This is a genomic window from Streptomyces odontomachicola, from assembly GCF_039605595.1.
Lineage (GTDB): Bacteria > Actinomycetota > Actinomycetes > Streptomycetales > Streptomycetaceae > Streptomyces.
In genome coordinates this window covers 1-57671 of record NZ_JBCFOK010000025.1, presented here as the reverse complement: position 1 = coordinate 57671, position 57671 = coordinate 1, and the positions used below count along the sequence as shown (strand labels likewise).

Annotated in this window: 44 protein-coding genes (1 of these 44 running past the window's edge); 27 read left to right on the top strand and 17 right to left on the bottom strand. The window is 73.3% G+C overall.

Annotated elements, in window-relative coordinates:
* Together ABEE00_RS32995 and ABEE00_RS32990 are read left to right on the top strand one after the other, a co-directional pair.
* Positions 1-296: the 3' end of a gluconolaconase gene (locus ABEE00_RS32995; protein ID WP_345749461.1), read on the top strand. 787 nt of this gene lie to the left of the window's left edge; the window shows 296 of its 1083 coding nt (coding positions 788-1083); its start codon lies beyond the left edge, outside the window; it ends in the stop codon at positions 294-296.
* Between the two features lie 35 nt (positions 297-331).
* Entirely contained in the window at positions 332-1564 is a 1233-nt protein-coding gene (locus ABEE00_RS32990; RefSeq protein ID WP_345749460.1) for a Vgb family protein, read from the top strand.
* A gap of 94 nt (positions 1565-1658) precedes the next feature.
* Here ABEE00_RS32990 and ABEE00_RS32985 read toward each other — a convergent pair whose 3' ends face one another.
* The 3 genes from ABEE00_RS32985 to ABEE00_RS32975 all read right to left on the bottom strand — a co-directional run bounded on the left by ABEE00_RS32985 (position 1659) and on the right by ABEE00_RS32975 (position 6281).
* Positions 1659-2513: an SAM-dependent methyltransferase gene (locus tag ABEE00_RS32985; RefSeq protein WP_345749459.1), complete on the bottom strand. Its 855-nt coding sequence runs from the start codon at positions 2511-2513 to the stop codon at positions 1659-1661.
* Positions 2514-2728: 215 nt separating this feature from the next.
* Positions 2729-4771: an AfsR/SARP family transcriptional regulator gene (locus ABEE00_RS32980; protein ID WP_345749458.1), complete on the bottom strand. Its 2043-nt coding sequence runs from the start codon at positions 4769-4771 to the stop codon at positions 2729-2731.
* A 55-nt stretch (positions 4772-4826) separates the two neighbouring features.
* Positions 4827-6281: a salicylate synthase gene (locus ABEE00_RS32975; RefSeq protein ID WP_345749457.1), complete on the bottom strand. Its 1455-nt coding sequence runs from the start codon at positions 6279-6281 to the stop codon at positions 4827-4829.
* 988 nt (positions 6282-7269) lie between these two features.
* On the opposite strand from ABEE00_RS32975, the gene ABEE00_RS32970 reads away from it, so the two are divergent.
* Together ABEE00_RS32970 and ABEE00_RS32965 are read left to right on the top strand one after the other, a co-directional pair.
* Entirely contained in the window at positions 7270-7485 is a 216-nt protein-coding gene (locus tag ABEE00_RS32970) for a hypothetical protein (protein ID WP_345749456.1), read from the top strand.
* Positions 7486-7499: 14 nt separating this feature from the next.
* Entirely contained in the window at positions 7500-8165 is a 666-nt protein-coding gene (locus tag ABEE00_RS32965; RefSeq protein WP_345749455.1) for a TetR/AcrR family transcriptional regulator, read from the top strand.
* A 103-nt stretch (positions 8166-8268) separates the two neighbouring features.
* Here ABEE00_RS32965 and ABEE00_RS32960 read toward each other — a convergent pair whose 3' ends face one another.
* The 6 genes from ABEE00_RS32960 to ABEE00_RS32935 all read right to left on the bottom strand — a co-directional run bounded on the left by ABEE00_RS32960 (position 8269) and on the right by ABEE00_RS32935 (position 24477).
* Positions 8269-9111 carry a thioesterase II family protein gene (locus ABEE00_RS32960; RefSeq protein WP_345749454.1) on the bottom strand — a complete coding sequence of 281 codons (843 nt, stop codon included), beginning with the start codon at positions 9109-9111 and terminating at the stop codon, positions 8269-8271.
* Between the two features lie 7 nt (positions 9112-9118).
* Entirely contained in the window at positions 9119-10834 is a 1716-nt protein-coding gene (locus ABEE00_RS32955; protein ID WP_345749453.1) for an ABC transporter ATP-binding protein, read from the bottom strand.
* A complete protein-coding gene (locus ABEE00_RS32950; RefSeq protein ID WP_345749452.1) occupies positions 10831-12786 on the bottom strand; it encodes an ABC transporter ATP-binding protein in 1956 nt (651 codons plus the stop codon). The genes ABEE00_RS32955 and ABEE00_RS32950 overlap by 4 nt, the downstream gene beginning before the upstream one ends.
* 305 nt (positions 12787-13091) lie before the next feature.
* A complete protein-coding gene (locus ABEE00_RS32945; protein WP_345749451.1) occupies positions 13092-14273 on the bottom strand; it encodes a Gfo/Idh/MocA family oxidoreductase in 1182 nt (393 codons plus the stop codon).
* Complete coding sequence (locus ABEE00_RS32940; protein ID WP_345749450.1) at positions 14270-19867, bottom strand: amino acid adenylation domain-containing protein; 5598 nt, start codon at positions 19865-19867, stop codon at positions 14270-14272. Before ABEE00_RS32940 ends, ABEE00_RS32945 begins: the two co-directional genes overlap by 4 nt.
* Positions 19864-24477: an amino acid adenylation domain-containing protein gene (locus tag ABEE00_RS32935; RefSeq protein WP_345749449.1), complete on the bottom strand. Its 4614-nt coding sequence runs from the start codon at positions 24475-24477 to the stop codon at positions 19864-19866. Before ABEE00_RS32935 ends, ABEE00_RS32940 begins: the two co-directional genes overlap by 4 nt.
* Before the next feature lie 502 nt (positions 24478-24979).
* On the opposite strand from ABEE00_RS32935, the gene ABEE00_RS32930 reads away from it, so the two are divergent.
* The 15 genes from ABEE00_RS32930 to ABEE00_RS32860 all read left to right on the top strand — a co-directional run bounded on the left by ABEE00_RS32930 (position 24980) and on the right by ABEE00_RS32860 (position 41893).
* Positions 24980-26614: a (2,3-dihydroxybenzoyl)adenylate synthase gene (locus tag ABEE00_RS32930; RefSeq protein ID WP_345749448.1), complete on the top strand. Its 1635-nt coding sequence runs from the start codon at positions 24980-24982 to the stop codon at positions 26612-26614.
* 351 nt (positions 26615-26965) lie between these two features.
* Positions 26966-28279 (top strand): MFS transporter, encoded by a 1314-nt coding sequence (locus ABEE00_RS32925; protein ID WP_345749447.1) that lies wholly within the window; start codon positions 26966-26968, stop codon positions 28277-28279.
* 207 nt (positions 28280-28486) lie between these two features.
* The gene (locus ABEE00_RS32920) at positions 28487-29092 is read left to right on the top strand and encodes a response regulator transcription factor (protein WP_345749446.1); all 606 of its coding nucleotides are present in this window, start codon (positions 28487-28489) and stop codon (positions 29090-29092) included.
* Between the two features lie 295 nt (positions 29093-29387).
* Positions 29388-30359: a hypothetical protein gene (locus tag ABEE00_RS32915; RefSeq protein ID WP_345749445.1), complete on the top strand. Its 972-nt coding sequence runs from the start codon at positions 29388-29390 to the stop codon at positions 30357-30359.
* A gap of 37 nt (positions 30360-30396) precedes the next feature.
* Entirely contained in the window at positions 30397-31275 is an 879-nt protein-coding gene (locus ABEE00_RS32910) for a diiron oxygenase (RefSeq protein WP_345749444.1), read from the top strand.
* Positions 31272-31520, top strand: coding sequence for an acyl carrier protein (locus ABEE00_RS32905; RefSeq protein WP_345749443.1), 249 nt, complete (start codon positions 31272-31274; stop codon positions 31518-31520). The genes ABEE00_RS32910 and ABEE00_RS32905 overlap by 4 nt, the downstream gene beginning before the upstream one ends.
* Positions 31517-32344: a class-II aminoacyl-tRNA synthetase family protein gene (locus ABEE00_RS32900; protein WP_345749442.1), complete on the top strand. Its 828-nt coding sequence runs from the start codon at positions 31517-31519 to the stop codon at positions 32342-32344. Before ABEE00_RS32905 ends, ABEE00_RS32900 begins: the two co-directional genes overlap by 4 nt.
* On the top strand, positions 32344-33363 hold the full coding sequence (locus ABEE00_RS32895) for an NAD(P)H-dependent flavin oxidoreductase (RefSeq protein WP_345749441.1): 1020 nt from the start codon (positions 32344-32346) through the stop codon (positions 33361-33363). The genes ABEE00_RS32900 and ABEE00_RS32895 overlap by 1 nt, the downstream gene beginning before the upstream one ends.
* Positions 33350-34225: an alpha/beta fold hydrolase gene (locus tag ABEE00_RS32890; protein WP_345749440.1), complete on the top strand. Its 876-nt coding sequence runs from the start codon at positions 33350-33352 to the stop codon at positions 34223-34225. Before ABEE00_RS32895 ends, ABEE00_RS32890 begins: the two co-directional genes overlap by 14 nt.
* A gap of 16 nt (positions 34226-34241) precedes the next feature.
* The gene (locus ABEE00_RS32885) at positions 34242-34562 is read left to right on the top strand and encodes an acyl carrier protein (protein WP_345749439.1); all 321 of its coding nucleotides are present in this window, start codon (positions 34242-34244) and stop codon (positions 34560-34562) included.
* 10 nt (positions 34563-34572) lie between these two features.
* Complete coding sequence (locus ABEE00_RS32880) at positions 34573-35139, top strand: 4'-phosphopantetheinyl transferase superfamily protein (protein ID WP_345749438.1); 567 nt, start codon at positions 34573-34575, stop codon at positions 35137-35139.
* A gap of 24 nt (positions 35140-35163) precedes the next feature.
* Positions 35164-35463, top strand: coding sequence for an acyl carrier protein (locus tag ABEE00_RS32875; protein ID WP_345749437.1), 300 nt, complete (start codon positions 35164-35166; stop codon positions 35461-35463).
* Complete coding sequence (locus tag ABEE00_RS32870; protein WP_345749436.1) at positions 35460-38378, top strand: aminotransferase class III-fold pyridoxal phosphate-dependent enzyme; 2919 nt, start codon at positions 35460-35462, stop codon at positions 38376-38378. The genes ABEE00_RS32875 and ABEE00_RS32870 overlap by 4 nt, the downstream gene beginning before the upstream one ends.
* Positions 38375-40090: a fatty acyl-AMP ligase gene (locus tag ABEE00_RS32865; protein ID WP_345749435.1), complete on the top strand. Its 1716-nt coding sequence runs from the start codon at positions 38375-38377 to the stop codon at positions 40088-40090. Before ABEE00_RS32870 ends, ABEE00_RS32865 begins: the two co-directional genes overlap by 4 nt.
* A 24-nt stretch (positions 40091-40114) precedes the next feature.
* The gene (locus ABEE00_RS32860; RefSeq protein ID WP_345749434.1) at positions 40115-41893 is read left to right on the top strand and encodes a fatty acyl-AMP ligase; all 1779 of its coding nucleotides are present in this window, start codon (positions 40115-40117) and stop codon (positions 41891-41893) included.
* A gap of 110 nt (positions 41894-42003) precedes the next feature.
* Here ABEE00_RS32860 and ABEE00_RS32855 read toward each other — a convergent pair whose 3' ends face one another.
* A complete protein-coding gene (locus ABEE00_RS32855; protein ID WP_345749433.1) occupies positions 42004-42999 on the bottom strand; it encodes an alpha/beta hydrolase in 996 nt (331 codons plus the stop codon).
* 348 nt (positions 43000-43347) lie between these two features.
* On the opposite strand from ABEE00_RS32855, the gene ABEE00_RS32850 reads away from it, so the two are divergent.
* Both ABEE00_RS32850 and ABEE00_RS32845 read left to right on the top strand, forming a co-directional pair.
* Positions 43348-45147, top strand: coding sequence for a carbamoyltransferase family protein (locus ABEE00_RS32850; protein ID WP_345749432.1), 1800 nt, complete (start codon positions 43348-43350; stop codon positions 45145-45147).
* A 60-nt stretch (positions 45148-45207) separates the two neighbouring features.
* Positions 45208-45510: a hypothetical protein gene (locus ABEE00_RS32845; protein ID WP_345749431.1), complete on the top strand. Its 303-nt coding sequence runs from the start codon at positions 45208-45210 to the stop codon at positions 45508-45510.
* Positions 45511-45880: 370 nt separating this feature from the next.
* Here the strand turns inward: ABEE00_RS32845 and rraA are convergent, their stop codons facing one another.
* The 5 genes from rraA to ABEE00_RS32820 form a co-directional block, all read right to left on the bottom strand.
* Positions 45881-46369, bottom strand: a complete 489-nt coding sequence (rraA, locus tag ABEE00_RS32840) for a ribonuclease E activity regulator RraA (RefSeq protein WP_345749430.1) — start codon at positions 46367-46369, stop codon at positions 45881-45883.
* A gap of 45 nt (positions 46370-46414) precedes the next feature.
* On the bottom strand, positions 46415-46738 hold the full coding sequence (locus ABEE00_RS32835; RefSeq protein WP_345749429.1) for a winged helix-turn-helix domain-containing protein: 324 nt from the start codon (positions 46736-46738) through the stop codon (positions 46415-46417).
* Entirely contained in the window at positions 46725-47246 is a 522-nt protein-coding gene (locus ABEE00_RS32830) for a hypothetical protein (RefSeq protein ID WP_345749428.1), read from the bottom strand. The genes ABEE00_RS32835 and ABEE00_RS32830 overlap by 14 nt, the downstream gene beginning before the upstream one ends.
* A gap of 102 nt (positions 47247-47348) precedes the next feature.
* Positions 47349-47825 (bottom strand): DUF3574 domain-containing protein, encoded by a 477-nt coding sequence (locus ABEE00_RS32825; protein ID WP_345749427.1) that lies wholly within the window; start codon positions 47823-47825, stop codon positions 47349-47351.
* A 120-nt stretch (positions 47826-47945) separates the two neighbouring features.
* Entirely contained in the window at positions 47946-48842 is an 897-nt protein-coding gene (locus ABEE00_RS32820) for an alpha/beta fold hydrolase (RefSeq protein WP_345749426.1), read from the bottom strand.
* A 36-nt stretch (positions 48843-48878) separates the two neighbouring features.
* On the opposite strand from ABEE00_RS32820, the gene ABEE00_RS32815 reads away from it, so the two are divergent.
* Positions 48879-49538, top strand: coding sequence for a TetR/AcrR family transcriptional regulator (locus tag ABEE00_RS32815; RefSeq protein ID WP_345749425.1), 660 nt, complete (start codon positions 48879-48881; stop codon positions 49536-49538).
* Here the strand turns inward: ABEE00_RS32815 and ABEE00_RS32810 are convergent.
* Entirely contained in the window at positions 49495-50163 is a 669-nt protein-coding gene (locus ABEE00_RS32810) for an AAA family ATPase (protein ID WP_345749424.1), read from the bottom strand. The two genes, ABEE00_RS32815 and ABEE00_RS32810, sit on opposite strands and share 44 nt — an antisense overlap.
* A gap of 31 nt (positions 50164-50194) precedes the next feature.
* Positions 50195-50881: a GntR family transcriptional regulator gene (locus ABEE00_RS32805; RefSeq protein WP_345749423.1), complete on the bottom strand. Its 687-nt coding sequence runs from the start codon at positions 50879-50881 to the stop codon at positions 50195-50197.
* Positions 50882-50992: 111 nt separating this feature from the next.
* Here ABEE00_RS32805 and ABEE00_RS32800 point away from each other — a divergent pair, with 111 nt between their 5' ends.
* The 5 genes from ABEE00_RS32800 to ABEE00_RS32780 are packed head-to-tail and all read left to right on the top strand — an operon-like array spanning position 50993 to position 57565.
* Complete coding sequence (locus ABEE00_RS32800) at positions 50993-52375, top strand: serine hydroxymethyltransferase (RefSeq protein ID WP_451918725.1); 1383 nt, start codon at positions 50993-50995, stop codon at positions 52373-52375.
* Positions 52372-53592, top strand: a complete 1221-nt coding sequence (locus ABEE00_RS32795) for a sarcosine oxidase subunit beta family protein (protein ID WP_345749422.1) — start codon at positions 52372-52374, stop codon at positions 53590-53592. Before ABEE00_RS32800 ends, ABEE00_RS32795 begins: the two co-directional genes overlap by 4 nt.
* A gap of 34 nt (positions 53593-53626) precedes the next feature.
* Positions 53627-53971 carry a sarcosine oxidase subunit delta gene (locus ABEE00_RS32790; RefSeq protein WP_345749421.1) on the top strand — a complete coding sequence of 115 codons (345 nt, stop codon included), beginning with the start codon at positions 53627-53629 and terminating at the stop codon, positions 53969-53971.
* Positions 53968-56931 (top strand): sarcosine oxidase subunit alpha family protein, encoded by a 2964-nt coding sequence (locus ABEE00_RS32785; RefSeq protein WP_451918724.1) that lies wholly within the window; start codon positions 53968-53970, stop codon positions 56929-56931. Before ABEE00_RS32790 ends, ABEE00_RS32785 begins: the two co-directional genes overlap by 4 nt.
* Positions 56924-57565 (top strand): sarcosine oxidase subunit gamma, encoded by a 642-nt coding sequence (locus tag ABEE00_RS32780; RefSeq protein ID WP_345749420.1) that lies wholly within the window; start codon positions 56924-56926, stop codon positions 57563-57565. The genes ABEE00_RS32785 and ABEE00_RS32780 overlap by 8 nt, the downstream gene beginning before the upstream one ends.
* Positions 57566-57671: the final 106 nt, after the last annotated feature.

Below are 57671 nucleotides of genomic sequence, written 5' to 3'. Positions count from 1 at the left end.
AATACCCCGTCACGTTCGGCGGCTGGGTCGCTCTGTACTACGAAAAGCCGGTGCAGGTGCAGGAGAAGAAGCCGCAGGGCCCCGAGGACCCGAAGGCCGAGCCCTCCAAGGTGATCGCGTGGCGGCTCGGCGACCGTCACGAGGACGGCGGCGCCTTCGACCTGGCCGACGAGGACCGGAGGTTCCTGCAGAAAGGGGAGGCCGAAATCGTCTCGGTGTGCGCCGGCGAACACCGGGTGTTCCAGCCCGAAACGCTCGACTACCAGACTCAGAAAGCGCCCCTCTACCAGGGGTGAATCCGCTTCCGCCGAGCAGACCGAGAGGGGACGACATGACGTTCGAGAACATCTTCGACAGCGGCGGCGGCGAGGCCGATTCCGCGAAGGACACCGCGCAATCCCTCCACGACAGCACCCCGGGCGCCGAGGAGGGGACCTGGGACGAGGAGAACGACACGGTGTCCGGCAGCGCCTCGGGCTATGTGCGCGACTGGGAGAGCGCGCGCGATCCGTGGCTGCTGCACCAGACACCGCACGGCGCATTCGGCGTGCTGGGTTTCCTGGACCCGCTCTTCCAGAGGACGAGCGACGTGTCCTCGGCCCAGCGCCAGGCGTCCGAGGATCCCAGGACGACCTCGGACATGGCCTCTTCGACAAAGGACAAGGCCTTCGCATCGGTGAAGGCGGAGATCCGCGAGGAGGACATGCCGGGGCTCGGCGAGGAGGCGCAGCAGCGTCTGCGCCAGGCGCACGACCGCGCCGCGAGCGCCAACGTGCTCACCGCCCTGATCACCGCCGACCTCGGGAACGCCGAGGGCATCGCCCTGGACACGGCGCACGGGAAGGCGTACGTGGCCAGTCGCAGCACCCACCGGCTGATCGGGGTCGACCTCGCTTCGGGGGCCACCTACACGGTACGCAGCGATGACCTGGGCGAAGTGTGCGATGTGGCGCTGGACGGCGGCGGCCTGGCCTATGTCACCGACTTCTCCGGCAGGCGCCTGCTCTCGGTGGACCTGGCCACGGGCGCGACCCGGCAGGTCGCCGGCGAGCTGCGCGCGTACGGCGTCGGACTGTACGGGGGCACGGTGTACGTCACCGACTGGGACCACCAGAAGCTGATCGCGGTCGACCCGGCGAACGGGGAACAGACGCCCGTCGCCGAGGACTTGGGTGCGGGTCCCTCGGGCGTGGCCATGGACGGCGACGGGACGGCGTACGTCGGCCACCGGGACGGCACAGGGCCGCTGTGGCGGATCGACCTGCGTCAAGGCGCCAAGACGGAGGTGGCCACGGTCTCCCGGACGAGCCCGCGCATCGCGCTGGACGGCGCGGGCCGCGCCTACGTCTCCGACCACCTCGGCGACCGCCTGCACGAGGTCCACCTCGCGGACGGCGCGCAGCGGGTGGCGGCCACCGGGGGCGGCGGCGTCTCCTTCTCGCCCGTCGGCCTCGCGCTGGACCGCACCGGCGGCTGGCTGTACGTGGCCACCTGGGAGGGCCAGCTCTGGCGGATCTCCCAGCGGGCGGTACGGGGGCCGGGCGCGGTCAACGTGAAGACGTAAGAGGGAGCCGAGACAAGGGGCGGGCGTGAGCACCCGGGCCTCAGCACCCGGCTCAAGCCCGCCCCACCGGATTCGTCGGGACGCTTCCGCACGCTCAGGGCTTGCGCGCCACCCCGCCGAACTCCCACCACTCGCCGCCCGGTTCCGGCAGCGGCTTCGCCGCCTCGGCGTCCAGGCGCCAGTCGTTGATCCGGCCCAGGCCGGGCTCCAGCACCTCCAGGCCCTCGAAGTACCGGGCGACCTCGTGCTCTTCCCGCACCCGGCCCCAATTGCCGTGCGTGGCCTCGTCCATGAATCCGGTGACGAAGTCGCGGGTCTCCTTCTGGTCGCTGACGAGCTGGTTGATGACCAGGAAGCTGCCGGATGGCACCTTCTCCAGCACCCGCTCCACCAGCTCGGCCGGGCCGCCGGCGCCGTCGGCCGAGGCGTCGGGCAGGCAGTGCATCACCGACACGAACAGCACGCCGACCGGCTCGTCCAGGTCGAGCAGCCGCCGGGTGTCGGGGTGCCCGAAGATGGTCTCGGTGTCCCGCATGTCGGCCTCGATCACGGCCGTGCGCTCGCCGGCCCCGCTCTCCCTGAGCAGCATGCCGCCCCGCTCCAGCACCGCGGGGTCGTTGTCCACGTAGACGACCCGCGCCGCGGGGTCCACCCGCTGCGCGACCTGGTGGACGTTGTCCTGTGTGGGCAGCCCCGAGCCCTGGTCGAGGAACTGGCGCACCCCGTACTCCTCGGCCAGCACCCGCACCACGCGCCGGAGGAACCGCCGGTTGTTGACGGCGAGCGGGCGGGTGCTGGGCACCACCTTGTCCAGCTCGCCGACCGCCTCGCGGTCCACCGGGTAGTTGTCCGTACCGCCGAGGTAGAAGTCGTACATCCGGGCCACGCTGGGCGTCCCGGGGTCTCCGCCCGGGTCAGCCGCGGCCGCATTCGCCGTGTTCTCGCGCATGCCTACCTCACCGTCTCGCCATGTGCCCGCGCCCTCGGTACGAGCCCCGGGCCTCGCAGGTTGAACAGGCAACCAGTGCCCCAACTGGCCTGTCCAGACCGGGACTTGTATTTCACCCTCTTCTCACCGGGGGTCTTCCGGGACGCGGGGTGGGCCGCCTTCCGGGGCGCGGGGAGGACGAGCCGGCGCCCGGCTCCGCCCTCCCCGCGCCCCGCTCAGCTCGCCGTGACCCGCAGCATCGGGTCCTTCTCCAGCACCGGAGCGCGGCGCGGCACGAAGTACCGCTCGCGCCCGAGCAGCCGCACCAGCGCCAGGTCGCGCTCGGTCTTCGGCTCCTGCTGCGCGCACTCGGCCGCGTAGATGCGGATCAGGCCGTGGAACCGGTAGCGCTGCGGCGAGACGCGCTCCAGCAGGTGGCCGTCGACCAGCAGGTTCAGCAGGTGGCGTGCCGTGGCCTGGCCCGCGCCCGCCAACGTGGCCGCCTCCTGCACGGTGATCGTGCCGCCGGAGTGCAGGCCCAGATAGCGGAACATCCGCGCGGCCTCCGGCGGCAGCGCGTGGTAGGACGCCTGGAACACGGTGCGCAGGTTCGCGGCCGCGTCGTCCTCCACCGTGAGCCGGTCCAGTAACCCCCGCTCGTCCGCGTACCGTTCGACCGGCGTGGCCGGTGCGTCGTCGCGCGCGGCGAGCAGGCCCTCCACGGCGCTGCGCAGCGCCAGCGGCAGTCCCCCGCACACCCGCGCCAGGCGCGTGATCGCGCCCGGTTCGCGGCGCAGCCGCTCGCCGCCGAGGTAGGCGAGGAGCTCCGCCGACTCGGCCTCGGACAGCGGCCCGACCCGCACGAGGTGCGCGCCGTCGCGGATGGCCAGCCCGGTGAGCCGCCGGCGGCTGGTGGCGAGCACGCTGGACGCGCCCGGCGGGATCAGCGGCCGCACCTGCTCGGCGCCCGCCGCGTCGTCCAGCACCACCAGCATGCGCCGCTCGTGCAGGAGGCTGCGGTACAGGCTGACCCGGCCCGCCAGTTCGCAGGGCATCCGCCCGTCCTCGACGCCGAGGCTGGTCAGTAGCTGGGCCAGCGCCTCGGACGCGGTGAGCGGCTTCCCCTGGAGGCCGGTGCCGCCGAGGTCCACGAAGAGCTGGCCGTCGGGGAAGCGGCCCCTGAGCCGGTGCGCCAGCTCCAGCACGACCGCCGTCTTGCCCACGCCGGCCAGCCCGTTCACCACCGCGACCCGCGTGCTCGCCGTGGCGTGCTCGGGCTCCTCGGTCAGCGCCCGCTCCAGCCGTGCCAGTTCCGCCGTACGGCCCACGAAGCCGCGTGCCAGCGGCGGCAGTTGGGCGGGGCGCGGGGTGTCCGGCACGGCGCGCTCGTACACGCCCTCGTGCCCCCGCGCCGGTGCCGGGTCCGCACCCGGCGCGGGCACGCGCGCCCGTGCCGGCTCGGGTGCCGGGGCCCTGGAGTGCTGCTCGCGGTGCGTGGCTCCGGTGTCGGCGCGCCCCGTCAGGATCTCCTGGTGCAGCGTGCGCAGTTCGGCGCCGGGCTCGATGCCCAGTTCGCTGCCGAGGAGCCGGCGCGTCCCGTCGTACACCGAGAGCGCGTGCGCCTGCCGGTCGCAGCGGTACAGGGCCAGCATCAGCAGCCAGGTCAGCTTCTCGCGCAGCGGCTCCTCGGCGACGGCTGCCGACAGGTCGGCGACCACCTCGCCGTGCCGCCCCGCCGCCAGCATGTCCGAGGCCCACTCCTCCACGGCCGTCGTCTTCAGGTCGTGCAGCCGGGTCCGCTCCATCGCGGCGAACGGGCCCGGTATCCCCGCGAACGCCTCGCCGTGCCAGAGGGACAGGGCCTCCTCGTACAGGCCCGGAGCCCCGCTGCCGCCGGATTCGGCGCGTGCCCTGCGCGCCTGCGCGTGGCACTGCGCGAAGCGCCGGACGTCGACGGAGTCCGGGTGTACCCGCAGGCAGTAGCCGCCCGCGGCCGAGGCCAGCACGGAGCTGGTGCCGCGCCTGCTGCGCCCCGGCTCCAGGGTGCGGCGCAGCCCGGCTACGTACGTGTGCACCCCGTTGGCCGCTGTGCGCGGGATGTCGCTCCCCCACACCGCGTCGATGATCTGCTCGATCCCCACGACATCGCCGGCCCGGGTGGCCAGCAGCGCCAGGACGGCCCGCTGCTTCGGCGGACCGAGGACGACCTCGTGGCCGTCCCGCCAGGCCCGTATGGGGCCCAGCAGTTGGATGCGTATGCCATCCCCCGTCGTGCGCATGGTGCCATTGCCTCCAGGAGTGGGAAGTGGTTCGCGCTGACCGGCCGCGCGGCGCTCAGTGCCGCGCGGCGGGGCCGGCGGGCGAGGCACCGGTAACGGCGGCACCGGTCACGGCGGACCTGGCCACCGCGGCTCCGGCCTCTCCCGCGTCCGCGCCCGCGTCTCCCGCGCCCTCGGCGCGTGCCAGCAGCGAGGCGGCGACCGACCTAAGCTTCTCGCGCGTCTCCTCCAACTCCCGCTCCGGCACGGAGTGTTCGACCACCCCGGCGCCGGCCCGCAGCCACGTCCTGCCGTCCTGCTCGTAGACGCTGCGCAGCACCAGCGCCGCGTCCATCGCGCCGCTCTCCGCGACCTTCATCACCACGCCCGCGTACGGCCCGCGGCGGTCCGGCTCGTGGCGCCGTATGGCCTGGTACGCGGCGTGCTTGGGGATCCCGGACGCGGTCACGGCGGGAAAGACGGCGGCGAACGCGTCCCAGGGGCTGGCCCCCTCGGGCATCCGCCCCACCACCCGCGAGCCCAGATGCTGGACCGACCCGCGCTCCTTGACCGACATGTACTCCTCGACCACCACCGACTCCGGCTTGCACGGGCCGGTGAGCTCGTCGACCGCGAGCTTCACCGAAATGGCGTGCTCGTGCAGCTCCTTGGGGTCGGACAGCAGGTCCTCGCGCAGCTTGCGGTCGGTCTCGGGGTCGCCGGTGCGCGCACGGCTCCCGGCCAGCGGCTGGCTGGCCACTCGGCGGTCCGCTGTCACCTCCACGACGGTCTCGGGACTGAACCCGAAGCTGCGCAGCCCGCCCATGTCCAGCAGGAAGGAGCGCGCCGGGGTGTTGCTCACGCGGCCCTTGCGGTAGCTGGCGGGGAAGTCGACGGCCGTGCCGACCGGGATCGCGCGGGAGAGGATCGCCTTGTGCAGCGTGCCCGCGCGGATCTCCTCGACGAGCGAGCCCACGCCGCGCACATACGCCTCGGCCCCGGCCTCCAGATCCACCGGCACGGCGGCCCGCGCCTCCTCCTCCGGGCGCGCCCCCGCGCCGGCCCGGCCTGCGTCGATGCGGGCCAGCGCCTCCCGCACCGCGGTCAGCGCCTCCTCGTCCAGGCTGCGCACGGTCACCCGGGAGCCGGACACCGTGAGTTCGGTACGGGGCACCACCAGGTGCATCAGCGTCCCGGGGTCCACCCCGATCCCGGTGAGGGCGTGCGCGAGCTCGAAGGCGCACCAGCCGTACGCGGTCCAGCCCTCGACCGGCAGCTCGGCGAGGAACCTCTGCACCGCGGTCAGCGGCTCACCGAACCACGGCTCCACGCGGGTCACACCGGATCTCGTACATCGAATGCTGTCGGCGTCGACGACCACCTCGGCCGCCACGCCTCCCGCTATGGACCACTCCTGCGGGGTTTCATATGCGACGGAGGTGTCGAAGATTTCCGCTGACGCGAGGCCGACGGCGATATCCAGCGGCGCGAGGCCGGTTTCCAGCGTGACGGTTCCGTACTGCTCCTTCATTTCACTTCCTCCGGGATACGGGCGACCGGGGCGCCGGGCCGTACATCCGGCCGGGCAGGCCGGATCCTGCGGAGCGCCGCGTGGTCGCCCTACGCGAATTCAAGGACTGTTCCAGTGCCGCACGGGTAAGATCGCCGCGTGCGGGTACAGAGATTCCGGGAGGGAATTGCGGGACCGCCCCCACATGCGCCGCCATGCCTGACGGATCACGCAGAAACGGTGCCCACACCCGCCGTGAGGTGCTGCTTCAGGAGGCTGAGGCCCCTGCCTCCGTGCGCGGAGATTCCATCACACGCACGCCCCGGCGAGGTTAAGAAAAGCTATACGCCGGGACAAAGATTTCCCCTCGGACCCGCGGTCCTGCGCATTGCGCGGAAATGACGGACCGCCTGGGCACAATCGGCGGAATTTCCTCAAGCAGGCCGGCAGACCGGACATCACACCCCCGTTATGGCATCCCTTCGCACCGATGCAGACATCCCATCGTGCGAACTGCGCGACGCAGCTTACCCAACCACCATCACACGAACAACATGCTTCACAAGGAGCCTCACGGATTACCCGCCGGTCACTCATGAATTTGGGATTCCGGTTTATTTCCGCACCGCGCCCCGTGCATTTCTCACGGGGCCTGCGGGCGGGGAAGGCGACGGCGGGGGCCGACGGGGGAGGCAGCCCCCGCCGTCGCGGCTCGGCGCCGGGCACCGCCGGGAAGGAACGGGCGGAGCGGGGCGGCGGATGCGGGCTCGCGCGGCCGGTCGGGGTCCGCCGCCGTCAGGGCGGCGGAGCCGGCAGCCGCCACGGCGTACGGTGTCCCACGCGGTGCGGCCCCGACTCGTCCATCTGCTCCCCCATAGTTTTCGTACCCGTAAAATGTACGCGTCCGGTAACAGTAGCCGGGAGCCGGTAGGTTGTCACCCCACCCGTTGCCGCGGCCGGTGCGGCGCACCGGTCGCGGGGCCGGTGCACGCCGGGGGACGGAGGCCCGGTGAAGCGCCTGGCCTGGTGCTACGGTGGCGCCGAGCCTCCTGGGGACCAACTCCCGGTGTTTTCCGAGGCGTTCGCGGCGCCCCCGGCGCCGCCGGAGTCAGCCGCCCCCTCCCGGCGCGAGGGCCCAGCCCCGCAGGAGCCGCGCTCCCCCACCGCGCCCGCCGAGGCGACGACCGCGGTGGGGCGCACCGCGCGGGTGCTTGCCGAGACGTGAGAGAAGAGGAACGGATGCAGTCCCGACCGAAGCGCACCGGAAGAACCGGGCGCCCGCCCCGGCTGTCGCTGGAGGCGATCATCGAGGCCGCCCAGCGCCTGCTGGCGGCCGAGGGCGCCGAGGCGCTGTCGATGCGGCGCCTGGCGAAGGAGCTCGAGAGCACGCCCATGGCGCTGTACCACCACGTACGCGACAAGGACGAGCTCCTGCTCCTGCTGCTGGAGGCGCACGCCCAGCGCATCCCCCGTCCCGAACTGCCCGATGACCCGCGCAAGCGCATCGTGGCGGCAGGCCAGCTCCTGCACGACGTGCTCGCCGAGTGCCCGTGGATCGTGGAGGTGCTCGCCTCGGACGACCTGATGGCCGTGTCGGCGCTGTGGATCGTGGAGGCGGTCGTGGACGCGGCGATCGAGTGCGGACTCACTCCCGAGGAGGCCGTGGACGCCTACAGGGTCATCTGGTACTTCACCGTCGGCGAGCTGATGACCCGGGTGACGCGGGAGCGGCGGCAGGCCGACGCCGAGCAGCCCTCGCACCGCGACCGCGCCTTCGCCGAGCTGTCCCCCGAGTCCTATCCGCGGCTCGCCGCGCTCTCCGAGAAGTGGCCCGAGCTCACCGGCCGCGACACCTTCCGGCAGGGCCTGGAGGCCATGGTCGACGGACTGGTCGCCCGCGCCTGACCCCGTACGCGCGCACGGCACCGGCCCCCGGATGCGGATCCATCCGGGGGTCGGTGTCGTTTTGGTCAACTCCCTTGCGGCACAGGGGAGCTGGCGGTCCGGGTCAGGGCATGGACGGCCAGGAAGCGGGGGTGCCGGACACCGCGTCGCGGGCCCGCGCCACCACCAGGTCGAGCACCCGCTGCCGGTGCGCCTCCAGATAGAAGTGGTCACCCGGCAGCGCCCGCACCTCGCAGGAGCCCTCCGTCGCCCCGCTCCAGCCCGCGGCCTCCCGCGCGTCGACCTCCGGGTCCTCCTCCCCGTACAGGACGGTCACCGGGGCGCGCAGCGGGACGCCCGGCAGCGGTCTGTACGTCTCGATGAGCTGGTAGTCGCGGCGGACGGTGGGCAGCACGGCGGACATCAGCGAGGCGTTGTCGAGGATGCCGACGCCGGTGCCGCCGAGCCGGCGCAGGTCGGCGAGCAGCGCTTCCTCGCCGCCGAGGTGCACGGTGCCGGGCCGCGACAGCTCGGGGGCCGGGCGGCCCGAGGCGACCAGGGCCGCGGGTTCCCGGCCGCCCGCCGTGAGGCCGCGGGCGACCTCGTAGGCGACGGCGGCGCCCATGCTGTGCCCGAACAGCACGGTGGGCAGGCCGAGTTGGCGCGGCTGCCCCGGGCCGTCCGCCAGGAGCTCGGCGGTGAGCGCCGCGACGAGGTCGGCCATGCGGGTCGGCGCCGTCTCCTCGAAGCGGTCCTCGCGGCCCGGGTACTGGACCACAGCGAACTCCACGTCCCAGGGCGCGTCGACGGCCCATCGGCGGTAGTGGCTCGCGGCGCCGCCCGCGTGCGGGAAGCACAGCACCCGGGCCCGCGCGCAGGCGCGGGGTGCGGGGCGGCGCACGGCCGTGCCGCTCGGGGCGGTACGCGGCGCGGGAACCGGTTCCGCTCTCTCGGTCGGAAAGAACATCTCTGCCTCACTCACTCGCTACGGGCGCCAGGGAGACCTGCCAGAAGTCGGCGTAGCGGCCCTCCCGGCGCAGGAGTTCCTCGTGTGTGCCCTGCTCGACGACGTGGCCCCCGTCCAGGAAGGCGATGCGGTCGGCCTGCCGCACGGTGCGCAGCCTGTGCGCGACGACGACCACCGTGCGGCCTTCCAGGAGGCGGTCGATGCCGTCCTGTACGGCGCGTTCGCTCTCGGCGTCCAGCGCCGAGGTCGCCTCGTCCAGCAGGACGACGGGCGCGTCCTTGAGCAACGCGCGGGCGATGGAGACGCGTTGGCGCTCCCCGCCGGAGAGCACCGCGCCGCTCTCGCCGACCTGGGTGGCCCAGCCGTCCGGGAGCCGGTCGATCACCTCGTCCAGGCGTGCGGCGGCCGCGGCCGCCCTGACCTCGGCCTCGTCGGCGCCGGGGCGGCCCAGGCGCACGTTCTCCTCGATGGTGCCCTCGAAGAGGTAGACGTCCTGGAAGACCACCGAGACCCGGCTCATCAGGTCCTCGGTCGCCATGTCGCGCACGTCCGCGCCGCCGAGCCGCACCGCGCCCGCGTCCACGTCGTGGAAGCGCGCGAGGAGCTGGAGCAGCGTGGACTTGCCGGCGCCCGAAGGCCCGACGACCGCGAGCCTGCTGCCCTCGGGAACGGTCAGGGACAGCCCCTCCAGCACCGTACGGCCGTCCCTGCGGAAGGCCACGGCGTCCAGGGCGAGATCGCTGCCCTGGGGCCGTGCCGGCTCGGCGGGCTCGGGCAGCGGGGGCTCGCGCAGCACCGCGTCCAGGCGCTCCAGTTCGCCGCGCGAGGCGCGCATCTGGCCGCCGAGGTCGGAGAGCGAGAGCAGCGGATCCACGCAGCGCGCCGCCAGCACCAGCAGGGCCAGCACCTCGGCCGGCTGGACGCTCCCGCCCAGTGCCAGCACGGTGCCCAGCACGAGCAGCGCGGTGAACGCGGCCTGCACCGTGAAGGAGAGGCCCAGCACGCCGGGCAGCGCCGAGAGCGCGGAGCGGCGCACCGCGCGCCGCTGGCCCTCCAACGCGTCGTCCAGCAGCCGGAATCCGTCGGTGGTGCGGCCGCCGACCCGCAACACGGGCTGGGCCCGCACGTATTCGATGACGCGCCCGGCCGCCTCGTCGCCGAGGCGCGCGCGTTCCGCATCCTGCGCCGCCGTGGCCCGGCCGGTCCACACCTGGGTCGCCGCGACCAGAGGGGCGGCCACCAGCGCCGCGAGGCCCAGCCGCCAGTCGTAGCAGACCATCACGGCGACCACGGTCAGCGGCGTGAAGCAGGCGCCGATGAGGGGCTGGAGGCGGTGTGCGGGGACCGCCATGACCTGGAGCACGCTGCGGCTGGCCAGGACGGAGACCTCGCCGACCCGGCGCGGGGTGAACCAGCCCAGGGGCAGTCGCGCCAGGTGGTCGCCGAGCCGGTGGTGCAGGCCGCGGGAGAGCGCGGCGCCCACGCGGAAGCCGGAGACGTCCGAGCGGTAGCGCAGCACCGCGCACGCGGCCGCCGCGCCGGCGAAGGCGCCCAGCCACGGCCAGGCGTCCGCGGGCCGTGCGCCGAACAGGGCGGTGAGCAGCGGCACCAGCAGGGCGTAGGAGAGCCCCTCGGCCACCGCGGTCGCGGCCATCAGCGCCAGCGTGCGGCGCAGCGGGCGCGCGTGCTCGTCGCCGAGTACGCGCAGCAGTACACGGATCACCGGGTCCCCTCTCCTCGTACGGACTCGCCCCGCGCCGATCCGTCCCGCGCGGGCTCCCCTCCTGCCGGCGCATCCGGGCGGCCCGGGCCCTCGGCCTCGTCGCCGGGCCAGGACTGCTGTGCCTCCCACATCGCGGCGAACCTGCCGTCCACCGCGAGCAGTTCGGCCGGTGTGCCGCGCTCCGCCACCGCGCCGTCCTCCAGCACCACGACCGTGTCGGCCTCGGCGATGGTCTCCAGGCGGTGCGCGATGACGAGCTGGGTGCGGTTCTCGCGCAGCGTGTCCAGCGCGCGCCGCACGTCGTACTCGGTACGCGGATCGGCGAAGGCGGTCGCCTCGTCGAGCACCAGCACCGGCGCGTCGGTGAGCAGCGCGCGGGCGATGGAGATGCGCTGCGCCTCGCCGCCCGACAGCCCGGCGTCCTCGCCGATCACCGAGTCGTATCCGCGGGGCAGTTCGGTGATCCGGTCGTGGATGCGGGCGAGCCGCGCGGCCCGTACGACCTCCTCGCGGTCGGCGTGCGGCACCGCGAGCGCGATGTTCTCCGCGATGCTCGCGCGCAGCAGCCGTACGTCCTGGAAGACGAAGGAGACCAGCGCGTACAGGTCGCGCGAGGCGATGTCGCGCAGGTCGGCGCCGCCGATGCGCACGGTGCCGCGCGTCGGGTCGGCGAACCGCGGCAGCAGCCGGGCCAGCGTGGACTTCCCGCCGCCCGAGGGCCCCACCAGCGCGGTGACGGTGCCCTGTTCGAGGACGAGGTCGATGCCGCGCAGCACCTCGCGCCCCGGCTCGTACGCGTACGCGACCCCGCTCAGCTCCACCCGGTGCCCCTCGGGGGTCACAGGACGGGACGGCTCGGAGAGCGGTTCCACCGCGAACAGTCCGCGGATGCGGGCCGCAGCGCGCTGCGCCGCCTGTACGTCGTCGAGGCCGTGCCCGAGCGCGGCGACCGGCGCCGTGAGGCCGAGCCCGAGCAGCAGGAAGGGCAGCAGGTCGGCGGGCGGCATGGCGTCCGCGGTGATCAGCGCGGTGCCGCCGGCCAGGATCAGCACGAGCACGAAGGGCGGCGAGAGCACCAGCGCGGCGAGCGCGCCGAGCCCGGCGACGCCGAGCACCCAGCCGAGGAAGTACGCGGCGAAGTCGTCCGCCGCCTTGATGAACGCGCGGTGCGCGCGGCCCGAGCCGCCGAACGCCTTCACGACCGCGATGCCCTCGACGTACTCCACCGCCGACCCCGCGATGCGGCCCATCGCGGCGTCCAGCGCGAGCTGGTCGCGGCGCCGGCCGTCGGACATCAGCATCAGGTTGAGCAGGACGCCGAGGACCACGGGGATCAGCGCGACGAGCGTCAGCCGCCAGTCCACCCAGGCCAGATAGGCCAGCGAGACGAGCGGCACGACGACGGCCGAGGTCGCCTCGCCCGGGGTGTGCGCGGTGAGCGGGTGCAGCGCCGCCACGTCCTCCTGGACGACCTGGCCCAGCTCGCCCGAGCTGCGCCGCGAGTACCAGCCCAGCGGCACCCGGCCCAGGTGCTCGGCCAGCCGCCGCCGCACGGAGAGCTGGAGCCCGCCGTCGATGAGGTGCCCGATCCCCGAGGAGAGCGCGGCGAACACGACCCGCACGAGCAGACCGCCCGCGCCGACCGCGACCACGGTCCACACGTGCCCCTCGTCCACCGGCCCCGCCGACAGCAGGGCGCGCCCCAGCTCCACGACGGCGATCAGCGGCGCGAGACCGCCGAGCGCGCTGACGACCTGGAGCACGAGCACGGCGGTCAGGCCGAGGCGGTAGGGGCGCAGCAGACCGGCCAGCGCCCGGCCGCCGGAGACCTCAGCCCCGGGTTTTCCCTCTCCTGCCCCGCCCGTCCCCGACCGGCTCCCCTCGGGCTGCTCGACGGGCTGCTCGGCCGCGGGCGTCCCCTCCCGCGCCGAACCGGCTTCGGTGGTGGTCACTTCGCCACCTCCGCCACCGGGACGCCGCACGCCGCCGGGGCCTGTGCGCCCCGGGCGCCGAGGGTCGCCCCGCTGTTCCGACCTGCCTCGCTCACCGCTCCTCCAACCGTGTGCCCGCATTATCTGTACGCGTACAATAACTTACCGGGCCGCGCTCCCCCTGTCACCCGCTTCGCCCCGCCCGGTGCGGGGACCGGACGGGGCGAGGGCGCTGCGGGCGCCGTGCGGGAGGCACCGCGCGGCAGGCACCGCGCCGGCGGTTCAGCGCAGGGCGGCTCGGCGCCGGCGGTTCAGCGAACGGTGGCTCAGCGCAGCGCTGCTGACGCGGCGTCAGGAGGCAGCAGGTCGGCGGCGCGCAGCGGGGCGCCGGGCCGGGGCGCGGACGCCTCGGGGTAGCCCAGCGACTCGGTGAGTTCCTGCCATGCCCGGGCCACCGTCAGATGCCGCTGGGCGCCGGCGAGCGGGTCGCCGCCCGCCGCGATGCGCGCGCTCAGCTCGTCCAGGGCGTGCAGCACGCCCTCGGGCCACACCCGCGTCAACACCTCCTGCCAGGAGGGACCTTCGGCGGGGCCGAGCACTTCGGCACCGTTGTCCGCAGGGGCGTTGCTGTCCGCCGAGTCGTTGCCCTCCGGACCGCTGTGGGCTGGGCCTCCGTCGCCCGTGCCGCCGTCCGCCCACTCCCCCGCGACGCGGAACCGGCCCTCCGCGTCGGCCGCCGTCCGCAGCACCGGGCTCCAGACGACCGGGCCGTGGGTGCTGACCAGCGTCAGGTTTCCCGCCTCGGTGCCCACCGTGACGCGGTGCAGGAAGAGGCTGCTGCTGTCGTCGCCGGGCTCCATCCGGTTCTCCACCCGCAGACTCAGCGGCACCCCGGCGACCGTGGCCTCCACGGCGGTCAGCGGGCGGCCCGCCGTGCCGGGATCCGCCTTCTCCGGCGCGCTCAGCGACCACGGCCGCACCCCGCCGAAGACCTCCGCGAGGATGTCCAGCAGGTCGAAGGAGACCTGCACCGCGCACATCGCGTCCACGAACACCGGAGTGCGCAGCTCCACCAGGCGCCGGGCCGCGGCGATGAAGCGGCGCACCGGTTCCAGGTGCGGGTAGAACGTGTTGAGCAGGTACTGCGTGCCGGTGCCGCGCGCCGTGCGCAGGCAGTCCGCCAACTCGGCCGGGAGCAGGGGGTGTTCCTGGAGCACGTGCACCCCGCGTTCCATCAGCTCGCGCGCCAGCTCGACGCCAGGACCGCCGCCGGCCGCGCCCGAGACGGCCACGCAGGCCACGTCCACCCCGTCGGGGAGGTCGGCCACCGAGCGGTAGAGCGGTACGCCGTACTCCTCGGCCAGCGCGCGCGAGCGGTCGCTGCCGCGCGCCACGATGCCGACCAGGCGGTACCGCTCCGGGCGGCGGGCCAGCGCCGAGAGGTAGATCTGCCCGAACCGGGTCCCGCACACCACCACGCGCAGCGGCGCCCCGACCGCCCCGCTCATCGGGCCTCCTCCGCGCGCTCGGTGAGGGCCGCCGCTGCGGATGCCACGTGCGGCTCCTGGATGCAGGTGAAGTGGTCGCCGGGGATGTCGAGCACGGTGAGCTCCCCCAGGCACATGTCCCGCCAGAAGCGCGTCATGTCGTCCTGGAAGCCGGGGATGAAGTGGGTCGGCTCCAGCGGGCGCAGGAACGTGATGTCCCCCGCGTACGGCAGCGGTTCATAGTGCGTGACCGCCTGCACGGTGCGCTCGAAGACCCGGTGCAGCGCCGACACCTGACCCGCGTCGCCGAGCCCCGCCTCGGTGCGCGCCAAGGCCTCGTACAGCCCGTCCCTGCGCTCGCCCGGGGGCCGTTCGCCCAGCAGTCGGAAGCGTTCGGCGACGGCCGCCAGGCGCTCGTCCCCCTCCAGCCGCGCGAAGGCGCCGGGCTCCAGCGACTTCGGCGAGCGCTCCAGGGCGGCGGCCATCGCGTGCCCCATCGCGGCCTCGTCCGCCGGCCAGCCCAGGGCCTCCAGGTCGGCGCCCATGACCCGCGCGAAGGCGTAGTCGACCATGAGCTCGTCGCGCAGCCGGTACGGGATCCGGTAGCTGGAGACGACGCTGAGCCGGTGCACCCGCGCCCCGCCCTCGCCCAGCGCGCGGGCGAGTTCGGCGGCGATGAGGCCGCCCGAGCAGTAGCCCACCACCTCGACCTCGCGGTGCCCCGCTGCCAGCACCTCGCGCGCGTACCGCGCCGCCAGGTCCTCCACCAGCCGCTCGGCCGGGAGGTCGAGATAGCGCTCGCTGTCCGCCACCGCGAGCCCCACCAGGGGCCCCTGCGCCGCGAGCCGGGAGATCAGCGGGCGGTACGGGGCGAGGGTGCCCAGCCCCTCGTGCACGAGCAGCCGCACCGGTCCGGAGTCCGGGCCTGAGTCCGAGCCCGAGCCGCCGAGGTCGACCAGCGCCGAACCCCGTTCGGAGACCGCGAGCCGGCCCTTCGCCCCCTGCTCTCCCGTCGCCGCGCCCTCCGCGCCGCCGCCCTCGGTCAGCCGCGCGGCCAGCCCCGCGACCGTCGGGGTGTGCAAGAGCGCGCGGAGCAGCACGTCGAAGGTGACGGCGCCGGCCTCGGGAACGCTCTCGCGGGCGCGCCCCACCAGGCGCGCGGCCAGCAGCGAGTCGCCGCCCGCCTCGAAGAACCCGTCCTCGCGCGCGGGGAGTTCGCCGCCCAGGAGCTCGGCCCACAGCTCGGCCAGCCGCTGTTCGAGGCCGGGGCGCGGCGGCTCGGCCTCGCGGCCCGCCGCGCGCTCGCCGCGCCGCGGCACCCAGCCGAGCAGCCGCTTGCGGTCGACCTTGCCGTTGGAGGTCAGCGGCAGCGCGTCGATGACCTGGACGTGCGCGGGAACCATGTGCCCCGGCAGCCGTCCGGCCGCCCACCGGGTGACCTCTCCGTCGTCCAGCGCGGCACGGTCCTGCTTGAACGAGGCGGCCAGCACGCCCTGCCCCAGCGCCGCGAAGGGGTCGTCGGCGCCCGGCAGGCTCAGCACCTCGTGGGCGCCCGCCGCGGTGAGCAGATCCCGCCACTGCTCCTCGTGGACGAAGAGGGTGCCCAAGTCCCCTCGCAGGTCGGCTGGTTCCTCCATCATGAACGCCTGGGTGGCGGTGATCTCCGGGTGTTCGCGGACCATCTCCAGCAGGCACAGCCACCCCTGCGGCGCGAGGAGCGTCCGCAGCCGGTCGAGGACCTGCGCGGTGTCCCGCGCGTTGTTCAGGGCGCCGGCACTGACCACGACGTCGAAGGAGTTCGGCAGGTAGCCCTGCTCGCGCGGGTCGCGGTTCATGTCGTACAGGCCGAAGCGCACCCCGGGCCGCGCGCCGAAGCGCTCCTTGGCGTCGGCGAGGAAGTATTCGGAGACGTCGGTGAACAGGTAGTCCACCGGCCGGTCGCCCAGGGCCTCCAGCACAGGCCCCGTGGCAGCGCCGATGCCGCCGCCGACCTCCAGCACCCGTACGGGGCGGTCGAGGACACCGGAGGCGGCACCCCGTACGGCAGCGCCCAGGGTCTCCAGGTGCCGCCGCGCGGCGAGGTTGTCGGCGTACCAGGCTCGCGCGATCTCCTGGCTCCCGCCGGGGAAGAACAGCCGCACCGCCTCCTCCTCGCCGCGCAGCAGCGCGGGCAGCGCCCCGGCGTGCGCGCGGAAGTACCCCAGCAGCGCGGGCGGGCACACCTCCTCGGGCGCGTGCGCCGCGAGCGCGTCCCAGGCTCGCTCCACCTCGGCCCGCGCGGGCCCCGCGACGCCCCGCCACATGCCGGTGCCGGAGTCCCGGCGCACGTGCCCGGCCCGTTCCAGGGCGGTCAGCCAGCGGTGCAGCAGCCCGCGGTGCCGGTCGGCGACCCGCAGCCGGGCCGCCATGTCCTCCTCGGAAAGCCCGTCCGACACCCCCTCGGAGGGCCCTTCTGCCCGCCCCGCGAAGAGGCCCGAAGGGGACACCGCCTCGGCCATCGACAGCAGGAACGCGCGGTCGAGGTGACGCACATAGGCGGCGACCTCCTCGGCGCCGGGCGCACCGGCCGGGAGCGGGACGGAGAGCGCGGCGGCCGTGACGGCCTCCGCCGCGGGGGAATTCCCCTCCTCCGTACCGCTGCGCACCGCCGGTTCGACGAACGCGACGAGGGAGCGCTCCAGCGCGTCCTCGCCGTCCACCAGCACGGCGCTGGAGCCCACCGCCGGGTGCTCGCCGAGCACGGCGTCGATCTCCCCGAGCTCCACGCGGTGGCCGCGGATCTTGATCTGCTGGTCGGCGCGGCCGAGGAACTCGATCTCGCCGTCCGGCAGATAGCGGCCCAGGTCTCCGGTGCGATACAGCCGCTCCCCGGTGCCGGGGTGGCGCGGGAAGCGCTCGGCGGTGCGCTCCGGGTCGTTCAGATAGCCCTCGGCGAGTCCCGTGCCCGCGATGTAGAGCTCGCCCGCGACCAGTTCGGGGCGGTCGCGCAGCGCGGCGTCCAGCACGTGGAAGCGCTGGTTGGCCAGCGGTACGCCGTACGGGATGCTGCGCCAGTGCGGCGCGATGCGGCGGATGCGGTGGTGGATGGACCAGATGGCCGCCTCGGTGGCGCCGCCCAGGCTCACCACCTCGGTGCCGGGCAGCCGGCGCCCGGCGTGCGCGGGCAGCGCGAGCGGGATCCAGTCGCCGGACAGCAGCGCGAGCCGCAGCCGGTCCAGTGCGCGCGGCTCGGTGTCCAGGTAGTGCAGCAGCATCTGGAACTGGGCCGGCACCGAGTTCCACAGCGTGACCCCGTGACGCTCCGTCAGCTCGGCCCAGTGCGAGGGGTCGCCGCGCCGCACGGGGTCGGGCAGCACCAGGGCCGCGCCCACGGCGGTCGGGCCGAACACGTCGTACACCGACAGGTCGAAGCCCAGCGAGGCGAGACCGAGCACGCGGTCCGAACCGTCAACGGCGAAGCGGCCGTTGATGTCGTGCACGGTGTTCGCGGCGGCCCTGTGGCTGATCATCACGCCCTTGGGCTCGCCGGTCGAACCCGAGGTGTGGATGACGTAGGCCAGGTCCTCGGGCGCTGCCTCCTCCCCCTCGCAGCCCCCGTCGGGCAGCTCGCCCAGCGCGACCGGCTCGGCAGAGGACACGTCCACGGCACGGATGCCGGACGGCAGGCCGTGCGCCGCCTCCGCGCCGGAGAGCACCGCGTGGCGGGCCCCGCAGCCGGTGAGGATGCGGTCCCTGCGCACCTGCGGCTGGCCCGTGTCCACGGGTACGTAAACGCCGCCGGCCAGCAAGGCGCCCAGCACGCCCACCAGTTGCTCGCGGCCCTTGTCCATCAGGACGGCGACGAGGTCACCGCGGCGGCAGCCGCCCTCGCGCAGTGCGCGGGCCACTCCAGCGGCGCGGCCCAGCCACTCGCCGTAGGTCATGGTCCCGGCCGTGTCCAGCACGGCGGTCTCGTACGGGTGCGTGCGCGCATACGCGACCAGCGGCGCGTGCAGCAGGCCGCCGGGCTCGGGCGCCGCGGTGGCGTTGACGGCGGCCCTGCGCTCCCGCTGCCCCTCGGGCAGGCCCAGCGGGTCGGGCTCCGACCACGCGGCGTCCTGCGCGCTGAGCCTGGTCAGCAGGGCGCGGAAGGCGGCGAACATCTCGTCCACCAGCCCGTCGGGGAACACCCCTTCGCGCACGTCCCAGTTGACCTCCAGGCCGCCGAACTGGTCGGTGGCCTGGCAGTCGATCCACACCTGCGGCGTCTGGCTGATCCCGTACGCGGGGCGCAGCCCTCCGGCCGCCTCGCCGACGGCGCGGTCCACGACGCCGATGCCGCCGGTGAACACCACCGGCATCAGGGCCGCACGGCGACCGCGGCGCCGGGCGAGCTCGCGCAGCACCTCGACCCCGCCGCACAGCCGGTGGTCCAGGTCCTCGAACAGCCGCTCCCCCAGGCCGCGGGCCCGCTCGGCGAAGGAGGCCCGCGCCGTCTGGTCGACGGCGAGGAGGCTCACCGAGGTGAAGTCCCCGAGCAGCCGGTCCACATGGGGGTGCAGGGGCATGCGGTTGAGCACGGTCAGGCCCATGCAGAAGCGCTCGTTCGCGCTCCAGCGCCCGATGGCCTCGGCGTACGCGGCGAGCACCGCGTTGGCCGGGGTGATGCCCTGGCCCGCGGCGCGCTTGCGCAGCGCCTGCCACTCCCGCTCGCTCAATCCGGCGGACAGGCGGCGGAAGCGGGGCGGCACGTCCGCCGGGTCGTGCCCCTCGGCGAGGGGCAGCGCGGGGGCGGCCGGCAGGTCGTCGACGCGGTCCCACCAGTAGGCGCGGTCGCGCGCATAACGCTCGGTCCCGCGCAGCCGCCGTTCGGCCGCCACGTAGTCGCGGAAGCTGGCCTCGATGGGCGGCAGTTCGCATCCGGGCTGCTCATAGCGCTGCTCCAGCTCCGCGAGCAGCAGTTGGATGCTGATCCAGTCGAGCACCATGAAGTCCATCGACAGGTGCAGCAGGCTGTGCCCGTCCGAGCGCGTCAACCGCAGCTCGTACAGCGGCCGTTCGCCCGCCGGGTGCACCCGGTGCGACAGCTCCTCGCGTACGGCGGCGAGCCCGCGTTCCACGTCGTCCGGGTCGGCCCCGCGCAGGTCGGTGACGGGGATGCGGGTGTCCTCGAGGCGGGGGGCGATGCGCTGGGTGCCGTCCTCGGAGATGACCGAGCGCAGCATCTCGTGGCGCTCCACGAGGCCGTCCCACGCGCGTTGCAGCCGCTCGGGGTCGAGATCGGCGGGGCGGCGGAACTCCAGGTAGATGTGGCAGGACACGCCTCCGTAGTCGAACGCCTCGTCGCGGCCCAGCAGATACGCGGACTGGATGTCGGTCAGCGGGAAGGGCTCGTGGCGCGCCTCAGGCTCGTCCACCCAGCCGCTCCCGTCGCGGGACCCGCCCTCCCCGGGGCGGCCCCCGGCCCCCTCCATGTCCGGCAGTGCGGACAGCAGTTCCTCCTTGGCGGCGCGCAGTGCCGCCAGGCGCTCGTCCGTCATCGCGCCCTTCGGCGCGCGGAAGCGCAGCCGTCCGCCCTCGCGCCAGACGCGGATGCCCGCGCTCTCGAACTCCCCCAGCAATTCCGTGCCGCTCACAGCACGCCCTCCTCGAATTCCGCGTCGGCGGCCCCGGCCCCCGCGCTCCCGTCGCGGTCCGCCGACCGCAGTCCCCCGATCAGCGCGCTCAGACCGGCGACGGTCGGCGCGCGCATCACGTCCCGCATGGGCAGTTCGACGCCCAGCTCGGCGTGCACCCGTGTCACCAGGCGCGTGGCGAGCAGGCTGTCGCCGCCCAGCGAGAAGAAGTTCTCCTCGCGGCCCACCGAGGGCAGGCCCAGCAGCTCCGTCCACATCCCGGCGACGGTCTCCTCCAGCGCGCCGCGCGGCGGTTCGGCCTCCTCGCGGCGCCCGCCGGCCAGCGAGGCGAGCACGCCGCGCACGCCGGCGCGGTCGACCTTGCCGTTGGCGCTCAGCGGCAGCGCGGGCAGCGCCACGATCCCCGCGGGAACCATGTGCGCCGGCAGCCGCTCCTCCGCCCAACCGCGCAGCTCCTCCGCGTCCAGCCCCTCGGCGTCGTACGGCCGTCGGGCGGTGACCAGCACCTCACCGGTGTCCTCGGTGCGCACCACCCGCACGTCGGTGAGCCCCGCGGCGGCGCACTCACGCACCCACTCGGGTCCCGTCAGCAGCCAGGGCCCGCCCGGGCGCATCCGGCCCGCCTGCGCCTCCAGGGGCAGGGCGATCAACAGGGCCAGCGGGGACAGCCGTTCGCGCTCCACGAAGTGCAGGCGACCGCCGGGCTTGAGCAGCAGGGCCATGGTCGCGACCGCCGCCTGCGGTGTGGGCATGCGGTGCAGCGCGTTGTTGGCCAGCACCGCGTCGTAGGCGTGCAGGTGCTCGGCCAGGACCCCCGTGGTGCCCTGGCGGACGCCGCGTACCCGGTGGCCCGTCTCCGACAGGCGCGTGTCGGCCGTGGCCAGCAGCGTGCCGGAGGGGGAGAACAGCGTGTAGTCGAGGCTGCCTGGCGCGAGCCCGGACAGCAGCCGCGCGGCGCCGAGCCCGCTGCCGCCGTCCCATTCGGCGACCGCGCCGGCACCCTCTTCGGCCGACCCCCGCAGCGCGTCGGCGATCCGCCCGAGGCACGCGTGCGTGCCCGGCGAGGCGTCGGCCAGTCCCTCGGGAGAGAGCACCGGATCGTCCAGCAGCACCGAGGCGTGGGCCGCGCCGGAGAGCACGGCGGCGAGTACGGGGCCCGCGTGGGCCAGTGCGGTGGCCACCGGTTCCAGATGCGTGCCACGTGCCAGCGCGCGCAGTGCCTCGGCGCGCTCCGGGTGGCGGGCCTCCGGCCAGCGCCTGCCCGGCCGCACGTCCGCGCCCTCGCGCCGCACCACCTCGTGCCGCTCCAGATGCGCCCACCAGGCGTCCAGGACGAGCCGCTGCTCGTCGCAGACCGGCAGGGCCCGCGCGCCGTCGGGGCCCTCGACGGCGGGAGCGAGGAGTTCGGCCAACAGCGTCTCCACGAGGTGGAGTTCGAGCAGGTCGCCGTCCCGCTCCGGACCCTCGTCGCGGGCCTCCCGCGATATCTCGTACCCGGCCTCCGCCTGCTGCGCCGCCGGCCGCTCCACCACCGCCGCGACCAGCTCGCGGCGGTGCTCCCCCACGGTGACCGCGACGGCGGCCGAGACGCCGGGGTGCGACTGCAACCCGGCCTCGATCTCGCCGAGTTCCACCCGGAAGCCGTTGAGCTTCACCTGGTGATCGAGCCGGCCCAGGAACTCCAGATTGCCGTCGGGCCGGTAACGCCCCAGGTCACCGGTGCGGTACCAGCGCTCGCCCGCCACCTCGGGGAAGCGCTCAGCGCTCAGCCCGGGGTCGCCGCGGTAGCCGAGGGCCACGCCGGTGCCGCCGATCCACAGCTCGCCGGGCACCCAGTCGGGGCAGTCGCGCCCGCGGCAGTCCACGACCCGGAACCTCTGGTTGCGCAGGGGCGTTCCGTACGGGATCGACCGCCACCCCTCCGGCACCCCGTCGATCTCGTACGCGTTGGACCAGATCGCGGCCTCGGTCGCGCCGCCCAGGCCCACCAGCCGGCACCGGCCGCCGCTCGCCTCGCGCAGTCGCTCCGGCAGGTCCAGGCCGATCCAGTCGCCGGAGAGCAGGGCCAGCCGCAGCGAGGGCGGCAGCGGGTCGCCGTCCGCCGCGGTGAGCAGCATGTCCATCAGCGCGGGGACGCTGTTCCACACCGTGACCCCGTGCCGGGCGCACAGGGCCAGCCAGCGCTGGGCGTCCTGCCGTTCGGCCTCGTCGATCAGCACCAGGGCCCCGCCCTCGGCGAGCGGGCCGAAGATGTCCCAGACCGACAGGTCGAAGTCCAGCGCGGACACGGCCAGTACGCGGTCGGCGTGCCCGACGCCGAAGCGCTCGTTCACGTCCTCGACGGTGTTGACCGCGGCACGGTGGCTCAGCTCGACGCCCTTGGGCGTGCCGGTCGAACCCGAGGTGAAGATCGTGTACGCGGGGTCCCCCGGCTCCGCGTGCGCGGGCCGCTCCAGGGGCTCCTCGCGCAGGGCCTCGGCGAGGGCCAGCACCTCGTGGTCACCGGCCGCCGACGTCTCCCGCGACACGGGGTCGGCGCCCGTGCCGTCCAACACCAGCCGGGCGCCGCTGAGTTCGAGGATGCGGGCGCGGCGCGCGGCCGGCTGGTCCACGCCGACGGGTACGTACGCGGCGCCGGCGGCGAGCACGCCGAGCACCGCGGCGATCTGCCCGGGCCCCTTGGGCGCGGTGACCACGACCGAGGAACCCCGCCCGATGCCGCGCCGCACCAGCGCGGCGCCGATCCGCAGGGCCTGGTCTGCGAGCTCCGCGTGGGTGAGGCGGGCGCCGTCCTCCCACAACAGGGCGGGGTGGCCCGCCCGTTCGGCGGCCCGCGCGAAGAAGGCGGTGTGCAGGAGGCGGCCGCTCTCCTCGCGGGTGGCGGAGTTGACCTCGGCGCGGCGACATCGCTGGCTCTCGGGCAGCGCGGGCCCGACACCGTCCTGGCCGCCGCCTGCCGCCAGTTCGCCGAGCAGCGCCGCGTACGCGGAGAACATGGCGTCCAGCACGCCGTCGGGGAACAGCTCCTCCACCGCGTCCCACGCGAGGAGCAGGCCGCCGGAACGGGTGCGGTACACCTGATGGTCCAGCCAGACCTGCGGGGTCTGGGACACCATCCAGGACAGCTCGCCGAAGCGCTCGGCGCAGGCGTCGGGGACCAGCGGCGCGTCGAGGTTGCACGCGAAGACGACCGGCGCGGCGCGCGGCGCCTCGGCGTCGGCGCGCACCAGGTCGCGCAGCACCTCGACGCCGGTGTAGGCGGCGTGCCCCACGTCCTGGTGGAGCTGCTTCTGCACCGCCAGCGCGCGCTCGGCGAAGCTGCCGCCGAGGCCCAGGTCGACCTCCAGCAGCACGAGGCTGGTGAAGTCCGCGACGATGCGGCCGATCTGCGGGTCCGCGTCCATGTCCCGGTCGAACAGCGGCAGGTTGAGCAGGAACCTGTCGGTGCCGCTCCACCGCGCGAGCACCTCGGCGAAGGCGGTGGCCACCAGCACCGAGGGGGTGACGCCGACGGCCGCTGCCCGGCCCTGGAGCGTGCTCCACTCCTCGGGGCTCAGCTCGTGGGTGCGCCGCGCGAAGCGGGTCTCCCGTACATCGGCGGGGTCGACGGCCAGCGGCAGGCGCGGGCCGCCCGGCAGCTCGGGTATCCGCCCCTGCCAGTAGGCGCGCGCCGCCTCGCGCTCGCTCGCGCGCGCCGCCGAACGGTCCGCGAGGTACTGCGCGAAGGTGCAGGTCACCTCGGGCACCGAGGCGGGGTCCTCATACAGCGCCGCCAGATCGGCGAGGAGCAGCCTGATGCTGTGCACGTCGGCGACGAGCAGGTCCACGTTCAGGTGCAGCCGCGCACGGGTACCGGCGCCCTCGTCGGGCGAGAGGCTGAGCTGTACGTCCAGCACCTCCCCCGCCGCCACGTCCAGGCGCCGGTGCGAGAGCCGCCCGCGCAGGTCCTCCAGCGCGCGCGTGGCCGCACCGGCCGAGTGGCCGCTGAAGTCGTGGACGGTCAGCCCCGGCCAGGGCGAACGGGGCAGCACCCGCTGCGTGGCGTCCGCCTCGAAGCGGGCCCGCAGCATGGGGTGCAGCTCCATGAGCGCGCGCACGGCGCCCTCCAGCCGGCCCGGGTCGACGTCCGCCGCGTCGATCTCCAGGTACGCGTGGCAGCCGACACCGCCCAGCGGCTGGTCGTCGCCGCGCCCGATCCAGTACGCCTGCTGGACGGAGGTCAGCGCGAAGGGCTCGCCCTCAGCCACGGGCCTGGTCACCGGGTTCTCCCGGACAGGGGCGTGCTCCGGCTCCGCCGTCTCACCGCCCGCGCCGTTCAGGAGCGCGCACCAGGCCGTGAGCCGCGGGTCGGCCGACAGCTCGCGGAAGTCGACCTTCGCGCCGGCCCTGTTGAGCCGGTTGGTGAGGCGCATCAACTGGAGGGACTGCAGGCCGAGTTCGAAGAGGTTGGCCTCGTCGTCCGCCGGACCCAGGTCCCTCCCCAGCAGCCGGGAGACCTCGCGGCGCAGCGCCTCGGGCTCCCCCGCGGGGGCGGCCCCCGCCTCCCCTCGGGGAGCGCCCCCGCGCGCGGTCGCGGCCGCGTTCTGGGGCGACACAATCTCCTGTGACATCCGTCAACTCCGGTTCGTCGGTCTGGTGCTCGCGGCTCTGCGCCCCTCCCCCGCCGGTGGGCCGATTGCAGGAGCGACCGGAAGCCCGGCTCAGACTCACACCGCCGACTGGCCAGAGTCTGGATGCTTTCTGGGGCCCGTACGGGAGGCGGCTCGGGCACGGGCGAGGACTCCGAGAACGGCACGCCGGGCGGCCCCAACCGGCGTGAAACGGCGGGCTCTTCCCGTACGACGGCTCCCCCAAGGCCCCCTTCGTCCCCGCGCGTCCAGCGGCCGCAGAGCCCGTACGGAAACTCGTACGCGCAGGTCGGAGGGCCTTCCCCCGGCGTCAAGAGAGCACGTCCAGAAACTGGCCAGACCCGCGTGCCAGGCTGCTCTGCCGCGGGCCCGGCCCCCACGCGAAAGGGAGCGCGGCGCCCCGCGACACACCGGGGTGCGGGGCCGGGTCCACCGGCCCCCGGCAGGTGAACCCCCTTGCAGACTCCGAGAGTTGGGACCTTCCATGCTTGAAGGCTGTGTGCCGTGGCCCGAATCCTCCGCTCGCGCCTACCGGACCAAGGGCTACTGGACCGATGAACTCCTGGGCACCCTGCCGGCGGGCGCGCGGGAGAAGACGGCGCTGGTCACCGAGGACCGCACGCTGACCTACGGGGAGCTGGACCGCGCCGCGGACCGCCTCGCCGCAGGGCTGCGCGGCCTCGGGCTCGGCGCCGGGGACCGCGTCGTGGTGCAACTGCCCAACGACGTGGAGCTGGTGGTGCTGTGCACCGCGCTCTTCCGCATGGGGGCGCTGCCGGTCTTCTCGCTGCCCGCGCACCGGACCTCGGAGATCACGCACCTGGTCGAGAGCGCCGAGGCGGTCGCCTACGTCTGCGCCGACCAGGTGCTGGACTGCGACTACAGGACCATCGCGAAGGAGGTGCTGGAGAGCACGGAGAGCCTCCGGCACGTCCTGGTGGCCGGCGATCCCGGCCCGTTCACGGCGCTGGCCGACGTGGACGCCGAGCCGGTCGCGCTGCCCGCGCCGGACCCGGGCGAGGTGGCGCTGTTCCTGCTGTCGGGCGGCACCTCGGGGCGGCCGAAGCTGATCCCGCGCACGCACGCCGACTACACGTACCAACTGCGCCAGAGCGCGCGGCTGTGCGGCTTCGGCCCGGACACCCGCTATCTGTGCGCGCTGCCCATGGGGCACAACTTCGCGCTCGCCTGCCCCGGCGTCCTGGGCACGCTCCGCCTGGGCGGCACCGCCGTGCTGGCGCCGGCGCCCACCCCCGAGGCGGCCTTCCCGCTGATCGAGAGCGCCGGGGTGACGGCCACCTCGCTGGTCCCTCCGCTGGTGCCGCTGTGGCTGGAGGCCGCCGAGTGGAACGAGCACGACCTGAGCTCCCTCGGCCTGCTCCAGGTCGGCGGGACCCGGCTCGCGCCCGAGGCGGCGAAGGAGGTCCCGGGCACGCTCGGCTGCACCCTCCAGCAGGTGTACGGAATGGCCGAGGGACTCCTCAACTACACGCGGCTCGACGACCCGGAGAGCGTCGTCTTCCACACCCAGGGCCGCCCCCTGGCGCCGGCCGACGAGGTGCGGGTGATCCGGGAGGACGGCGAGGAGGCGGGGCCAGGCGAGGCCGGCGAGCTGTTCACCCGCGGCCCGTACACGATCCGCGGCTACTACCGGGCCAAGGAGCGCAACCGCACCCAGTTCACCGACGAGGGCTACTACCGCACCGGCGACGTGGTCCGGCGGACGGCCGCCGGCTACTTCGAGGTGGTGGGCCGCATCAACGACGTGGTCAACAGGGGCGGCGAGAAGGTGCCTTCACAGGAGGTCGAGGAGCACCTGCTCGCCGACCCGCGGATCGCCTCCGCCGCGCTGATCGGCCTGCCGCACCCCGACATGGGCGAGCAGACCTGCGCGTGCGTGGTGCCGCAGGACCCCGCGCACCCGCCGACGCTGCTGGAGGTGCAGGCCGGGCTCAGGGACCGCGGCATCGCCCCGTACAAGCTGCCCGACCGGATGGTGACGTTCTCCGAGATGCCGCTGACGGCCGTCGGGAAGATCGACAAGAGGGCGCTCGGCGCACGCCTGACGGGCGCTCAGAACGGCCCGGGGCAGGGCACGGAGGGTCGGGACACGCAATAAATATACGCGTAGACAAAGTCCCGGAGCGTCTGTAGCCTTGCCGCATATCCCGACGCCGCCCCCAGGGGTGACCACGTCATGAGCAGTGCGCGACAGGCCGCGGACGCAGGGGACTTCCGGAGGGGAAGGCCGCACACCGGCCCACCGGTTCCGGGCCCCGGGCACCGACCGGCGCGGCACGAACGGGATCGCCGGAACGGCTGCGCACCCGCACCGACTGTGCGGGCACAGCCACCACCCGGTCCGGCGGCACCCGGCCGCGGTCAGCGCACCGCGGCCGGAGCCCGGCCGGCCTTACTCCTCGACCGCCGCCCCGCCCCCGGGCCGGGCGGCATCCAGAACGGAGCCCTCATGAGCGCTAGTCCCGAGGCCGCTGCGCAGCAGCGGCCGAAACTCGCCAACCAGCGGCCCATCATGCTGGTGTGCCTGGCCGTGTTCGGCCTCATGACCGGACAGCAGATGGTGAACCCGATCCTCGCCCCGCTGGCCCGCGAGCTCGGGTTCAGCGAACTGGCCCTGGGCGTCGTGATGTTCGTCGGCGCCTCGGGCGTGGTCGTGGCCGGCTCCTTCTGGGGGCGCCGCGCCATGGCCTGGGGCCACCGCCCCGTGCTGCTGACCTCCCTGATCGGCGCGACGGTCGGGCTGCTGGCCTTCGCGGTCGTCGCCCAGATCGGGCTGTCCGGAGCGCTGCCGACCGCGGTGGCGTACGCGCTGGTGATCCTCAGCCGCGGCCTCGTCTTCGGCCTCGCCTGGGCCGCGACACCGGTGACCGCGCAGTCCTACGTGGCCGACATGACCACCGGCGAGGCCGAACGCGTACGGGGCATGTCCATCTTCAGCGCGGCGCAGGGCCTCGGCCTCGCGGTCGGCCCCGCCGTCGGCGGACTGCTGAGCATCGGCGGACTGCTGCCCCCGATGTACGTGGCCCCGGCCATCCTCGCCGTCATCGCCGTCCTGGTCGCACTCAAGGTGCCCAAGCCGGAGGCGCACGCGAAGCGTCCGCCGATGTCGAAGGTGAGCCCGTTCGACCGCCGCATGTGGCCGTTCCTGACCATCGGCTTCGGCCTGTACCTCGCGATGACCATCGTGCTCATGACCGTCGGCTTCCTGCTCCAGGACCGGCTGGGCCTGGGCGCCAACGAGACCGGCACGGTGACCGGCATGGTCACGCTGGCAGGGGCCGGCATGATCGTGATCGTCCAGGTCGTGGCGGTGCCGCGGCTCGACTGGACCTCGCTGCGCCTGATGCGGGTCGGCGCGCTGCTGATGACCCTCGGCATGCTGGTGGTCGCCGTCGCGCCGAGCGGCCTGCTCATCGGCGTGGGCGTCGCCCTCCTCGGCGCCGGCCTCGGTTTCGGGATGCCCGGCATCATGTCGGCGCCGAGCCTGCTGGCCACCCCGACCGAACAGGCCAGCGTGGCAGGGCTGGTGAGCGCCACGGTCGCCACCACCTTCATGATCGGCCCGCTGCTGGGCAACGGCCTGTACGAGGTCGGTCAGGCGGCGCCGTACGTGTTCGGCACCGTGATGCTGGCCGCCCTGCTCCTGTTCGCGCTGCTCCACCCCGGGGTGAAGCAGACCGCGGCCGGCTCGGCGGCGGAGGCAGGTCCGGCGGGGGCCCCGGCGGAGGCGCACACCGACTCCGAGCCCTCCGAGGCGCGGTAGGCAATTCACCTGGACTTCCGCGGGGATTCCCCGTTCGGCAGTGGCGCGGCATCACCGCGCCACTGCCGTTCTTTTTCCCGGCCCCGCTGGAAGGCTTTTCACAAATTCTTCGCGGCCTCCCGGTCACCATATTTCGTACGCGTATGCTATGGTCATTCGGCCCAATTGACTTACGACCGCAGCGGTCCCAATCGATGGAGGACCCGAGTGGGCATCGATGTCATGCTTCTCGACTACCTGCATTTGTCCAGGTTCGCGCTCACGGAATTGCTCGAACGGCGCGAGGAGATCACCGTCGCGAGTTCGCTGGACAGTAATCTCGCCGCCCTCGAATTCGCCGAACTGCACCGGCCCGACGTCGCGGTCATCAGCTTCGAGGGCAGGGACAACGAGACGCTCGAAACCGCCGAGAAGATCGCGGCCCTGCCGCGCTGCCGGACCCTGCTGCTGGCCACGGCCTGCACCAGATCGGTCGTCCGCAGGGCCTTCACCGGGGGGATCGACGGCATGGTGCGGCGCAGCGACCCGCCGCGCAGATTCTTCGAGGCCGTGCACCTGGTGCACAGGGGAGAGCGCGCCTTCGACGCCGAGATGACGGTCGCCGCGCTGGTCAACGAGGACTGCCCGCTCACCCTGCGGCAGCTCTCGGTGCTGGAGCACCTCTCGCGCGGCGACACGGTCGCGGAGATCGCCGCGCGGCTGTGCCTCTCGGAGGGGACCGTGCGCAACTACATTTCGCAGATGGTCATGACGCTCGGCGCCCGCAGCAGAATCGACGCGCTGCGCATGGCGCGGGATGCGCAGTGGATCTGATGCGGGCCGGCGGGATTCGGGTGAGCGGACCGAATTCGAGGTGAGCCGGCGCCGCCCGTAAGCCATACCCACCCCCACCCGTAACCGTATCCGCACGCACCGTGCCGGGGCCCCGCGGTCCCGGCACGCATTTGTTTCTCCGGGCCGCACGTGCAAAACGCACGGCGACGAATGTGGAGTGAATCTGTCGCGGTGCGATCTCCGGCTGTTAATGTCCGTATCACCGCTTGAACGGTATTCATCGATGACGCGCGCGCCGGTCATCGGCGCGGACATTGCACGGGGGAGACAGACAGTGCCGCAGCAAGCCGTCGATACGCCCTGGGAGAAAGTGGCGTATTCCATCGAGTTCATCCCCGCCGCCTATGCGAGCAGGACCAGGACGGAATCCACAGCGCGGGACGTGCTCGGCTGCACGGCGGCCGACATCGACAGGCTGGTCGAGGCGGGTCTGCCCTTCGAGGAGCGTTCCGGAGTACGCCACTTCGACATGAACGACCTCTACAACCTCGGCATGTACTCGGGGAAGTCGACGACCCAGCCGGAGCTGGCGTTCCGCATGCTGTTCCGGTTCGCCGGGCGGCCCCTCGACTCCCTGCTGTGCGAGAAGACCTGGGATTTCCGGGTCACCTTGGAATGCGGAGAATGCGACGGCGAGGCCCCGTGGAATTTCGCCGCGCCCGACGCGGCCCGGTTCGGCGGCCGGCTCGAAGAGGTCTCCGAGCCGGTCGCGGGCCGGAGTTCGGCCGAATATTCGGCGCTGGTCACCACGACGGGCGCGCGCACACCGATCGTCTCGCCGGTGCTGCGCGGGCTGGTCCGCGACTATCTGGACGCCGGCTACCGCTGGCAGATGGTCCCCGTCGAGATGCAGGCCGACCACACGCTGGTGCATTCGCTCGGCGCGACGAGCTGCATCGCGGCGAGCCTGTTCCTGGCCGAGCGGTTCCGCGAGGCCGGTTTCCGGGCCGAGGCGAAGCGCGGCTGGTTCTGCGGAGTGCTGGGCGGCGCGCTCGACCTCCCGCACGCGTGCGTCGAGGTCGAGGACGAGGACGGGGAGCTGAGGACCGTCGACATCGCCAAGGCCCAGCTCGCCGCGCGCCTTTCGGCGGACACCGGGGACTTCCAGGACCTGTGCCTCGGTTCCGTCTACAACAAGGTGATCCCGTCCACCGCCTCCGGCAACGCCTCCTTCGGCTCCCACGCATGTGGTTCACGACGGCCTGCCCAGGTGCGCGCGGACATCCGGCCTGTGCGCCGAAGCTGATTTCTTCCAATCACTCCGTTGGGAAGGACGAGTGACAATGGCGGTACGTGAAATCGAGCCGGTCGTGCTGGAGTTGGACCGGCTGGAGAACATGGCCGAGTCCGGTTATTACAACCCCTACACGATGTTCGACTGGCCGGAATCCATCGAGCCCGGCATGCCGTGGATGAGCGAGAGCCTCACCACGCTGGCCGGCACCCCGATGTGGGACGAGCTGACCCGCGAGCAGCAGATCGCGCTGACCCGTTACGAGGCGGTCAATTTCTTCAGCCTCAACATCCACGGCATCCGCGAGCTGATGAGCGAGGTCGTGATGCGGATCCACGAGCGCACCTATGCGGACGTCTCGGAGTTCCTGCACCACTTCATCGGCGAGGAGAACGAGCACATGTGGTTCTTCGCCCAGTTCTGCCTGCGCTACGGGGGCAAGCTCTACCCCGCGCAGCCCACCCTCAAGGCCGACTCGGTGGACCATCTCTCGCCGGTGGCCCGCGAGTTGATCGTGTTCGCGCGCATCCTGATCTTCGAGGAGATCGTGGACCACTACAACGCGCACATGGCGACCGACATGTCGCTGCCGCACATCGCGCGGGAGATCAACCGGGTGCACCACCAGGACGAGAGCCGGCATGTCGCGTTCGGCCGGATGATCTTCACCAACCTGCTGGACCAGGTGGCGAAGCGCGACCCGGACGAGGTCCCCGTGGTCGCCGAATACCTGGAGAACTACCTCCAGTACAGCATCGGCACCCTCTACAACCCGGCCGCCTACCGCGACGCGGGCATCCCCGACGCGCTGGCCCTGCGGCGGCGCGCGCTGGAGCACCCCGCCCGGATCGAGGCGCACGACCAGGTGCTCAAGCGCACGCGGAAGTTCCTCAGCAAGTCCGGCGTGGGCCGGGAGGTCGTCAAGTGAACGGCGAACCGATGCAGGCCGTCAGGGACTTCATCCTGGGCCGCAACCCCCAGCTCGCCCCGCTCTCCGCCGATCTGGACCTGATCGACAGCCGGGCCATCAACTCGCTGGCCTTCGTCGAGTTCATCTTCCTGCTGGAGGAGCTGACCGGCGAGTCCATCGACCCGGAAGAGCTGGACCTGGACGACTTCCGCACCCTCGACGCGCTGGAGGCGCGGTTCTTCGTGAAGGAGGCGGCGCGATGAGCGCGGCGGCCGACAACGGTCTCGGAGTCCTGGACGGCGGCCAGTTGAGGCTGCTGCGGGCGATCGACGCGGTGTTCCTGCGCCTCGCCGGCGAGTGGGGCGCGCCGGAGTTCCGCTACCCGTTCCTGATGCGGTGCGAGGACCTCGACGCCTTCGACTACTACGACAACTTCCCGCACCTGGGCCTCGCCGCGGCCCGGCTGGACCCGCGGCGGGTGGGCGGGCTGCTGAACGAGGCGCGGCGGCCGCTCGGTTCGCTGCCGCCCGAGATCATGGAGCCGACGGCCTTCGCGCTGCCCTCGGCCGCCTGCTACCCGCTCTACGTGGACCTGGCGGGCGCGCGGCTGACCGCCGAGGGGACGCTGCGTACGACGGTCGGCACGTGTTTCCGCAACGAGGAGCACTACGCGGGCCTCCAGCGGCTGCTCGGCTTCTCCATGCGGGAGATCGTGTGCGTGGGGCCCGAGGACACGGCCAAGAAGCACCTGCTGCGCGCCAAGGACGCCGTCACCGACCTGTGCGGCCGGCTCGGCCTGGACTTCCGGCTGGAGGTCGCCACCGACCCGTTCTTCGACAAGAGCGGGGGCAAGGCGAAGATGCAGCGGCTGTTCCCCGTGAAGGAGGAGTTCGTCGTCGACGGGCTGGCCGTCGGCTCGGTGAACTACCACCGCAACTTCTTCGGCGAGCGCTGCGACATCCGCGCGGGCGACGACACCGCGCACACCAGCTGCCTCGCCTTCGGCCTGGAGCGCTGGGTGCACACCCTCACCGCCAGGTTCGGCGGCGCCGAGGCCGCGGTCGCCGCGCTCGAGGGTCTCGGCTGATGCGCACCACGGTGGCGGACGCGCTGGGTGTGGAGGTCGGCCTGCTCCAGTCCGGCATGGGCGGTGTGGCGGGCGCCGGGCTGGCGTGCGCGGTCTCCGAGGCCGGCGCCGCGGGCTGCGTGGGCGGCTACAAGCTGTCCGGCGAGGCGCTCACCGGAGTGCTGGACCGCCTGGTCACCGGCACCGAGCGGCCGGTCGGCGTCAACCTCATCCCCGAGGTGGTCGGCCCCGAGGAGCTGGAGCGCCAGGTGGCGCAGGTGCTCGCGGAGACGCCGGAGCGGGTGTACCTCTCCTTCTTCGGACTGCCCGAGGACGCGCTGCTCCGGCGGGTCTCCGCGGCCGGCCGGCGCCTGGTCGTCCAGGTCGGCACCGTCGAGGACGGGGTGCGCGCGGCGGCACTGGGCGCGCTGGTGGTGGCGCAGGGCACCGAGGCGGGCGGTCATCTGCTCGGCACCTCGGAGCGGGACGCGCTGGTCGCGGCGCTGCGCGCGCGGCTGCCCGGCGCCTGTCTGGCCGCGGCGGGCGGGATCGGCTCGCCCGAGGAGGCCGCCCGCGCCCTGGCGGCGGGGGCCGACGGCGTACTGCTCGGCACGGCCTTCGTGACCGCCCGCGAATCGCGCGCGCACCCGCGCTTCAAGGAGGCGGTGACCGCGGCGCACGAGAAGGACACCGTGATCACCGACGTGTACGAGATCGGCTGGCCGGGCCGCAGGCACCGGGTGCTGGCGACGTCGGTGACCGCCGACCCGGACCAGGCGAAGAACTTCATCGGCCGTACGGAGGTCGAGGGCGCCACCTACCTGGTGCCGCGCTTCAGTTCGGCGGTGCCGACCGAGGCGACCAGCGGGCGGATCGAGGAGATGGCCATGTACTGCGGCCGCTCCTGCGGCGCCCTGACACAGCAGAGCACGGCGGCCCACGTCGTGGCGGAGTTCGCGCGCGTACTGCCGGGCGCCGGACTCCCCCGCGGCGCAGGGCCCCGGAACAGCGAGAGGTTGGAGAGCGATGGCAGCCGGTGAGGCACAGGAGCACCACGATCTGCAGTACCGCGAGGACACCCCGCGGATACGCACCAGGGAGGGCGTCGAGCTCTACTACGAGTCGAGCGGCGAGGGCGTCGCCGTCACCGCCATGAACAACTTCTTCATCAACAGCCCGTTCTGGCGGGAGTACACCGGTGACCTCGCCCAGCGGTACCGGGTCGTCACGTACGACATGTGCAACCACGGCGCCTCCTCGCGGATCGCCCAGGAGCCCACCTGGGAGGAGCACGCGGCCGATGTGATCGGGCTGCTCGACGCGCTGGAGATCGAGTCGACGTACCTGATCGGCACCTCGGCCTCCACCCAGCTCGCCAGGGACGTGGCGCTGGAGTACCCGGACCGCGTGCGCGGGCTGATCCTGGCCGGGCCCGTCCTGAGCCTGCGCGGCATGCGGCGCCACCGGCAGCTCAACCGCGCCTGGCTGCTGACGCTCAAGCACCACGGCATGACCACCCTCTACAGCCACCTCTACCCCGAGGTGATCAGCGGCGACATGAACGAGGAGACCGGCACCCCGGGTTTCCTCGGGCTGCGCGAGAGCTTCCTGTCGATGTCCACGCCCGAGGAGCTGGTCAACGGGCTGACCCTCGTCCAGCAGGGCGAGACCAGCCCCGAGCTGCTGTCCCGGGTGGCCGCGCCGACGCTGATCGTGCTGGGCGACGACGACATCCTGCTCAGCCCGTCGCGCGGGCACGAGCTGGCCGAGCTGTTCCCCCAGGGCCGCTGCGAGATCATGCCGAAGGCCGGCCATGTGCCCTTCCTCGACGATCCCGAGGGCTTCCAGGCGCTGGTCGGCAAGTTCATCGACGAGGCGGAAGCGGCGGCGGCACATGACTGACGTGGCATCCGCAGACGTGGCATCCGCACAGGCCGGGTCGGCCGGCAAAGCCGACGGGACCGACGCGTCCACCCCGGTCGCCGAAGTACGCGCCCGCGTACGGGAGTTGCTCCTGGGCCTGTTCGGCGGCGGGGACGACGCGGGCGGTGCGGACTTCGTACGCGGCATCCCGGACTCCGCTTCGCTGCGCGAGGCGGGGGTGCCCTCCACCGCACTGGTCAGCCTGCTGGTGGCGATGGAGGACGCGTTCGGCTTCGAGTGGGACGACGAGGTGCAGCCCGAGGTGCTGCGCTCCCTCGACTCGCTGGCCGGCCACGTCGTGGCGCTGCGCGCCTGAGGGCGGCGCGGTGGGCGTCGGGCGGGAGCCGCCCGCGGGCCTTCCGCCGGGCACGGTGCTCGCGTTCCGCGCGGTACCGCCGCCGCGCGGCCCCGCGCAGCAGTCGGCGGCGGGGCGCGCGGCGGCGGCAGGCGCGCTGGCCGCGTGCGGCTCGGCCCGCCGTGACGTGCCCCGCGAAGCCGGCGGGCGGCCGCGCTTCCCGCCCGGGTTCCCCGGCTCGATCTCGCACACCGCGCGGCTGGCGGTCGCCACGGTGGCGCCCGGCGCCGCGGCGGTCGGCGTGGACATCGAGGACGCGGAGATCGCACCGCGGGTGGCCCGCTTCGTGCTGCGCGAGCGGGAGCGCCGGCTGCTGCTCGCGCCCGGCGGACCGTACGGCGCACGGGATCTGTACGCGGCCAAGGAGGCGGCCTTCAAGGCGCTGAACGCCCTCGTCACCCCGCGCGAATTCGTCTTCTGGCGCGTCGAACTCGCCCTTACCGAGGGCGGATTGCTCGCCTCCTACGAGGGCGAACCGGTGCCGGTGCGGGTCCGCTCCGATCCAGACCTTTCGTTCGCCGTGGCGATACGGCGTTGAACTCCAGATGGGGGAAGCACCTTCATGGACCAGGACATTCTCCGGGTCGTCGACACACTCTTCCGCGACCGGCTCCAGGTCGCACGGCTCGACCCCGACACCCCGCTGGTCAACTACGGCCTCGATTCCGTCCGTTCCATCGAATTGGTCGTCGATATGGAGGCGGAATTCGCCGTGCAGATCTCGGACGAGCAGGCGGCGGCGATGCGGACGCTGCGCGACGTGGTGGCCCAGGTCGCCGCCTCACTGAAGGCAACGGCCACTCCGGCGGCCGCTCCGACCGGCGCGGCGATGGCGGCGGGCCGGAAAGACGGTGCCGCATGACCGCCGATTCCGCCCCCGTACACCCCTCGCAACCTGCCTCCTCGCCATCCGCCTTCGCGCAATACGCCAGGCCCGAATTCGCCCGCCTCTTCCGCGCGCTGCACCTGGACGCGACCTACCGGGACGGCGAGGGCGACTATCTGACCCTGGTCCCGCAAAACCACGAGGGCGGCGACGGGGCGCACGCCGGAATCCGCGTGCTCGACCTCGTCGGCGGCGCCGGCTCGTCCCTCTTCGGGCACAACCACCCCGAGCTGGTGGAGGTGGCCCGGCGCTGCCTCGACCAGCGGATTCCCTTCAACGCGCAGGCCAGCATCCGCCCCGGCGCCGCCGAACTGGCCGAGCGGCTGTCGCGGATCGTGGGCGAGACCACCGGCTCCCGGTACGTGGTCACGCTCGGCAACTCCGGCGCCGAGGCGGTCGAGGCCGCGGTGAAGCACGCCACGGTCGAGCACCGGCGCCGGCTCGGCGCGCTCCAGGAGGAGCTGGAGCGCTCCCTGCGGCGGGCCCAGCGCGACGGCCTCGCCGACGTCCCCTGCGCCACGGGCCCCGCCGCCGGCCGTACGTGTGCCGAAGTGCTCGGCGAGGCGATCCGGCGCACCGCGGCGCTGCGGCGCTCCGACCCGCTGTTCGTGTCGCTGCGGAACGCCTTCCACGGCAAGTCGACCGGCGCGGGCACGCTCACGCACGGCGGCAACATCCCGGAGGACCTGCATGTGCCGGGTCCCCGGCACCGGAGGCTGCACGACTGGACGCCCGAGAAGGTGGTGGCCGCGCTCGACGCCGAGCGGGTGCCGGTCTGCACGGTGACCGTCGACCCCGCCGGCGTACCGCACTCCGAACTGCGCCACCTCTCCCCCGTGGCCGCGTGCTTCGCGGAGCCGATCCAGGGCGAGTCGGGGGTGCACGAGGTTCCGGCGGCGACCCTCGCCGCGCTGCGCGAGCTGGCCGATCTGCACGGTGCGGCCCTGGTCTTCGACGAGATCCAGTGCGGGATGGGGCGCACGGGGACCTTCCTGGCCTCCGAGCGCTCCGGGGTGTTCGCCGACTACTACCTGTTCTCCAAGTCGCTCGGCGGCGGGCTGGCCAAGATCTCGGCCCTGCTGGTCGACGCGGAGCGCTATGTGCCGGAGTTCGGCCGCCACCACACCTCCACCTTCGCCGACGACGACTTCTCCTCGCGCATCGCGACGGCCGCGCTGGACCTGTCCCTCGCCTACCGCGACCGCATCGCCTCGGTGTCCGCACTGCTGCGCGCACGCCTGGACGAGGTCGCACGGCGCCGGCCCGACACCGTGGTGCAGGTGCGCGGCCGCGGCCTGCTGCTCGGCGTGGAGTTCGCACTCCCCCGGCCCGAATCCGGCCTGCTGCGCGAGATGTTCGACTCCGAGTCGCTGGGCTACCTCCTCGCGGGGCGGCTGCTGCACACCCACCGCATCCGGGTCATCCCGACGCTCTCCGCCCCCACCACCGTGCGCATCCAGCCCTCGGCGCTGCTCGACCCCGCCGAGGTCGAGCGCATCGGTGCGGCCTTCGACGACGTGGCGGGGCTGCTGTCGCGCGGGGAGTACGCGACGCTGCTGGAGCATCTGACCGTGCCGGCCACCGAGGCCTGGGAGCCGCCGCAGCACGTGCCGCACCCGCGGGGGGACGGGGCCGTGCCGGAGCGCGTCGGCAGCCCGGAGCGCGACAGTGGCCAGGCCGGGAGCCGGGGCGCCGGTCACGGCAGCAGCAGCGTGAGCCGCAGCGGAGACGACGTACGCCGCGTCGTCTTCCTCGCCAACATGGACACCCCCGCCAAACTCCGTTCCCTCGCGCCCGAGTTGGCGAGCTGGTCGGACGCGCAGTGCGCGGCGGCCTTCGACCGGCTGCAGGGCGAGGCCGACCCCTTCGAGGTGGCCCGGCACCGCGTCGCCTCCGAACGGGCGGGGGCGGTGGAGGTCGTCATGGTGGCCGCGCCGTTCACCGCGGGCCAGGCGGTCGCGGCGCTGAAGGCGGGCCACGGCGCGTGGCTGCGCCGCACCGTGCTGGACGCGGTGGACCTGGGCGTCGCGCTGGGCGGCGAGGTCATCGGGCTCGGCGGGCACACCTCGATCGTCACCGACGCCTCGCGGGACGTGGTGGAGAGCGGCGTGCGGGTGACCTCGGGCAATTCGCTGACCGCGGCCTGCGCGTACGACCTGCTGCTCCGGAGGCTGGCCGAGTCCGGAAGCGGGGCCGGGGCCGCGGGCGGTGCCGGAGCAGGAGCCGGAGCAGGAGCCGGGGCAGGCGGCGAGCGCCGTGTCGGACTCGTCGGCGGCATCGGCAACATCGGCGCCGTGATGGCCGAACTCCTCGCCCCGCACTGCGATTCGATGGTGCTGGTCGGCCGCCCGGGCTCCGCCCGACGGCTCCAGGCGGTCGCCGACCGCCTCGCCGAGCGCGCCGGCCACCCCACCAAGGTGTCGGTGTCGGAGGACATGGGCGCGCTGCGGGACTGCCCCGTCGTGGTCAGCGCCACCAACTCCGCCGACCCGGTGATCCGCCCCGAACACCTCGCCGACGAGGGGGAGGTGCTGGTGTGCGACCTCGCCGTGCCGGGCGACGTGCACCCCGCGGTGGCGGCGATGCCCAACGTGACGCTGGCCGACGGCGGGCGCATCCGGCTCCCCGGAATGCAGACGCCGCATTTCCCCGGCATCACCCTGCCGCCGGGAATCCTCTATTCCTGCATGGCCGAGACGATGCTGCTCGGCCTGGAACCCGGCACGCCCAGCCCCTCCTACGGCGGGCTGTCCTCCGCCGGAGTGCTGGCCGCGCGGGATCTGGCCGCGCGGCACGGATTCCGCCCCGCCCGCATCGTCTCCGACGACGTCTCCGTACAACCGTGGACCGCCGCTCGATTCGGCGGCCTGAACGAGGAGTTCACCGGATGAACGCACTGCAACCGCGTTTTCCGAGCATTCTGCACGCGCTGCTGGCCCAGGCGGAACGCGGCGCCCAGGACTCGGGAATGACGCTCATACCGGAGCCGGGAAAAGAGGAGACGCTGCGCTATGACGTGCTCCTCGAGAAATCCGCGCGCACGGCGGCCGCCCTCGCCGAACGCGGCGTCGGGCTCGGCGACCGCGTGGTGCTGTGCCTGCCCACCGGCAAGGAGTTCGTGACCGCCTTCTTCGGCGCCCAGTTGCTCGGCGCGATGCCCACGGCGATCGCCGTCCCGCTCCGCCTCGGCGGCGCGGCCGGAGCCGAGGGCCACCTCAAGGACCTGGTGGGATATCTGCGCCCCGCCGCGATCGTCACCACGTCCGCGGTCATCGCGGAACTCCCCCACCTCACCGAGGTCGACCTCATCGACGGCGCCGAGCTCTGCGCGCGCGCCGACGCGGCCGACGCGCCGCGGCACCCCGTGCGCCTGCCGGACGGCGACGACCTGGCGCTGATCCAGTGCACCTCGGGCTCCACCGGCAAGCCCAAGGGCGTGATGATCTCGCACGCCAACCTGGCCGCCAACTGCGCGCAGTTCACCGGCGCCCTGGACTGGACGGACGCCGACCCCACGGTGAGCTGGGCGCCCCTGCACCACGACATGGGCCTGATCACCGGCGTCCTGTGCCCGGTGTACTCCGGCGGGCACACGGTGCTGATGCCGCCCAGCAGGTTCCTCCGCGCGCCGGCCGAGTGGCTGCGGCACATCGGCACGTACCGCGGCGTGGTCTCGGCCGCGCCCAACTTCGCTTACGGGTACGTGACCAGCCGGGTGCGCGACGAGGATCTCGAGGGCGTGGACCTGTCCTCCTGGCGGGTCGCGCTGTGCGGGGCCGAGCCCGTGCAGCCGGACACCGCGCGGCGCTTCACCGAGCGTTTCGCCCAATGGGGCCTGTCCGCGGGCGCGTTCACGCCCGCGTACGGGATGGCCGAGGCCACCCTCGCGATCACCACCACCCGGCCGGGCGCGCCGCTCGTCGCCGACTCCATCGACCGGCAGGCCGCCGTGGCGGATTCGCGGGTACGCGATGTCGCGCCGGACAGCGAGCACGCGCTGCGGATCGTGGACTGCGGGGTGCCGGTGGCCGGCGCCGAGGTGCGGGTCGTGGACGGCGAGGGGCGGGAGCTGGCGGAGGACCGGATCGGCCACGTCCAGTTCCGCAGCCCGGCGCGCACCCTCGGGTACTTCAACCTGCCGGAGGAGACGGCCGATTCGGTCGCGGCGCCGGACTGGTGGAAGACCGGCGACATCGGCTATCTGCGCGACGGAGGGCTGCGGATCACCGGGCGCGCCAAGGACCTGGTGATCATCCGGGGCGCCAACTACTTCCCCTCGGACTTCGAGCAGGCGGCCGAGGCCGTGCCGGGCGTGCGGCTCGGCGCGGTGATCGCGGTCGGCCACCGCGCCGACGGCGCCGACTCCGAGGACCTCCACCTGATCGTCGAGACGGAGTGGGAGGAGGCGCGGCACGAGGAGCTGCGCCACGCCGTGCGCACCGCGGTCGGCTCCCGTACCGGCGTGGCGCCCGCAGAGGTGCACCTCGTGCCGAAGCGCACCATCCCCAAGACGACCAGCGGCAAGCTCCAGCGGTCCCGGGCGCGCGCGCTCATCGCGGCGCAGGTCGAACTCGACGGCGCCGCCGGGCGCGAGGGCTCCTGAGCCGCCGGAAAGGAGAACCCAGCCATGGTCGATTTCCCCTCCGCAAGCGGTCCGGGCCTGCCGGACGCGACCGACGCCGCCGCGGTCGTCCGCGCACGCGCGCTCTCCACGCCGGACCGCACCGCCGTGATCCTCGTCGACGACGTGGAGCGGTCCGACGGCTCGTCCCGGTGGTCGTACGCGGAGCTCGACGCGGCGGCCCGGCGCATCGGACGCCGGCTGAGCTCCCGCCTCTCCGAGGGCGACCGGGCGCTGCTGCTGTATCCCACCGGCTTCGACTTCGTCGCCGCGTACGTGGGCTGCCTCTACGCCGGGGTCGTCGCCGTACCCGCGCCGCTGCCCGGGCGCTACCGGCACGAGCAGTCGCGGGTGCACGGCATCGCGCTGAACGCCGCGGTCTCGGCGACGCTCACCGACACGGAGAACCTGCCGGCGGTCGCCGCCTGGGCCGAGGCCGAGGGCCTGCCCGCCGACTCCGTCGAGGCGACCGACTCCCCGGCACCGGACTCCCCCGCGCTGCCGGATCCGGGCGACTGGACGCCCCGCCCGTTCACCCACGAAACGCCCGCCATGCTCCAGTACACCTCGGGCTCCACGGGCGAGCCCAAGGGCGTGGTGGTCCGGCACGGCAATCTGCTGCACAACGTGGAAAGCCAGCGCCGCGCCTTCGACTTGGGCCCGGACTCCCGGCTCGGCGGATGGATACCGCACTACCACGACATGGGGCTGCTGGGGCAGATCCTGCCCGCGCTGCTGCTCGGCGGCTGCTGCGTGCTGATGCGCTCCAGCGCCTTCCTGAAGCGCCCGCACCACTGGCTGCGCATGATCGACGAGTACGACGTGTGCTGGTCGGCCGCGCCCAGCTTCGCCTACGAGCTGTGCTGCGCGCGGATCACCGACGAGCAGGTGGCCGGGCTCGACCTGTCGCGGTGGCGGATCGCCGCGAACGGCTCCGAGCCCGTGGACACCGCGGTGCTCGACGCCTTCGCCAAGCGCTTCGCGCCGGCCGGGCTGCGCGCCGACGCGCTGTGCCCCTGCTACGGCATGGCCGAGGCCACCGTGTTCGTGTCCGGCGAGGCGCACCGGGGCGCGCTGGTGACGCGGTTCGACGCCGAGGCACTGCGCGAACACCGCTTGGAGCCGGCCGACACCGGCGCCGATCTGGTGAGCTGCGGGACGCCGCGCGACCTCGACGTACTGATCGCCGATCCGCGCACCGGCGAGCCGCTGCCGCCCGGCGGCGTCGGCGAGATCCGGCTGCGCGGGCCCGGCATCGCGACGGCGTACTGGCGCGCCGCGGCCGCGACCGAGCGCGCCTTCACGCCGGACGGCTATCTGCGCACGGGCGATACGGGGGCGCTGTACGAGGGCGAGCTGTACGTGACCGGGCGGGTCCGGGAACGGGTGGCCGTACCGGGCGGCGCCCTGTATCCGCAGGACATCGAGCGCGAGGCGCGGGCGCGGCACCCCGAACTCGTGGGCGGCGGCGCGGCGTTCACCGTCCCGCACCCGGAGGGCGCCGGGGAGCTGCCCGTCCTCGCGCACGAGATCGCCGGGCGTCCGGAGGAGGCGGAGCTGCGCCGGCTCGCCGCCGCGGTCGCGCGGACCGTCGCCGTGCGCTTCGGCGTCGCACGCTGCGGGGTGGTGCTGCTGCGCCGCGGCGGCGTGCCGCGCACCACCAGCGGCAAGATCCGCCGGGTGGAGATGCGCCGGCTGTTCCTGTCCGGCGAGCTCACCCCGCTGTACGCGGACTGCGCCCCGGACGCAGCGGAGGAGCCAGCGGCTCAAGGGGCGGTCGGCTGAGGGCTGTCGCCCGCGCACGAAGAGGCCCGGCCCGGTCTCCCTCGCGGAGGCCGGGCCGGGCTGCGTGTGTGCGGGGTGGGCTGCGTGTGGGCCGGGCGGCGCGCGGCCGTTCACCTGCCCCGTACGGCACCGGCGTACGTTTCGACGCTGCCGGCACCGGCGCCCTCCCCCGCCTCCCGCAGCACCGCGTCCACCTCGCGCAGCACTCGCCGGGCACCCGCTGCCGCCGCCGGAACCACGTGCTGGAGCAGGAAATACCCGTGGACCAGCCCGGGGCCCGGCACATGGCGCACGGAGACGTCGGTGACGGCGAGCTTGTCGGCGAGCTCGGCGCCCTCGTCGTGCAGCGGGTCGAATTCGGCCGTGCCGACCACCGTCGGGGGCAGCCGGCGCAGGTCGGCGCGCAGCAGATGGAGCGCGGGGTCGCCGCGGCGCGCCGGATCGGGCACGTACAGGTCGTAGTACCAGGCCAGGTCGTCGACCGACAGCAGATAGCCCTCGGCGTGCGCGCTGGTCGCGGCGAAGCGCAGGCTCGGGTCGGCCGGCGGGTAGAGCAGCAGTTGCGCGGCGAGGTCGAGGTCGCCGGCGTCCCGCGCCTCCATCGCGACGCCGACCGCCAGGTGCGCGCCCGCGCTCTCCCCGGCGATCACGTGCGCGCGACCTGGGAAGGACCGGCCGGTCCAGCGGGCCGCGGCGACGGCGTCGAGCAGCGGGGTGGGATAGGGGTGCTCCGGCGCGCGGCGGTAGTCGGCCGAGACGACGACCGCGCCCAGCCCGGCCGCGATGGTGCGGCAGACCGCGTCGTGGGTGTCGATGTCGCCGACGACCCAGCCGCCGCCGTGCAGGAAGGTCACCACCCGGCCCTCGTCGGAAGCAGGCGTGTAGACCCTGACGCGGAAGGAGGACCCGTCGGCTGTGTCGACGCCGCAGTCCACCGACGTCACCGCGCGCTCCGGACCGCTCCCCGGGCCCGCGCCCGGTGCGCCGATCGCGTTCGCGCGGTACCGCTCGCGGGCCTGCGCGACGCTCAACTCCCGCAGCGGGACAGGGGGTCCGTCGACGCGCTGCCAGGTGATCAGATTGCGGAGTATGCGGTCCAGTGGCATGGAACTCCTCCTCGGAACTGGTGAGCGGGGGAACTCGTAAGCCGGAAATTCACCGGGCGACTCCGCGCTTCCGCGCACCGCTTCCGCGCACGAGTTCACCGGCTATTCTCACCGTACGCGAGAGGCCGCACCGCAGGACCGCGAGTGAAGAACGCATATCCACTGGTGTGTTGCGCATGTTGTGACCGCGCCGTGCGCGTCGATAGCCTCAACGGGACATTAGGCGGCCCGAATTGCGGCCGGATTCCCCGCGGCCCGATTCCCTGCCGGTGCCCGGCGGCGGACGCCCGTCACTCAGCACGGTTACTCAGCACAGCTTACTCAGCACAACAGAGAAGGAATTTGCCCATGATTGTTCTGGGGTGCAACGGCTTCACCCGGGGTGCCGAGGTCTTCGCCGAGCAGTACGACGCTGTGGGCACCGAGAAGCACTACGTCCTCGGTCACGACGCCGGCGCGGCGCTGCTCATCGACGGCGAACTCGTGGCGGCCGTCGAGGAGGAGCGGCTCAACCGGGAGAAGAAGACCTCCGACTTCCCGCTCAACGCGGTGCAGTGGTGTCTGGAGCAGGCGAACGTCGAGTTCTCCGACATCGACCTCATCGCCGTACCGTGGAACTTCTCCCCCGAGGTCTTCGACGCGATGATGGCGGAACTCGCCGCCGCGCCGATGCAGCCCGCGGAGAAGGTGACCCGGCTGGACCACCTCGGCGAGCTCTTCGAGAAGGCGCTGGGCCGCGAGGCGATTCTCGCGGACTTCGCCGAGCGCACCGGATTCACTCCGGACCCGGAGAAGGTCGTGTTCGTGCAGCACCATCTCGCGCACGCGATGACCGGGTACTACATGGCGGGAAAGAAGGACACCGCGTTCCTCATCAGCGACGGTCGCGCCGAGCTGTTCTCCTCGCTGATCGGCGAGATACGCGACGGCCGCATTCGCGTCTTCGACGAGTCGACCATCAGCGCCAACGACTCGATGGGGAACCTCTTCGCCTCCATCACGCGCTATCTGGGATTCGTGCCCAACAACGACGAGTACAAGGTCATGGGCCTCTCCGGATTCGCCGGGCCGCCCTCGCCCAACCCCTTCCTCGACCACTTCGTCCAGCTCCACGAGGACGGCCGCTACACCCTGTGCAGGCCGCACGACGTGGAGAACCCGCGCTGCTTCGACGACCTCTTCGAGAAGCACTTCGGCCCCTTCGAGGACACCGTCGAATACAAGGCCAACATCGCCGCGGCGGCCCAGGAGATGCTGACGGTGGTCACCGGCCACCAGCTCCGCGCGCTGGAGTCCAAGACCGACCTCAACCACCTCCTCTTCGAGGGCGGTCTCGCGCTGAACTGCGTCAACAACACGCATCTGCTGGAGGGTTCGCGCTTCGAGGACATGCAGGTGAGCTTCGGCGCCAGCGACACCGGCGTGGTCATCGGCGCCGCCGTGCACGCCTGGGCCAACCACCCGCGGACGACGGCCGAGGTGAAGTACGCGGACACCGTCACCCCGTACATCGGCCCCGAGTACGACGACGCGACCATCGAGCAGACCCTCCACCGGTTCGCCGACCGCGTGCGGTGGACCCGGCTGTCCGAGGACGAGGTCGTCGACCAGGTGGCGAAGCTGCTCAGCGAGAAGGTCGTCGTCGGCTGGTTCCAGGGCCGGCTGGAGCACGGGCCGCGCGCCCTGGGCCACCGCAGCCTGCTGGCCAACCCGAGCTTCGACGACATCAAGGACGTCATCAACACCAAGGTCAAGCACCGCGAGCCGTTCCGGCCCTTCGCGCCGATCGTGCTGGAGTCGGACGCGCCGAAGGTCTTCGAGATGGGCCGCAAGGAGCGCTCGCCGTACATGACCTTCGTCTTCCCCGTACGGCCCGAGTTCCAGGGCGTCATCCCCGGTGCGACGCACGTGGACGGCACCTCCAGGGTGCAGACCATCACCGACGAGGGCACGCCCCGGCTGGCGTCGCTGCTGCGCAGGTTCACCTCGCTCACCGACGTGCCGTGCCTGATCAACACCTCGTTCAACGTGGCGGGCGAGCCGATCGTGTGCGCGCCGTCGGACGCGCTGAACTGCTTCCTGGGCACCGAGATCGACTATCTGGTGCTCGGCGACTACCTGGTGACGAAGGCCGACCGGTCCGCCTGACATCCGCGCCTCCCCGGCGCCGGGGAGATCGAGCCGTGGACAGCGAGAGGAGCCCCCGGCATGAGCACCGTGCACGACACGGCCGTCGACCTCACGACCGTCATCCACCACCTGGAGGGACTGGCCTCGGGCCTCCGCGAGGCACACCGCCGCGTCCCCGAGGTCAACGCCGCCTGCGACGCCCTGACCTGCGCGGCCGTACTGCTGCGCACCCAGCACGGCAGCACCGGCGGCCAGGCGCACACCGAGCTGCTGCACGACGCGGTCGGCCTGGCACGCGCCACCGTCGAGGGCACGAAGTACGCCTGCCGCGACCGCATGGGCACCCGCCAGGCCGCCGAGGGGCGGCGCGGGCGGTCCTGAGGGGTGTGGCCGCCCGCGCCGCCGCGCGGAGAGGAGGAATCCTCGATCCGCAGGCCGGCCGATGACCAGTCGGCGGCACTCTTGTCTGCGTACGGAGATGCACATCCGTCACAGCGGTGACAAGAAGTGCCCTCCCCGGCGTGTGCCAGTCACCGGCTCCCGTTCACCGCGAGCCCGGACACCAGGCGAAGGTCCCGGACCCGCATCCACACGACCCGGCCGCCGGGGAGCGCACCGGTGTGAACAACGCACCGGGCGCAGAAAGGTTACGCCGCGGAGGTAAAGGCCCCTTCCGCCCCGGCGCCACCGGCAACTCCGGAGCGGGGAAGGGCAGTTCGCGGGGGCGCCGCCACCCCCGTCGAGGAATCCCCTACTCCCTCTCCGGCAACAACGCGATGCCGTCGTCGTCCGCGTGGAGGACGTCGCCGGGGCGGAAGGTGAGGCCGCCGAAGGTCACGGGGACGTCCACGGCGCCGGCGGACTCCTTGCGGCTCTTGCGCGGGATGGTGCCCAACGCCTTGATGCCGAGCCGCAGTCCGGCGAGCGCGGCGCTGTCGCGCACGGCGCCGTGCAGGACGAGCCCGGACCAGCCGTTGTCCTGCGCCGAGGCGGCGATCAGGTCGCCGACCAGCGCGGTACGCAGCGAGGCGCCGCCGTCCACGACGAGGACACGGCCCTCGCCGGGAGTACGCAGCAGCTCGCGCAGGAGCCCGTTGTCCTCGTGGCACCGCACGGTCCTGACCGGCCCGGCGAACGAGCGGTGCGCACCGAACTGGCGGAACTGCAGGTCGCACACGCGCAGTTCGGTGCCGTGGCGGTCGACGAGGTCGGCGGTGGGGATGGGGTCGGTGTGCGTCATGGTGCGCACGGTAGATCACGCCCATGACCGGTCAGGCCGCACCCCTCAGGAGTCGGCGTCGCGGCGCTCCGCCGCGCGCTGCGAGTCCTCCACGATGCGCTGGAGCGCGGCCACGTGCTTCTCCAGTGCTTCGCGGCCTGCCGGAGTGAGCGCGAGCCAACTGCGCGGGCGCTTGCCCACGTAACCGCGCTCGACCTCCACATAGCCGCGCTCCTCCAACGTGCCGACCTGCTTGGAGAGCGCCGAGGGCGACAGCTCTGCCTCCTCGCGCACCCAGCGGAACTCGGCCCAGTCCACGGCCGCCAGCAGCGAGACGATCGAGAGCCGCGTGGGATCCAGCAGCGCGCTGTCGAAATCAGCGGGTGCCATGCGCCGTACCGCCCAGTGTGTAGTCGGGGCCGCGCATGGCCGCCGAGTTGAGCGCCTGCTGCAGCCGGGGGCCGAAGAGCAGGAGCGCGCCGCCGATGAGCGCGCCGAACACCGTTCCCGCGTACGGGAAGAGGCCGCCGTCCAGATAGCGCCCGCCGAAGAAGCCGATCACCATCACGGCGACGATCGTCACCCGGGCCCACAGCACGAACCGCGGCGAGACCTCGTTCTTGCGCACCCGCGTGGGCCGCCCCAGCAGGGCGCTGCCGCGGCGGGTGCGGAGCATCACCACGTACGCGACGACGAGCACCGCGAACAGCACGTTGACCGTGGAGCTCACGCCCTCGCCGAAGAAGTCGGGCGCCGCGAGCTGGGCGAAGATCGCGAGCGCGAACACGGCGCCGACCCAGCGCGATTCGCTCTGCGCGGTACGGGCCTGCGCGCGGCGCCGCTCGATGTCCTCGAGGGCGCGGGCCGCCTCCGCGGGCGGGGTGTTCTCGTCCGACATACGTGCCTCCCGGTGTGTGGGTGCTCCATCAGAACCAGTTTCCTGACAGGAAACTAGTTCCCCGCAGAGGACCCGTCAACCGGAAGGCACGTGGATTGGAGGCTAGAAGTCGGCCTGCTCGCGGTCGTCGGTGCGGAGTACGGACTCCTGGTCGTAGGCGTGCTTGTACTCCTTGCGAATCTGCTCGATGTCGGCGTCGTGGGCCCGCGCCTCGGACACGGGGTAGAGCACGTTCAGCTCGTAGGACCGCTCGCGGGTGATCCGCCCCTGCTCGTTCCGCCACTGGCCCCGGCCCTGGTGGATGGTCAGCCCGGACGGGAACCTCGGCGTCACATGCTTGTCCACGAAGGACAGGAACTCCTTGTCCGAGACCGGCGGTTGGCCACCGGGCCGCCCGGTGCCGAAGTACAGATGCGTGTCGATGTACGGCTTGCCCCGGGCGGCGCCGGAGGAGGAGGCGGGCTGCGCGGCGGGGCCCCTGTCGCTGTCGAGGGCTGCGTACGCGGTGGGCGTCCCCGTCACCACGGCCAGGGCGGCGGCGGTGGCGACGAGGCGCGAACGAGTCTTCCTGCTGGGCACGGTGGCAACGGTCCCTTCGGATCTCCCGAGCGTGGAGGGGTGCGGGCACCCCCGAGTCGGGGACGATCCTCGTGGTGCCGCTGTGCCCTGTCAGCACTCGGGGGACGATGTGGCGAGGATCTACGGAGAAGCCCGTACGGCGGCCTCGGTCGCCCTGCCCGATGGGTGAGTGGGCACGCCAGACCCCTGGTTGTACGAGGTGGGGGCGGGAGTGGCCAGGTCGTCGATGAGGCGCGCCAGTCGCCCCGGCTCCTCCAGATGGGCCATGTGCCCCTGCCCCGGCAGCCCGTGCACCCCGGCCCGGGGCACGCGCTTCCGTACGTCGGCGAACGTGGCCCCGTAAGGGGACTCCCCGTAGGGGACTGCTCCGGCGTTGCGCTCGCCGAGGATCAGGTCGACGCGTTCCGCGCGCCGCGCCAGCTCCTCCGGCTGCGGCGCCTCATTGAGCGCGGCCAGCTCGGCGTACGCGGGCCTGCTCAACTCCCGCAGCGCCGCCCACCCTTGGGGGTCCTCCCGTAGGGCCTCGACATCCTCCGCGCCGAGGCCGGAGACCCGCCGCACCACGAGCTCGACGGCCGCGTCCCAGTCCTCCCCCGCCTCGGCGGCCCTCAGTTCGGGCAGCGCGTGCAGGCCGAACGGCCCCATCACCGGCTCGTAGGCGATCACGTGGCACAGCGGGCGCTCATCGGCAGCGAGCAGCGCGATCAGGCCGCCGTAACTCCAGCCGAACACCGCCTCCGCACCCACGCATTCGTCGAGGACGGCGCCCAGGTCGTCGACCTCGGCGCGCAGCGAGTACGCATCGGTCAGCGGCCCCGACGGCGTACGGCCGCGGCGGTTGACGACCGCGACCGACGGCCAGGCGCCGAGCGAGCCCGCGACGTGGCGCCACGCGTGCGCGTCGCTCATGGCGCCGGGGACGACGACGAGCCCCCGCGCCTCCGGGTCTCCGTACACGTCGACGGTGACCCAACTCCCGCCGCCCACCGGCACCTTCTTCTGAAACGTCTGCTCCATAAGTGGATTATGGAGCAGACGCTCTACAATGCAAGCGTGCCCCGGACTTCCCAGACCTCCCGCCCGCTCGGCCGGCCCCGCGCCTTCGACCGCGACCGCGCGATCCTGGAGGCCGCCCGCCTCTTCTGGCGGCGCGGCTACTCCGGTACGTCGACCCGCGCGCTCACCGAGGCGCTGGGGCTCTCCACCTCCAGCCTCTACGCCGCGTTCGGCAGCAAGGCGGGGCTGTTCGAGGAGGCGGTGCGCACCTACGCCGAGCGCTATCGGGAGATCTACGAACGCGCCCTCCCCGAGCCCGACATCCGCGTCGCCCTGGCCCGCGTCCTCACCGACTCGGTGCGGGAGTTCACCCAGCACCCCGACACCCACCCCGGCTGCCTGAGCAGCAGCGCCGCGATGACCGACAGCACCGGCACGCTGGATGTGACCGCCTATTTCGCCGAGCTCCAGGAGGCGAACGAGCGGGCGCTCAGCACACGCGTCGAGCGCGCGGCGCGGGACGGCGAGCTCGCCGCGGGGACCGACCCGGCGCAGCTCACCGGCCTCGTCCAGACCGCATGGCACGGGCTCTCGGCGCGGGCCCGCCTCGGCGCTTCCCGCGCTGACCTGCTGGCAACGGCCCGCCTCACCGACGACCTGATCCGCCGACAGCTCACGACTCCGGCCGAACCTCCGAGCGGGCCTCCCGCGACCTGACCCCGCCGCCGGCCCCGTCCGCGGGCGCGCCCAGCACATCCAGCCCGGAGCCAGTGAAGATCCGCTCGACCGTCTCCTCCAACCCGCTGGCCGCGGGGATCACGGTCTCCACTCCGCCGGGCAACAGGTCCAGGGGGCGGAACCACCGGCGCAGTTCGGCCTCCCCGTACTCCGCGGCCTGAGGCTTCGTGGCGTGCCGCACCAGCGTCTCCTCGAAGGGCACGTCCAGGTAGAAGCAGTGGGAGCGCCCCGCGTGGTCGGCGAGCAGCGCGCTCAGCATCCCGGCGTAGTGCTCGGTCGAGAGGATGCCCTCCAGCACCACGTGGAAGCCGTGGTTGAGTGCGTACCGGGCGGTCAGGTCGATGAGCCCGATGTTCGCGCCGCCGGGGACGTCGCGCTCGCGCAGCACCTCGCGGCGCAGCGTGTCCTGGCCGACGAGGGCCAGCCCGCGGCCGTACCGCTCGCGCAGCCCGGCGGCGACGGAGCTCTTGCCGCTGGCGCTGTTGCCGCGCAGCAGGATCAGTTGCGCGGAGGGCGCGGAAGACGCGGAGGGAACAGAAGGCGCGGGGGAAGCAGAAGGCGCGGCAGGCGTCCGAGGCCCGCGCGGCGTGGGCGGTGTCGTCATCGGCGGCACCGTAACCCGCACCGCCCACCCCTCAGATCGCCGCCCGCACCGCCTTCTCGAACCGCTCCACATGGCTGCCGGCGAGCTGCTCCGCCGTCGCCGGGTCAGCGGCGATGATCGCCTCCAGCAGGGGGCGGTGCTCCTCCACGTGGCCGAGCACCCCGCCGGGCAGCCGGTCCAGGAAGAGGCACCAGATGCGGGTGGCCAGGTTGTCGTGCCTGACCAGGGTGTCCTCCAGGTACGGATTGTGGGTGGCGGCGTAGATCGCGCGGTGCACCCGCAGGTCCAGGCGCATCAGTTCACCCGCGGGGCGGTGCTCGGGATCCCCCGCCCCCAGCTCCTCCAGCAGCGCGCCCAGCACCGCGCGGTCGTGCTCGCCCGCGCGCCGGGCCGCCTGCGCCGCCGCCATCGGCTCCAACTGCTGGCGCACCTCGGAGATGTGGGCCAGATCGGTGATGTTGACCTCGGTCGCGAAGGTGCCGCGCCGGTGGTAGGTCGCGATCAGCCGCTCGTACTGCAGCCGCTTGAGCGCCTCGCGCACCGGAGTGCGCCCGAAGCCCAGGTCGTGCGCGAGCTGGTCCTCGTTGACCGGCTCCCCCGGGCGGATCTCCAGCATCACCAGGCGGTCGCGCAGGGCGCGGTACGCGCGCTCGGCGAAGGACAGCTCCTCGACGGCGCCATCAGCCGCAGCGCCTGCGGCCGTGCTTGCGGACATCATCGTCAACACCTTCTGCTCCACGCTCCCTTGACGCGCTCAACAGGCTCCCATACGTTAACGCACAGACTGATATATCAGTTGTCCCGTAGTTGGCCAGAGGATGGTGCTCAGTTGTCAGCGAACCCCTCGATCGCGACCGCCCCTCCCGCTCCCGTCGATGCGCTCACCTCTCCCCTCGCAGACCTCGACCCCGACATCGCCGCGGCCGTGGGTGCCGAACTGCACCGCCAGCAGGCCACCCTGGAGATGATCGCCTCGGAGAACTTCGCCCCTGCCGCCGTGCTGGAGGCCCAGGGCTCGGTCCTCACCAACAAGTACGCCGAGGGCTATCCCGGACGGCGCTATTACGGCGGCTGCGAGCACGTGGACGTCGTGGAGCGGCTGGCCGCCGAGCGCGTGAAGGAGCTGTTCGGCGCCGAGGCCGCGAACGTCCAGCCGCACTCGGGCGCCCAGGCCAACGCCGCCGCGATGGCCGCGCTGCTGGAGCCCGGCGACACGATCATGGGCCTGGACCTGGCGCACGGCGGCCACCTCACGCACGGCATGCGCCTCAACTTCTCGGGCCGGCTGTACGAGGTCGTGCCCTACCACGTGCGCCGCTCCGACATGCGCGTCGACATGGAGGAGGTCGAGCGGCTCGCCCTCGCCCACCGCCCCAAGATGATCGTGGCCGGCTGGTCGGCGTATCCGCGGCAGCTCGACTTCGCCGAGTTCCGCCGCATCGCGGACGAGGTCGGCGCCCTGCTGCTCGTGGACATGGCGCACTTCGCCGGCCTGGTGGCCGCGGGCCTGCACCCCAACCCCGTGCCGTACGCGGACGTCGTCACCACCACCACGCACAAGACCCTCGGCGGCCCGCGCGGCGGCGTGATCCTCTCCAAGAAGGAGTACGCGAAGAAGATCAACTCCGCGGTGTTCCCAGGCCAGCAGGGCGGGCCGCTGGAGCATGTGATCGCGGCGAAGGCGGTGGCCTTCAAGGTGGCGGCCTCGGAGGAGTTCCGCGAGCGCCAGCAGCGCACCCTCGCCGGCGCGCGGGCCCTGGCAGGCCGGCTGCTGGCCGACGACGTGTCCGAGTCGGGCGCGAGCGTGCTGACCGGCAGCACCGAGGTGCACCTGGTGCTGGTCGACCTGCGCGAGTCCCAGCTCAACGGGCAGGAGGCCGAGGACCGGCTGCACCGCATCGGCATCACGGTCAACCGCAATGCGGTGCCCTTCGACCCGCGCCCGCCGATGGTGTCCTCCGGGCTGCGCGTCGGCACTCCCGCGCTGGCCACCCGCGGCTTCGGGCTGCCGGAGTTCCGCGAGGTCGCCGACATCATCGCGCAGACGCTCACCTCCGAGCGGCTGCCCGAGGACGAGACGTACCTGCTGCGCGACCGCGTCGCCAAGCTCGCCGACGACTTCCCGCTCTACCCCCATCTCACGAACGGCACCCAGCTCTCGAAGGGCACCCCGCTCCCGATCGGCCCCCAGTCCCCGAAGGAGACGGCATGAGCGCGCCTCCGCTGCCCGAACACCCGGAATTCCTCTGGCGGAATCCCGAGCCGGAGTCCTCGTACGACGTGGTGATCGTCGGCGCCGGAGGGCACGGCCTGACCACCGCGTACTACCTGGCCAAGGAGCACGGCATCACCAATGTCGCCGTGCTGGAGAAGGGCTGGCTCGCGGGCGGGAACATGGCCCGCAACACCACGATCATCCGCTCCAACTACCTGTGGGACGAGAGCGCGGCGCTCTACGAGAAGGCGCTGAGGCTGTGGGAGGGCTGGCCCGAGGAGCTGGAGTACGACTTCCTCTTCAGCCAGCGCGGCGTGCTCAACCTCGCGCACACCCTCCAGGACGTGCGCGAGGGACGGCGGCGCGCCACGGCCAACCGGCTCAACGGCGTGGACTCGGAGTGGCTGGAGCCCGAGGAGGTCGCCAAGGTCTGCCCGATCCTCAACGTCTCGCAGGACACCCGCCACCCGGTCCTGGGCGGCACCTTCCAGGCACGCGCGGGCATCGCCAAGCACGACCACGTGGCGTGGGCGCTCGCCCGCAAGGCCGACGAGATGGGCGTCGACCTCATCCAGAACTGCGAGGTCACCGGCTTCGTCAAGGACGGAGAGCGGGTCGTGGGCGTGGAGACCAGCCGCGGGCGGATCAACGCCGGGCGGGTCGGCCTCGCGGCCGCCGGCCACAGCAGCGTGCTGGCCGAGCTGGCCGGCTTCCGGCTGCCCATCCAGTCCCACCCGCTCCAGGCGCTGGTCTCCGAGCTGCACGAACCGGTGCACCCCACCGTCGTGATGTCCAACCACGTGCACGTGTACGTCTCCCAGGCGCACAAGGGCGAACTGGTGCTGGGCGCGGGTGTGGACCAGTACACCGGGTACGGCCAGCGCGGCGCCTTCCACGTGATCGAGGAGCAGATGGCCGCGGCCGTCGAGCTGTTCCCCATCTTCGCGCGCGCCCATGTGCTGCGGACCTGGGGCGGCATCGTGGACGTGACCCCGGACGCCTCGCCGGTCATCGGCCGGACACCGATCGAGGACCTGTACGTGGCCTGCGGCTGGGGCACCGGCGGCTTCAAGGCCACCCCCGCTGCCGGCTACACCTTCGCGCACACCATCGCCACCGGCACCCCGCACCCGCTCAACGCCCCGTACGGGCTGGAGCGGTTCGAGTCCGGCGCACTGATCGACGAGCACGGCGCGGCCGCCGTCGCCCACTGAGGGCCCGCAGCCCACCGAGAGAGGGAGCACACGAATGCTGCTGATCACCTGCCCGTGGTGCGGTCCGCGCGATGAGACCGAGTTCCACTGCGGCGGCCAGGCCCACGTCCCCTATCCCGAGGACCCGCACGCGCTGAGCGACCGCGAGTGGGGCGAGTACGTCTTCTACCGCGACAACCCCAAGGGCGTGCACGCCGAGCGGTGGGCGCACAGCGCCGGGTGCCGCCGGTGGTTCAACGCCCTGCGCGACACCGTGAGTTACGAGGTGCTGGCCGTCTACCGCCTCGGCGAACCCCGCCCCGACCAGCCCGCACCGGCCACCACCTCCCCGTCGGCCTCCACGCCCACCTCACGCGAGCTCGCCGGAGCGCCCTCATGACCGGCCCGACCGCATCCCGTGCCGAGCCCGGCGCCATGGAGTTCAGCAACCAGCTCCACCGGCTCCCCCGCGGCGGCCGCGTCAAGCGCGAGAAGCTGCTGCGCTTCACCGTGGACGGCGAGGAGCTGACCGGGCACCCCGGCGACACCCTCGCCTCCGCCATGCTGGCCAACGGACTGACCGGCGCCGCCCCTTCGCTCTACCGGGGGCGCCCGCGCGGCGTCGTCTCGGCCGGAGTCGAGGAGCCCAACGCGCTGGTCCGCCTGACCCTCGCGGGCTGCGCCGAGTCGATGCTGCCCGCCACCGGAATCGAGCTGTTCAACGGCCTGTCCGCGCAGACGCTCTCCGGCATGGGCCGCCTCGACCCCACCCCCGACCCGGCCGTCTACGACAAGAAGTACGTGCACACCGACGTCCTCGTGATCGGCGCGGGACCCTCGGGACTGGCCGCGGCCGACGCCGCCGCGCGCACCGGGGCGCGGGTGATGCTCGTGGACGAGCAGCCGGAGCCCGGCGGTTCGCTGCTGTCGGCGCCGGGAGAGACCGTCGACGGCGTTCCGGCCGGTGAGTGGACGGCACGGGTGAGCGCGCGCCTGGAGGCCGCACCCGAGGCGCAGGTGCTGAGCCGCACGACCGCCTTCGGCTCGTACGACGCCAACTACGTGCTCGCGCTGGAGAGGCGCACCGACCACCTCGGCGAGCGCGCGCCGCAGGGCGTCTCGCGGCAGCGGGTGTGGCACATCCGCGCGGCCCGCGTCGTGCTGGCCACCGGCGCGCACGAGCGCCCGCTGGTCTTCGCCGACAACGACCGCCCCGGCATCATGCTGGCCTCCGCCGTGCGCACGTACCTGAACCGGTACGGGGTCGTGCCCGGCCGCCGTGTCGTCGTCGCCACCACCAGCGACAGCGCGTACGAGACCGTGGCCGACCTGCACGCGAACGGGGTCGAGATCCCCGCGGTGATCGACTCGCGGCCCGAACTCTCGCAGCGCGCCGGCGAGATCGCCGAGGCCACGGGGTTGCGCGTGCTGACGGGCAGCGCGGTCGTGGGCACCTCGGGCGCGGCGGAGACCGGGCGGCTCGACGGCGTACGGGTGGCCGCGCTGGACGAGGACGGGAAGCCGCTCGACGGCGACGGCGAGGAGTGCCTGGACTGCGACGTGCTGGCCGTCTCGGGCGGCTGGAGCCCGGTCGTCCACCTGCACAGCCAGCGCCAGGGGCGGCTGCGCTGGGACGAGGAGCTGTCGGCCTTCGTACCCGAGGAGGCCGTGCCGCAGCAGCATCTCGCCGGCGCCGTGCACGGGACCTTCGGCCTCGGCGGCTGTCTCGCGGAGGGCGCGGAGGCCGGTGCGGCAGCGGCGGGTGCCGTCGGTTTCACCGCCTCCGTGCAGGGCCGCACGCCGTATTCGGCATCGGACCACGGCCTCGGTCCCGTGCGCCCGCTGTGGCTGGTGGCCGGGCCCGGCGAACCCGGCGGCTGGGACACCCACTTCGTCGACGTGCAGCGCGATGCCACGGTCGCGGACATCTGGCGCGCGACGGGCACGGGCATGCGCGGGGTGGAGCACGTCAAGCGCTACACCTCCATCGGCACCGCCAACGACCAGGGCAAGACCTCGGGCGTGAACGCGATCGGCGTGATCGCCGCGGCGCTGGCCAGGGGCGAGGACCCGCTCTCACCAGGGGAGTTGGGCACGACCTCGTACCGCGCCCCGTACACCCCGGTCGGCTTCGCCGCGCTGGCCGGGCGCGAGCGCGGCGAGCTGTTCGACCCGGCGCGGCTGACCACCATCCACCCCTGGCACGTGGAGCACGGCGCCGAGTTCGAGAACGTGGGCCAGTGGAAGCGGCCCTGGTACTACCCGCGCGAGGGCGAGGACATGGACGCCGCCGTCGCGCGCGAGTGCCGTGCGGTGCGCGAGGGCGTGGGCTTCATGGACGCCACCACCCTCGGCAAGATCGAGATCTGGGGCGCGGACGCGGGCGAGTTCCTCAACCGGATCTACACCAACGGCTTCAAGAAGCTGAAGCCCGGGATGGGCCGGTACGGGGTGATGTGCACCCCGGACGGCATGATCTTCGACGACGGGGTCACCCTCCGCCTCGAAGAGGGCCGCTACTTCATGACCACCACGACCGGCGGCGCCGCCAAGGTCCTGGACTGGCTGGAGGAGTGGCTGCAGACCGAGTGGCCCGAGCTGGACGTGCACTGCACCTCGGTCACCGAGCAGTGGTCCACCATCGCCGTCGCGGGACCGCGCGCCCGCGAGGTCGTCGCGCCGCTCGTGCCCGAACTCGACCTGTCCGCCGAGGCGTTCCCCTTCATGGCCTTCCGCGAGACGACGCTCGCGAGCGGGATTCCCGCGCGCGTGTGCCGGATCTCCTTCTCCGGCGAGCTGGCGTACGAGATCAACGTCGCCTCCTGGTACGGCCTCGCCGTGTGGGAGCAGGTGTATGAGGCGGGCCGCCCGTACGGCATCACCCCGTACGGGACCGAGACCATGCACGTGCTGCGCGCCGAGAAGGGCTACATCATCGTCGGGCAGGACACCGACGGCACGGTCACCCCGCAGGACGCGAACATGGGCTGGGCCGTCTCCAAGCTCAAGGACTTCATCGGCAAGCGCTCCTACGCGCGGCCCGACACCGCGCGCACCGACCGCAAGCAGCTCGTCGCGCTGCTGCCCTCGGACGGTTCGACGCGGCTGCCCGAGGGTTCCCAGATCATCGACCGGGGCGTGCCGGTCACGCCCGAGGCGGGGCCCGTGCCGATGCTCGGGCACGTCACCTCCAGCTATCACAGTCCGGCGCTGGGGCGGCCGTTCGCGCTGGGGCTCGTCGCCTCGGGCCGCGACCGCGTCGGCGACACCCTTCTGGCCCCCGTGGGCGAGGAGTTGGTGCCGGTCACGGTGGCCGAACCCGTCCTCTACGACCCCGAAGGGAGCAGGCGCGATGGCTGAGCCCAACGGCACCGGCTACCCAGATTCCGGTCCGCTCACCCTGCGGCGCAGTCCGCTGGCGCATCTGGAGGAGCGGATGCGCGCTGCCTCCCTCAGCGGGGCGCGCGGAGTGTCCCTGAGCGAGTGGCCGTTCATCACCATGGTCAACCTGCGGGTGGCGGTCGGCTCCGCCGGCGCCGACCGCCTGGAGAAGGCGCTCGACGCGCCCCTCCCCCGCCGCTGCGGCTCCACCTCGGCCGCGGGCCCGCATACGGTGCTGTGGCTCGGCCCCGACGAGTGGCTGGTGCTCTCGCACACGGACGGCACCGAGCTGACGGCCCGGCTGCGTACGGCACTCGAAGGCTCCCCGGGCTCGGTCGTGGACGTCTCCGCGAACCGCACCACGCTGGAACTGCGCGGCCCCTCCGCGCGCGACGTCCTGGACAAGGGCTGCCCCCTGGACCTGCACCCCCGCGCGTTCGGTCCAGGACAGGCGCTGGCCACGAACGTGGGTCCCGTGCCGCTGCTGCTGTGGCAGGTCGACGGGTTCCCGACCTACCGCCTGCTGCCCCGGGTGTCCTTCGCGGACTATCTGGCCCGCTGGCTGATGGACGCGATGAGCGAGTACCACTGCGTGCTCGAACCGCGTGCTTGAGGGGTGAGCGCCGCCTGCTGAGAACGGCCGCGGCCCCGGGGCCCCCCCCCGGGCCCCCGGCGGGGGCGCGGGGGGCGCGCACCCCCCAAACCGGCGCGGGCAACCC

What these genes read in the sequence shown, in the direction of transcription:
- ABEE00_RS32965 (WP_345749455.1), top strand. Translation starts at nt 7,500, where the DNA reads ATGCAGTCCCGACCGAAGCGCACCGGAAGAACCGGGCGCCCGCCCCGG.
- ABEE00_RS32930 (WP_345749448.1), top strand. Translation starts at nt 24,980, where the DNA reads ATGCTTGAAGGCTGTGTGCCGTGGCCCGAATCCTCCGCTCGCGCCTAC.
- ABEE00_RS32945 (WP_345749451.1), bottom strand. Translation starts at nt 14,273, where the DNA reads ATGAGCGGGGCGGTCGGGGCGCCGCTGCGCGTGGTGGTGTGCGGGACC.
- ABEE00_RS32895 (WP_345749441.1), top strand. Translation starts at nt 32,344, where the DNA reads ATGCGCACCACGGTGGCGGACGCGCTGGGTGTGGAGGTCGGCCTGCTC.
- ABEE00_RS32810 (WP_345749424.1), bottom strand. Translation starts at nt 50,163, where the DNA reads ATGACGACACCGCCCACGCCGCGCGGGCCTCGGACGCCTGCCGCGCCT.
- ABEE00_RS32890 (WP_345749440.1), top strand. Translation starts at nt 33,350, where the DNA reads ATGGCAGCCGGTGAGGCACAGGAGCACCACGATCTGCAGTACCGCGAG.
- ABEE00_RS32975 (WP_345749457.1), bottom strand. Translation starts at nt 6,281, where the DNA reads ATGAAGGAGCAGTACGGAACCGTCACGCTGGAAACCGGCCTCGCGCCG.
- ABEE00_RS32805 (WP_345749423.1), bottom strand. Translation starts at nt 50,881, where the DNA reads ATGATGTCCGCAAGCACGGCCGCAGGCGCTGCGGCTGATGGCGCCGTC.
- ABEE00_RS32990 (WP_345749460.1), top strand. Translation starts at nt 332, where the DNA reads ATGACGTTCGAGAACATCTTCGACAGCGGCGGCGGCGAGGCCGATTCC.
- ABEE00_RS32830 (WP_345749428.1), bottom strand. Translation starts at nt 47,246, where the DNA reads ATGTCGGACGAGAACACCCCGCCCGCGGAGGCGGCCCGCGCCCTCGAG.
- ABEE00_RS32985 (WP_345749459.1), bottom strand. Translation starts at nt 2,513, where the DNA reads ATGCGCGAGAACACGGCGAATGCGGCCGCGGCTGACCCGGGCGGAGAC.
- ABEE00_RS32835 (WP_345749429.1), bottom strand. Translation starts at nt 46,738, where the DNA reads ATGGCACCCGCTGATTTCGACAGCGCGCTGCTGGATCCCACGCGGCTC.
- ABEE00_RS32960 (WP_345749454.1), bottom strand. Translation starts at nt 9,111, where the DNA reads ATGTTCTTTCCGACCGAGAGAGCGGAACCGGTTCCCGCGCCGCGTACC.
- ABEE00_RS32980 (WP_345749458.1), bottom strand. Translation starts at nt 4,771, where the DNA reads ATGCGCACGACGGGGGATGGCATACGCATCCAACTGCTGGGCCCCATA.
- rraA (WP_345749430.1), bottom strand. Translation starts at nt 46,369, where the DNA reads ATGACGCACACCGACCCCATCCCCACCGCCGACCTCGTCGACCGCCAC.
- ABEE00_RS32900 (WP_345749442.1), top strand. Translation starts at nt 31,517, where the DNA reads ATGAGCGCGGCGGCCGACAACGGTCTCGGAGTCCTGGACGGCGGCCAG.
- ABEE00_RS32870 (WP_345749436.1), top strand. Translation starts at nt 35,460, where the DNA reads ATGACCGCCGATTCCGCCCCCGTACACCCCTCGCAACCTGCCTCCTCG.
- ABEE00_RS32795 (WP_345749422.1), top strand. Translation starts at nt 52,372, where the DNA reads ATGAGCGCGCCTCCGCTGCCCGAACACCCGGAATTCCTCTGGCGGAAT.
- ABEE00_RS32925 (WP_345749447.1), top strand. Translation starts at nt 26,966, where the DNA reads ATGAGCGCTAGTCCCGAGGCCGCTGCGCAGCAGCGGCCGAAACTCGCC.
- ABEE00_RS32845 (WP_345749431.1), top strand. Translation starts at nt 45,208, where the DNA reads ATGAGCACCGTGCACGACACGGCCGTCGACCTCACGACCGTCATCCAC.
- ABEE00_RS32820 (WP_345749426.1), bottom strand. Translation starts at nt 48,842, where the DNA reads ATGGAGCAGACGTTTCAGAAGAAGGTGCCGGTGGGCGGCGGGAGTTGG.
- ABEE00_RS32865 (WP_345749435.1), top strand. Translation starts at nt 38,375, where the DNA reads ATGAACGCACTGCAACCGCGTTTTCCGAGCATTCTGCACGCGCTGCTG.
- ABEE00_RS32860 (WP_345749434.1), top strand. Translation starts at nt 40,115, where the DNA reads ATGGTCGATTTCCCCTCCGCAAGCGGTCCGGGCCTGCCGGACGCGACC.
- ABEE00_RS32855 (WP_345749433.1), bottom strand. Translation starts at nt 42,999, where the DNA reads ATGCCACTGGACCGCATACTCCGCAATCTGATCACCTGGCAGCGCGTC.
- ABEE00_RS32780 (WP_345749420.1), top strand. Translation starts at nt 56,924, where the DNA reads ATGGCTGAGCCCAACGGCACCGGCTACCCAGATTCCGGTCCGCTCACC.
- ABEE00_RS32785 (WP_451918724.1), top strand. Translation starts at nt 53,968, where the DNA reads ATGACCGGCCCGACCGCATCCCGTGCCGAGCCCGGCGCCATGGAGTTC.
- ABEE00_RS32850 (WP_345749432.1), top strand. Translation starts at nt 43,348, where the DNA reads ATGATTGTTCTGGGGTGCAACGGCTTCACCCGGGGTGCCGAGGTCTTC.
- ABEE00_RS32910 (WP_345749444.1), top strand. Translation starts at nt 30,397, where the DNA reads ATGGCGGTACGTGAAATCGAGCCGGTCGTGCTGGAGTTGGACCGGCTG.
- ABEE00_RS32935 (WP_345749449.1), bottom strand. Translation starts at nt 24,477, where the DNA reads ATGTCACAGGAGATTGTGTCGCCCCAGAACGCGGCCGCGACCGCGCGC.
- ABEE00_RS32875 (WP_345749437.1), top strand. Translation starts at nt 35,164, where the DNA reads ATGGACCAGGACATTCTCCGGGTCGTCGACACACTCTTCCGCGACCGG.
- ABEE00_RS32790 (WP_345749421.1), top strand. Translation starts at nt 53,627, where the DNA reads ATGCTGCTGATCACCTGCCCGTGGTGCGGTCCGCGCGATGAGACCGAG.